Source organism: Mangrovimonas sp. sgz306409 (genome assembly GCF_059735265.1).
Window position 1 is genome coordinate 1 of record NZ_JCAPEU010000013.1, and the last position, 47,745, is coordinate 47,745.

Sequence of the window (47,745 nt, forward strand, 5' to 3'; positions counted from 1 at the left end):
AATTGGCAACACCGTTGCCTTTCCCTTTAACTTTTAGGCTGTTGTCGGTAAACTGATACCTGTTGGTTTCGGATCCTTTAAAGAAACTCCATTGCGGTGCTAGTTCTGGACCTTTGAAGGTGTCACTTAACGTGAAGTTGTTTTTCAGTTTGTTTTTAAGATTCGGTAGTTTGATGGCCTTGTTAATGTCAATATGGTCAGGGATTTTGTACCAGCCATCTTTGGTCCATTCAATAGGTGTCAACATGGTTTGGCGTCCCATATTGTAAAACCCTTTTTCATAGCCATGGAACAACATATACCATTGGTCATGCCCATCTTCAAAAATAGTGGCATGCCCCATAGACCACCATTGCTCCTCAACAGATTGCGTTCTAAGGATGGGATTGTGAGGCGCATTCTCCCATGGTCCTAAAGGGGATTTGGAACGTGCGGAAATCACCATATGCCCAGTGGCAGGTCCGGCAGTACCACCTTCGGCAACGGTGAGGTAGTAATAGTCGCCACGTTTAAAGAGTTTAGGGCCTTCCATACAGAAACATTCAATACTCCATTCGCGTGGAATTTCCCAACCATCATACACATGTTTGGGCTCTCCTGTCACGGTAAGACCGTCTTTGGAAATTGGTACATAGCTGCCGCTACTGAAATAGAGGTAGCGGTTGCCTTGGTCATCCGTGATATGACCGGGGTCGATCATGGTAATTTTTAATTCTTTTGGAGTACTCCATGGTCCTTTGATATCGTCCGCTACAATTACATAGTTGGTGTCGCTTGCCGGGAAATAAATGTAATACTTGTCTTCGTATTTTACTAAATCTGGAGCCCAAACCGAACCGACATAAGTGTTCAAGGCATTGGTAACCGGTTCCCAGTTGATAAGGTCGGTTGAGTGCCAAATCAAAAGGCCTGGATAGTATTCAAAAGAAGAATGCACCATGTAAAAATCATCCCCATCCCTTAAAATACTAGGGTCTGGATAATCACCAGGAAATATAGGGTTGGTATAATGTCCTTCTTGGGTTGTTTGCTTGTAATTTTGGTTTTGCGCAGGTGCCGTAAAAGCTAGTGTGCAAAGCAAAAATGCTAAAAATAATCGTTTCATAAACTTAGGTAATAATTTGATAATGTAGGATGTGTCGTTTTTAATACGACTTATAGTCATATTGACTGTAAAGATACGATTTGTATTGCTGTGATTGGAATACTTTTTGAGCAAAGGATAATTCCTTTTTAGAATCTATTTGGTCTAGACCTCTAATTTTTAAGTGGAATTTCTGAGACAGTTTTCAGTATCACAGTTTATCTAATTCCAAGAAACATTAATGTTTCTTTTTACAATTACTTAAATAAAAAAACAAACCCCCGATTAAAAATCGGGGGACACCTGTAATAGTATGATAACACTTACAAACTAATTCTATTTTAGGTGATTTGTTTTAATTTTAATGGAGGAGGCTGTTAGGTCCTTGGAACTGACTTTTAGATTGATGGTTCCTTCATTTTGATTACTTTTAATGATAACCAAGGCTCTTCCATGAAATGCTTTTCTAGAATTGGAACTGTAAGGATCCGTATCCTTAAAATCGGCATTGGAAACCCCAATAATGGATCCTGGCCCTTCAATTTCAAAATGTAAAAGGTTATTGGCATTTGGAGATTTGATACCTGTGTCATCGGTAATTTCAACAACCACATAGGATAAATCTTCTCCGTTAGCCCTGATATCAGTTCTATCCGCTGATAATTTAATTTTTGATGCTTTTCCTGAGGTTTTTAAGTAAACAGATTCCTTTTCAACATTATTGTCAATTCCAACAGCTTTTAAAGTGCCAGTTTGATAGGGAAGTTTGAATGTTGCCTTAAACTCCGTCTCTTTACCAACGGCTTTTTCTTCAATCAACTTATCGTTAAGATAAAGTTGTACTTTTGGGTATTTTGAATAGACTTCAACCTCAATGTCTTTCCCTTCATGACCTGGCCAAGTCCAGCTTTCCCAAGTAGGCCAAACGCTCCAAAGGGTAACGTGGGTTTTTATAGGTAATTGTTCAGGTTCCTTAACCGCCATGTAGAGTTTTTCGGTTTCGTTGTACAACATGCTTCTGTAATGGGAAATAGGCTTTCTCCATCCGGTAAGATCAATATCCCCACAGTAGGCGCCATGCCAAGGAAAGAGGTCACGGTCATAGTGCTCTCCCGGAACATCTCCTGAATAATACCATCTTCCAATCCCAGATTCTCCTAAATAGTCCATGGCGGTCCACACAAAATCCCCAATAATATAAGGATTGCCTTCAACCAAATTCCAACAGAAAAAAGCATCTTTTGGATAAGATTCTGTTTGAAGAATTATGCGGGACGGTACTCTTTCATGATCGGATGTAGCTTCATGTAATTGATAGTTGTATCCGCATACATCATGTTCTGCCATTAATGGATCAAAGACATCCCATCCTTGTCCCCATGTGGTCATTGCTGAGGTTACTGGTCTAGTATTGTCTATGTCTTTTATGGCATTGACTAGCATTCTAGCTGTTTCAACAGCTTCTGGTTTGGTTCGTTCAATAATTTCGTTACCAATGCTCCACATAATAATGGACGGATGATTACGGTCTCTAAGCACCATGGCTTCAAGATCTTTTTGCCACCAATCATCAAATAAGGTTGCATAGTCATGTGGCGTTTTACTCTCTCTCCAACCATCAAAGGCTTCGTTTATAACCAAGAGCCCCAATCTATCACAGGCATTTAAAAAGGCTTCCGAAGGAATGTTATGTGCTGCTCGTACAGCATTAAAACCACTGTCTTTCAATAGTTCTACCTTTTTCTCCTCGGCACGATCATAGGCTGCAGCTCCAAGGCAGCCGTTGTCATGATGAACACAACCCCCATTTATCAAAACTTCTGTTCCGTTTAGTAAAAAGCCTTTTTCACTACTAAATTCAATGTGTCTGATTCCGAAATCTAGTGTAAATCTGTCGATAGGTTTTCCTAGTTCCAACAGGGTAAGTTCAGCAGTATATAGTTTTGGTGATTGTGGACTCCAAAGCTCTGGTCTTTTTATGGAAATCAGTTGTGAGATTTCACTTTTGCTTTCCGCATCAACTTCTACCCAAGATTCATTGGTGGCTACTTTTTTTGAATTGTCATCAAAAATTGAAGTTTGTACCAGAATCTTTCTTTTTGATTTGGAGGTATTGTTGATAGCAGTTTGTATTTGTGCCTTTGCCTTTTTTGAAGTGATTTCTGGTGTTGTGATATTAACTCCCCAAAGGTCAATGTGAATTGGTTCAGTTACAGTTAGCCATACATTACGATAAATGCCAGATCCCGTATACCAGCGACTGTTTTTTTGTTGGGAGTTGTCTACTTTTACCGCTATGGTATTCTTTTGGCCAACCTTTATATAAGGGCTTAAATCGTATTGAAAAGGCGTGTAGCCGTAAGGTTGAATACCAAGAGATTTTCCGTTGATAAATACTTCTGCATTCATATAAACACCTTCAAAATAGATGCCTATTTTTTTTTCGTTCCAATTCTTTGGAACCATAAAACTCTTACGGTACCATCCTGTTCCAGTAGGAAAGTATCCACCGTCATTACCAGAAGGGTTGGAAGAGTCCACAGTGCCTTCAATACTCCAATCGTGAGGTACATTTAAGGTTCGCCAATGGGCATCATCAAAATTGGTTTGGGATGCCTCTGGTGTGTCCCCTAAATTGAATTTCCAATCAAAATTAAAATTCTGTTTGCGTAAAAAATCAATACTCTGAGCAAATGCATTAGTGGTACTAATGATTACAATAAATAGGAATGAGAATAACTTCATTATTTAATGATAGGTTTTGAAATCAAATTTTATGATTGCAATTTCCTATTTATTAAATAAAAACTCGGCCTCATTCTAGGCGAAAAAAGTCCCAAATTCGTCTTTAGTTATCCTGTAAGTTGTGATGAATGCGTCTTATGTGGTTTTATTTCAGGTGTTTGCTTGTTTTAGCTTTCTTTTAATTTTTGAAGATAATCACTAGGGTTTACTCCAAACTCTTCTTTGAAACATTGCCTAAAATAACTACTACTGTTAATGCCTACTTGGTACATGATTTCTGAAATATTGTATTGACCTGTAATTAAAAGCTGTTCGGCATAATTGATACGCACTTTTCTAATAAATTCATTAGCCGTTAGGTTGGTTAGAGCTTTTATTTTTCTGTAAAGGGTAGAGTGACTCATGTTTAGTTGCGCCGCCACATAGGAGATGTTCATTTTCTCGTCCTCTAGGTTTTCTTCAATAACATCGGTTAGTTTTTTTAAAAATTCTTTGTCAAGCTCCCCAATAGATTCATTTAAAAGCTCCTGTTTTTGTTTGAATTCCGATGAATTGGACAAGGAGTGTTTCTGTCTTATATCAAGAATATTTTTTAGTCTACTTTTTAAAAGGTTGCTGCTAAAAGGCTTAGTTAAATAAGAATCAATTCCCATATCATACCCAACTTTTTGGTCATGTAGAGAGCCTTTTGCCGTTAAAAGAACGATTGGAATATGGCTGGTGCGCACATCCTGTTTTAATTGTTTGCACATTTCCAAACCATTCATGATTGGCATCATGATATCACTAATAATAATATCAGGAATTTCCTTTGAGGCCATATCAAAACCAGCCTTGCCATTTTCGGCAGAGACCACATTGTAAATATCGCCCAGCGAATCGGAAATATAGTCCACTATTTCAGGGTCATCATCTACGACCAAAATCACGTTTTTAGAGTTTTCTTCCATTTCTTCTATCTGGTTTTCCTCCGGATAGTAATGAACCGCTTCGGGATAGCTGTTATTGGTAAGGAATTTTACTTTAAACTCGGTTCCTTTGTTTAGCTCGCTATCTACGGTAATTTCAGCTTCATGGAGTTCAACCATATTTTTAACAAGCGCAAGGCCTATTCCTGTCCCTTTTACTGGGTGAGAGGTGTTTTTGGCTTGAAAATAGCGGTCAAAGATGTATGGTAAATTGTCGTCGGAAATCCCATACCCTGTATCGGAGACGATGATTTTGGTATATTCTATATTGTCTTCAAGACATTGTCTTAATTCTAGAGTTATGGAGCCTTCACGTGTGTATTTGAAAGCATTGGACAAGAGGTTGTCGGTGATAATGGCAACCACATCAGGATCAAAAAAGATCTCTGTTTTATCTTCCGGTATGATAATGCTGTAGTCAATACCATTGCTCTTGGCCCGTTCTTTATATTTGTCGCCTATTTCGTAGACATATTTGGCAAGGTCATCTTTTATAACACTCAGTTTGCGGCTTTTGTTTTCAGACTTTCGAAATTCCAATATTTGGTTCACTATGCGCAACAATCTGCTTGAAATGCGCTGAATCATGTGCAGTTTCTTGGATTGTTCTGGGGTAAACGATCCTTCAGAAATGAGGTCTTCCAAAGGTCCCAAAATTAAGGTCATTGGGCTGCGCAGTTCATGGGTAATATTGGTGAAGAATCTTAGCTTTTCTTCATTTAAATCCTGCTCTTGCTGGCGGCTCTTTTTTTCCAAAAGTAGATCGTTTTCAATCTTAAGCTTCTTTTTATAGAATTTCAGAGCGAAATAGAACATGGTCAAGATGATAATGGAATAAATCAATTTCATCCACCAAGTCAGCCAGATAGGAGGGGTTATTTTTATGGTTAGGGGTTTTGTTTCCTCAGACCACGCATTATTTTGAATTCTAGTTTTTAGGTTGAAGGTGTAATTGCCGGGTTTTAGATTTCGGAAGGTGACATCTTTGTCGTCATCCAAAAACCAATTGTCATTGAGCCCTTTCATTTGATAGGCAAATTCTACTTTGTTTGAAAGGGAATAATCCAGGACATTAAAAGTAATTTGAATGGAATTTTGATTGTGATTTAATTCAATACCATTATCGAAGGGGATGTCGGAGAATTCATTTAAATAGTTTTTGTTGCTGGATACCGAAAATTTGGTGATGGAAGCATTGGCAGTAGGCGTGGTTAATTGCTGCATGTTTTGGTCAAACCACGTAATGCCATCTTGGGATCCAAAATATATTTTACCATCGGAAGTTTTGGCTACGGCAGCATTTAAATAGTCTCCAGGAACAATACCGTCACTAATATCAAAATTACTGATGTGCATCGTGTTTAAGTCAATTTTGCTAATACCATTAATGGTGCTCAGCCAAATTTCTTCATCGGTGGCGCCTTTGGAAATGGCTCGAATATTGGACTCTTTGAGTCCGGACATTTCACCAACTCTTAATACAGAATCCCGGGCTTTATCTTTAATTAAAAAAAGATCGTTTTCACTGCCTATCCATATCCTGTTGTTGGGGTCTTTGTATATGTGGTTAATTCTATTGAAATTATAAGTCTTGCCATAATTCTTTATGAGTTTGAAATCCGGATCAAAAACGGAAAGGCCTCCTATATAGGTCCCTACCCATAGATTGCCATCTTCATCCTCTGTAATTGCTCTAATAATATTATCCGGTAGGCTAGAGTTTTGGAATGTGTATGCTTTGCATTCCATTGAGTGAGGATTGTAAACCCACAGCCCGATATCTGTGGCAATCCATAAATTACCTTTAGAATCCTCAAATAGGTTGTAAACAGCATTGTTTTTGAGATCGGAAAAAGCATCCATTACATAAAAGGTTTCCTTTTCTATGTCATAATAAAAAATGTCTCCTTTAGAGGTACCTATCCAAATGCCATTTTGTTTAGAGGTTGCGAGACTCCGGAAAGATTGTTGGTATGGAATGTTTGGGATGTTGTCAATTTGCTTGATTTTGGTGCCGTTATCATAAAGGGCAATACCTCCCACGCCATTGGCAATCCAAACATGGTTGTTCTTGTCTACGCATATACTATGTACTGGTTTGTCATTAAGGCTGTTGGTGTTGCCAATATAGGGCAAATATTTTATTTTGTTAAAATTGCTTGGAGTACTGGGGATAAAGTTGACACCACCACCAAGTCCACCAGCCCAGATATTTCCAAAGGAATCTTGAAATACTGCGTGTACAGAGGGACTAACTAAGCCACTTGGAGTTTCATTTGACGTAATGTGTTGGAAAACTACTGAGGATACATCATTATTGGCATTTAAATCGGTTAAGTCCAATATGTTTAAGCCTCCTTCCTCTGTACCTATGTAGAGTTTATGGTCAAAGGATTCAAACATTTTTTGAATAAAGTTGTTGGATAGGGAAGTGGGCTTTTTGGGGTCGTTCCTAAAAGTGACCATGCGCTCACTAATAGGGTTGAAAAGGGTCAGACCATTATGGGTGCCTAGCCAGATCCTACCTTTTGAATCTTTTAAAATACTGGTTACCGTATTATCTGCCAAGGAGGACGGATCGCCTGTTTTATGCCTGTAATTGATGGCTGTATTGGTTTTTGAGTTGATTATACTAAACCCTTCCCTTACATGGCCCACATAAATTTTTTCATCAGTATCGTAAAGCACGCTCCAGTTATAGTTGGAACCTAAACCGGGAGTGTTTGAAATATTAAAATTTGTGAATGTATTGGATGTCCTGTCCAAAACATCTATTCCAGCATCATAATTGGCAAACCACAAATTTCCGTTTTTATCGCCATCAATATCTGTAATTCCATTAGAACTCAGGTCGTTGGTGTTTGGGTTTACATAATCATGTTCATAATGAGTGAAAACATGCGTTTTGTAATTATAGGCATCCACACCATTTTTCTCGGAAGCAATCCAAACCACATCGTCAAATTTATCGGCATACACATAATTTAAAACATTGCTGCAAATGGTATTGGGATCGGATTCATTCGCTTTAAATACCTTAAAGGTGTTGGCGTCAAATCGGTTAAGGCCATCTTTAGTGCATATCCATATAAAACCCTCATTGTCCTGAGTAATACCAATGACATTACTGTTTGATAAGCCTTCTTCAATTCCAATTTTTTTAATTTCTGTGACCTGGGCAATTGCAGTGAATCCTAATAAAGAAAGTATGATTAAGAGTAGTTGCCTTTTGAATAGTGTCATAAAACTTTTATGTTGTTTGCTCCCCCGTAAAAATAACTAAAATCTCATAAGCTCCTTCTTCAATTTCTTACAGATTCTTGGGTTGACCGATTTCTGATGGCTGAATGACGAGTCTCTATAGCATGTCGTCAGGACCATCTCGCTAGCTTTATGCAAGGAGTTTTTACCTCTTGATATTGCGTTTCATTTATAACATTTTGGATTGTTTTCATCCATTGATTTTACCTCTAGAAATGTCGTGTAAAGTAGTTTTTAAAATATCATTTATGCTCTTGCTTGTTATTTGTTTCAACTGTAACAACAGTCAAGAAACAACAAGTAAAAAGCAGTTGTTTGATCTTAATTGGAAGTTCAGTTTCGGGTATAACAAGTTTGCTTCTGGTATTGACTTTAGTGATCAGGGGTGGGAAAGTATTGACTTGCCGCATGTTTGGACTATGGAAGCTGGTTCCTTATTTAAGAAGGGGAGTGGGAACACTGAGATTGTAGGTTGGTATAGGAAACACTTTAAAATGCCTGAAAATTGGATTGGCAAGGATGTGATTATTGAATTTGAAGGTATAAGCAAGGGGGCCGATATTTTTATTAATGGTGTTCAAGTAAATGAATCCTCTGGCAAATCCCATTCATTTCAATTGAAATCATATCTGGACTATGAGGACGAAAATGTGATTGCAGTTAAGGTGTCGCAATCCATTGAGAAAACTAGTTCAAAAGATGTGAAAATTGGAATTTATGACCATGTATGGCTGATAGTAAAATAACTGAAATAGAGTGACTTGAAGAGGGGGAGTGAGAATGAGACGCATTTTGATGAAATATAGATTATTTGATTAATTCATAAAAAATACATTAGCATAATGATAAATGCACATTTTTTTAAATGTAAATGTGTTCATATTTAAATAAATAACAATTTACTAATTCTAAGACTTACTAACATTATGAATGAAAAACGTTGTTTTAATGGTTTGAGCCCTTGTTTTGAAACGAAATTAAAAACAAGCAAATCAAAAATGATTTTGGTGTTGATGCTCTTTTGTGGACTATTGGCATCGGCGCAACAAAAAACTATCACGGGGAATGTGGTAGATGAACAGAGTATGCCTTTACCAGGTGTAAATATTATCGTTAAAGGTACTACCAACGGAGTGACTACCGATTTTAATGGAGACTATTCTATTGCTGATATTTCAGAAGGTGATGTGCTACAGTTTTCTTATATCGGTATGAAAACTCAGGAGGTTAAGGTAGGTGCCAAAACAAAAATTGACGTGGTCATGCTTACTGATGTCGCATCTCTTAGCGAAATCGTTGTAGTTGGATATGGTACTCAGAAAAAGGAAAATTTAACTGGAGCAGTGGGGGTTGTTGATTCAGAAAAATTGGAATCTAGGCCAGTTCAAAATGCAACCCAAATGCTTCAGGGTACGGCTGCCGGATTGAATATTGCCCAAACAGGAGGGGCCTTGAATGAAAGTCCAACTATAAATATTCGTGGTACGGCTACCATTGGGCAAGGCTCTACAGGAGCACCTTTGGTTTTGATAGATGGTATGGAGGGAGATCTTAACGCTTTAAACCCTCAAGATATCGAAAACATATCGGTGTTAAAGGATGCCGCGGCTTCATCTATTTATGGATCAAGAGCGCCTTTTGGGGTAATCTTGGTGACTACAAAAAGAGGTAGGGAAGGAAAGTTAAGTGTATCGTATAACAACAATTTCCGTTGGAATACGCCAATCAATGTTCCTGAAATGATGGATTCATACACGTTTGCTCTCTATTTTAATGATGCTAATATTAACGGTGGTCAGGCACCATTTTTTACCGATGAAAGATTACAGGCCATTCTTAATTACCAAAATGGATTGACCAATGATGAAATCGTTCAAAATCCAAGTAATCCTCAATATTGGGCAGATGGCTATGGTTTTGGTCAGGCCAATAACGATTGGTATGATGTGATTTATAAAGACCACTCTTTTTCAAAGGAGCATAATGTTAGTGTAAGTGGAGGTAGTGAAAATATTCAATACTATGGTTCTGGAAATTTTTTGGGACAGGATGGTCTTATGGAATTTAATACAGATACCTTTAAAAGATATACCACAACTGCCAATATCAAAGCAAAGTTGTCAGACTGGGCTTCGGTAAGCGTGAGTAACCGTTTTATCCGTGAAGATTTTAAAAGACCTTCAGCCTTAACAGATGGATTGTTTGAAACCCTTGCAAGGCAGGGATGGCCAATGCTCCCGGTTTATGATCCAAATGGATACCTACTATCATCTCCATCACCAGCTTTAGGATTAAGAGATGGCGGAGAAGATAAAACCCAAAATGATTGGTTATACCAGCAAGGGCAGGTGATTTTGGAACCTGTTAAGGATTGGACTGTTACAGGTACTTTAAACTATCGAACAAGAAATGAGTTCCGTCATTGGGATACTCAAAAAACTTATAACCACGATGTAGATGGTAATCCTGTACCATATGGTAATTTTAGTCAGGTACACGAGCAGGGTTTTAAGGAAAACTACCTTAATACTAGTCTTATTACGGAATATGAAAGGGAAGTAGGAGAAGGCCATAATTTCAAGGTGTTGTTTGGATATCAATCTGAGTTGAACAAAACACGCTTTTTATCAGCGGAAAGAGATGGGATAATTGTAGCATCTTTGCCAACAATCAATACCACTTCAGGAACCGATTTTAATGGTGAAATTGTTCCTCCAGGGGTTGCCGGAGATTATAACCACTGGGCTACTGAGGGTGTTTTTGGACGTCTAAATTACAATTATAAAGAACGTTATTTAATTGAAGGGAATTTACGTTATGATGGAACCTCGAGATTCCGATCAGACAAGCGTTGGAACTGGTTCCCTTCTGTTTCTGCAGGATGGAATGTGGCAAAAGAGCCTTTTTGGGAGCCATTGACCGATGTAGTAGGGACTTTTAAATTTAGAGGGTCCTATGGTGAATTGGGAAATCAAAATACCAGTAATTTGTACCCTACCTACCAAACGATGCCAGTTGGAACATCCAATGGAGGCTGGTTGGTAAATGGAGCACAGCCAAATACAAGTTCAGCACCAGGCCTGGTGAGTGAAACATTGACTTGGGAGCGTATCAAGAGTTGGAACGTTGGTTTGGATTTAGCATTGTTCAATAACAGACTTTCTGCTTCTTTTGATTATTACAATCGTTATACCCTAGATATGGTAGGTCCAGCACCGGAGTTGCCTGTTGTATTGGGAGCTTTTGTACCAAGTGTTAATAATACCGATTTAAAAACGTACGGATTTGAATTAGCCTTAAGCTGGAGAGATCGCTTTGATAATGGCTTAGGCTATAGTGTTGATTTCCTATTATCAGATTCGCAAACCAAAATTACACGCTATCCTAACCCTACAGGAAATTTAGATACGTATGTGGAAGGACGCATGTTGGGTGAAATTTGGGGATATGAAACAGTTGGTATTGCAAGATATGCTGGAGAAATGGAAGCGCACTTGGCTTCACTCCCAAATGGAGGCCAAGATGCTTTGGGTAGCCAATGGGATCAAGGGGATATCATGTACCGTGACTTGAACGGTGATGGAAGAATAGACTCGGGAGCTTATACGGAAGGGGATCATGGAGACCTTAAGGTTATAGGTAATAATACAGCGCGTTTCCCTATGTCTGTAGATATCAATTTGGATTATAAAGGATTCGATTTCAGAGCCTTTTTCCAAGGAGTCCTAAAGCGGGACTATTATGTAAACAGTTACTATTTCTGGGGTGCCTGGGACTGGGGTGTTTGGTGGTCTACCGGTTTGGAAGAGCATAAAGATTACTATCGTGCAGATCCTAATCACCCACTAGGTCAAAATTTGGACTCCTATTATCCACGTCCTCTATTTGGAAATAACAAAAACCATCATGCGCAAACAGGCTATTTACAAGATGCTTCTTATGTGCGCCTAAAGAACCTTCAGTTTGGATATAGTTTGCCAAATGAAGTAATTGATAAACTCGGATTGCAAAAAATGCGTTTTTACATATCTGGTGAAAACCTTTGGACATGGACCAAAATGACCGGGATTTTTGATCCAGAAACAATTGGAACCAAATGGACAGGAAACAACTATCCGTTGTACAGAACCATTTCTTATGGTTTAAGCATTAATTTTTAAAATCGACAAGAAATGAAAACACACTATAAAATAATAGCAGTATTTATTTTGGCAGGTACATTTTTCTTCACTTCCTGTGAAGACGATTTCCTGGATAGAGAACCTCTTTCAGAAATCACGCCAGACCAATACTTATGGGATGAAGCAGAGCTTGCTTCCTATGCAATTGAACGATATGGAACCTTGCCTACACACGGACAATGGTCTTTTGGAACCTTTGGTATAGATGTCCATACCGATAATATGGCCACCTTTGGTTATGACAATAAATATGCGCCAGGACAATGGCGTGTAGGTCAATCTGGTGGGGATTGGGATTTTTGGAATATACGTCAATGCAACTATTTCCTAGAAACCGTAATCCCACGCTGGGAAGCAGGTGAAATTACGGGAAGCCCTCAAAATGTAGACCATTATATAGGAGAGATTTATTTCTTCAGAGCCTATGAATACTTTAAAAGAGTACAGGCGCTTGGTGATTTTCCTATAGTAGAAACTACCCTTCCAGATGATTGGGAAACTTTAACGGAAGCTAGTAATAGAGCGCCAAGAACAGAAGTGGTAAGGTTTATCCTTTCGGACCTTGATGAAGCAATCAATTTGTTGGCGGCCGGTTCACCTGATGGGGCTAAAAACAGAATTAACAAAGCTTGTGCTCAATTGCTGAAATCCAGAGTGGCGTTGTATGAGGCTACTTGGTTGAAATATTTCAACAATACGGCCTTTGTGCCAAACGGACCAGGATGGCCTGGAGCAGATTACAATCCAGGCTACCAATTTCAAGCAGGCAGTATTGAGGGGGAAATCGATTGGTTGTTTGATCAATCTATGGAAGCCTCTGCAGCCGTGGCAAATAATTATGGACTAACGCCAAATAATGGTGTGCTTCAGCAATCGGTTAGTGATGCCAACAATCCATACTTTGATATGTTTAGTGCTGTGGATATGTCTGGTTTTAATGAGGTGTTGTTATGGAGACGTTATGATGGAGGACTCGGGATAACACATAACGTACCTGTGTATGCCCAATTGGGTAATAATGGGGTGGGTTTAACCAGAGGTTTGGTGGAGAGTTTTGTTATGGAGGATGGATTGCCTATCTATGCGGCATCCAATTACCAAGGAGATGATTATGTTTCAGATGTAAGACAAAATAGAGATGGCAGACTATGGTTGTTTTTAAAAGAACCAGATCAAGTAAATGTTTTATATGAATCTACTGTAGGAACCCATGCTACACCAATAGAGCCAATCCCTAACATTACCAATACCAATCTTGAACAAGGTTATAGTACGGGCTATGCTATCCGAAAGGGCTTGAATTATGATGCAGCCCAATGTGCCAATGGTGGTGGATATACTGGGGCTATTGTGTTTAGAGCGACAGAGGCTTACCTGAATTATATTGAAGCTTGCTATGAAAAGAATGGAAGCTTAGATGGTACGGCAAGTTCTTACTGGATGGCTATTAGAAGTCGTGCAGGAGTAAATACCGATTATCAAGTAACCATTGCAAATACACAAATGAGTTTGGAAGCCCAAAATGATTGGGGGGCTTATTCTGCAGGACAATTGATAGATCCTACGCTTTACAATATCAGACGGGAAAGACGATGTGAATTGATGGCTGAAGGACTTCGTTGGATGGATTTAAAGCGTTGGAGAGCTATGGATCAAATGATTGATGAACCATACCATATTGAAGGCTTTAAACTTTGGGGGCCAATGCAGGATTGGTATAGCGCTTCTAGTTTAACTTATGGAACGCCTTCGGCTCGCGTGTCTTCTCCATCGTTGAGTGATTATTTGAGACCTTATGAAAAAACTGGGAATGAATTAGTGTATGATGGTTATAGATGGACTATGGCGCATTACTTAAACCCTATAGCGGCAGAGCATTTTCTTATAACGGGAGGTTCGAGTTCTCCGATTTATCAAAATCCAGGGTGGTCTACCTCTGCCAATTCAGCTCCTTCGGAGTAATGAAGATTAACTTGTTTTTCAACTAATAAAAGAAAAGAGATGAAATATTTATTTAGATATAGATTGCTATTGATGCCCTTGCTTCTTGTGCTCTTTTATGCTTGTGATGAAGATGACGAAGCCCTTAATGTCATCAATCCGAAAGCAGAGTTCACTTATGTGGTTAGTACCAACAATCCGTTGGAGGTTAAGTTTACCAGTGTTGTTACTGATAGAAAATCGATTCAATGGGATTTTGGTGATGGTACTTCGGAAACTATTTACCATCCAACCCACACATATGTGGAAGCAGGAACATATACCGTAACATTAACAGCTTATGGGCAGGAAGGGTCTACTCCAGCTGTATTTGAGGAGACCATTACACTTGAAATACTGGATCCTACAGCGACGTTTAGTTATTCAACAAATATTGATAACCCTTTAGAGTTTAGTTTTACTAGCAATACCACTTATGCTACCGGTTTTTCTTGGGATTTTGGAGACGGACAATCTTCAACCGAAGCAAACCCAGGCCATACCTATGCTGCAGAAGGTCCTTATACAGTAACTTTAACAGTTACTGGATTTCAGGGAACTACCCCAGCGGTCGTTTCAGAAACAGTTTATGCGGGAGGAAGTCCTTTTGACGCCGGTCTGATAGATATGGCTAATTGGACGGTGCAAGAAGTGTCGCCAGGCGTAACGGTTAGTATCAGTTCAAATTCCATTAATTTCCAAGGTGTAGGAGGTTGGGCCGGATCTCATATTTATCAAGAGGTGACGGTAGAGGCAGGTACCTATCTGTTAAGTGGCTCCATTACCGTTAATTCTGTTATTGACGAAACTTGGTCAGAGTTGATTTTTAGTGACCAACAACCTCAGCCAGGGCAAGACTTTGTGCCGGGAATTCCTTATCAAGTGGTTTATAGTACCTGGAATGGTAGCCCAACAGAACCTGGGACTTATGATTTGGCTGAGGCAAATGCAGGAGGGGAATATCCTGTTGATGGACTGTATACTTTCGATGCACCAGAGACCTTTTATATCGTCATAAAAAGTGGTTCCAATCAACCCTATGATTTAACATGGAATGAATTATCCTTTAAAAAAGTAGTGGATACGGGCCTTATTGATATGGCCAACTGGACGGTTCAGGAAGTAGCACCAGGAGTTTCGGTGGATATCATGGACGGATTGACCGAAACGGCTATCAATTTCCAAGGGATTGGAGGTTGGGCAGGATCCCATATTTATCAAGAAGTTACAGTAGAGCCAGGAAGCTATCAGTTAAGTGGCTCCATCACTGTAAACTCTGTAATCGATGAAACTTGGTCTGAACTTATTTTCAGTACGGCACAGCCTCAGGAAGGTCAGGATTTTGCTCCGGGAATTCCATATCAGGTAGTGTATAGTACATGGAATGGCAGTCCAACGGATCCTGGAACATACGATTTGGGCCAAGCCAATGCCGGAGGTGAATATCCTATAGATGGGATTTACACTTTTGATATGGCAGAGACTTTTTATATCGTGATAAAAAGTGGATCTAATCAGCCCTATGATTTGACTTGGAATAACTTGTCATTTGTACAGTTGTAGAAACCAATTAATAAAGAAAACATGATGAAACAAATATTAAAACACATAAAACTACTTGGGGTATTGGGGGTAATGAGCCTATTGATAGTATCCTGTAGTGATGATGAGCAGTCAGTGTACCAACCTGAAGCAGATTTTAGTTACGAAGCTAATGATTTGGAAGTGGCATTTACGAGTGCTACCAATTACGCGGTGTCTTTGGAATGGGATTTTGGAGATGGAGCAAGCTCAAATGAGGTAAATCCAACTCATATTTACGCGGAAGTAGGCGATTATACAGTGACTCTTACGGCTACAGGAGAAGTTGGTGCAGATCCGGCCATAGCTTCTAAAACCATTTCTGTAGTTCAAATTAATCCTATTGCCAATTTTACTTTTGAAGTAGAAGATTTAACGGTATCATTTACCAACGCTTCGGAATTGGCAGTGTCTTCTGAATGGGATTTTGGAGATGGAGCAACTTCAAATGAAGAAAATACAGTTCATACCTATGCTGAGCCAGGTGAATATAGCGTTACTTTAACAGTGTCAGGAATAGAAGGCTCTGTTCCTTCCTCAATAACTATGAATGTAGCTGTAGGTGTATCAGTCTTTGAGCCAATAGCCTTAGAAAATGCAGATTTCAGCTTGCCTGGAACGGGTCGAGTGGTGAATTGGGCCGATGTGCCTGGATGGAGTAGTGATGCCGCTACTGTTGATTCGGGTGTTGAAGAAGGCGGTTGGTGGATGCCTGCAGATGATAATGATTATGCAGGGGTGATATTTACGGGAGACACAACACCTTTTAAGTTGACGGATCATTTTATTGCTGCTGAAGAGGAATTCAAAATAAATATGAAAGCATTTGACGTTTGGAACACTCCTAATTTCACGGTTACTCTTTATTACAATAATGGCGATGGAGTAAGAACCTCAATGGAAACCCAGGCATTTAGTCTTGTTTCAAGTGAGTGGAATTTTATAGAATTTACCACTGTGGCGCCGGCCGAAGCAGATGGCGCTAGGTTGGGTATTGAAATTGATACAGATTCCAGTGATGGTGGAGATGGCTGGGCAGGTTTTGATGATGTGCAATTGTTTGTTAAATAATAATTAAGGTTGGTTGTTTAAATGCGCATTCTAGCTCATTAGTTTGCGCATTTTTTTAATCAAAATGTCAGCTTTAATGAGACTGATGATTTTAACTGAGAGAAATGATACTTAATATTTTTAAACTTAAACATTTCAAGGTTTTTAGTACTTCATGTGTGCTTCTGATGAATATTTATGTCTATGGACAGAAGGTAACCTGGACTTCTAGTACAGAGGGAGCTATTTGGAAAGAAACAAGGGTGAAACTTGATAAAAAGGCACAAAATGCTCCGCAATTAAAGTCGGTTGAGGAAGATAGTATCACAACTTTTAAAGCATGGGGAACTTGTTTTAATGAACGAGGTTGGGATGCATTGAATTTGTTGACAGAACAAAAACAGAAAACCATTTTGAGCCAATTGTTTGGTCCGAATGATGATTTGAAATTTACCATGGGGCGCTTTTCCATGAATGCCAATGACTATGCCAGGGATTGGTATAGCTGTGATGAGGTGAGTGGCGATTTTCAACTTCAGTATTTCAATATAGATAGGGATAAAACAACTTTGATTCCGTTTATCAAGGCGGCACAAGAATTCAATCCAGACCTTACATTTTGGATATCTCCTTGGTCACCGCCTTCATGGATGAAAATTAACCATTACTATTCGGTAGTGAGCAATTCAGAATTTAATGAATTGGATCCCAAATTGGATGCATTGCTTTTTGAAGGTCAGGAAACTACTTATGATAACCTGTTTCCAAAGAAATTGGCCGTCAACGATTATTTCATTCAGGATCCAAGGTACCTAAGCACCTACGCCAATTACTTCTGCAAATTTATTTCGGCTTATCAGGAAGAAGGTATTCCAATTAATATGGTTATGTTTCAAAATGAGGCTTGGAGTTACACGCCTTATCCCGGATGTGCTTGGACGCCTGAGGGAATTATTCGTTTTAATGCAGAATACTTAGCTCCTGCACTTAAAGAGCAGCATCGGGAGGTCGAGATTTACTTGGGGACCATTAACACAAACCATTTTGAGGTGATTGATGAGGTCCTTTCAGATCCTCGCATGCCTGAAACCATTAAAGGTTTGGGCTTTCAATGGGAAGGTGGTCAAATAATGCCGAAGCTTAGAGAGAAATACCCCGATTATAAATATGTGCAGACCGAAAGTGAATGTGGTTGGGGGTCTTTTGATTGGGGAGCTGCCGAGCACACATTCAATTTAATCAATCATTATTTGGGAAATGGATGTGAAGAATACACCTTTTGGAATGCCATTTTAGCCGATGATGGCGTGAGCGGTTGGGGCTGGAAGCAAAATGCGTTGATTCGTGTAGATTCCAAAACCAAAACAGCTACCTATACCCCCGAGTATTATGCTGTGAAGCATTATTCACATTATATATCTCCGGGAAGTAAAATCATTTCAGCTAAAGAAGGTAAGGATGATAAATTACCAATAATGATTATTGAAACTCCAGAACAAGGAAAGGTGGTGTTTGCAGGGAATTTTAATGAGGTAAATAAGGAGGTCACTGTAGAAATAGGAGGACGTTTTTTAAATGCCACATTACTTCCGCATTCGATGAATACATTTCAAGTAAATTAAAAAAAAAACGATTATGAAATTAGCTTTACGAATATTTTCAGGTTTATTTTTATCAGTGAATTTTTTTGGTTTGGGTTATGCGCAAACGGCAAGTACAAGCGATAATATTCAAGCGGAACCCATTGCCGATCGTAATGTGATTTTTGATACTTCCGATCTGGGAATCTCAAAAACAGTAGAATTTGGTGCAGACCTTGCATGGGCAAATGAACAGAATTTTAGGAGGGCTATCAGGTTTATGGGATTGGACCAGATAGATGTCGTTAGGGCTTCTTTTCAACCTACTTATCCCTTAATTGATGGTGTCGGGTTAACACAAGAGCAGATAGACGATCTTAATTGGAGGCTGTATTTAATCAATACTTATGTAGGTCCAAATACAGATTTGGCTTTGAACTGTGATCATCCATGGGTGGATGATTGGTATGTAGGAGTGCCTGAAAATTGGGAACAATTAATTCAAGCAACCGCCCAAGCGTTTATAGATGCTGGGCATAACATAATTTCTGTTGCCCCTTTTAATGAACCTGACTATGGTTGGGGACAGGGTACACAACAGGACATGTACGATATCACGAACTTATTAAACACAAATACATTTTTTGATGATATTAGGCTTTCTGGAGGTAACACTCTAAGCTGCGATGAGGCTTTGAGCTGGTATAACTATATGGTGCCAGCGGGAGTGAACGAAGGAAACACGCACCAATTGGCGGGTAGCTTTGATAGTTTTTCGGAATTTTTTACAACGGTTTCAGGGAACGGAGACCACGCAACCGATGACGAATTGCATAACGTTGTAGAAGGGTTGGTAGGTTATGAATATGGAATGGAAACAGGTATTTGGTGGGGTGCTGCAGATTTGGCTAGAGGTGAAATGGTAAAGGCTTTTGATGGAGAACGCATTGGCTATGCCGAGCATAGACCTAATTGGACGGCAGCCGCTGTATATAGATTGCCTGATGGAAGTGTAAAAGGGTTTGGAGGTACTTCTGAAAGGCAGGCCTTTACCACGACTTATAATTTTATTTCCAAGGAGCGAGCTGTGTTTTATGATGGTCAAGGACCTTGTCGTATGTTCAATTTGGAGATGCCCGGGGGAACAGGCTATCAGCAAGGGCAATCCAATGCCGAAAGAGTTTTGAACATTACTTCAGGTGAGGATATTCAGCCTTATATCAATGGACAATATAAACTAGTGAATAGAGCCACTGGACAAGTGATGGAAGTTGTAGGAAATTCCAATGGATCAAATATTCAAGAAGCATCCTATTCGGGTACCTCAAATCAACATTGGGATGTAACCCCGGTAGATCCTGAAATTGGAGGAGATTTTAGTTATTATCGAATCAAACCTTTGTCCAGTACTAATAGGTACATGGATCTTTATGGATTTTCATTGGATAATGGAGGGAATATTAACCTCTGGGATATCGGATATTATGGCAATCAGCAATGGTATTTGGATTATGCCGGGGAAGGATGGTTCTATATTCGTTCTCGAGAAAGTTCCTATTGTGTTCAGGTGAATGATGCCGGTAATGTGGAACAATGGGAGAAAACCGAAGATGATGCACAACAATGGCGTTTTTTGCCAATAGATGCTCCCATTGAATTTGAAGCGCCCAGCGTACCGAGTAATTTCACTATCACGGCTAATGCTACTTCCATTTCGTTAGGTTGGACCGCAAGTTCATCTTCCGATGTGTCTGGGTATACTATTTTGAGATCCGAGGTTTCTGGAGGCGATTATCATACCATTGCCAGAAACGTAATGGCAAATAATTTTGTAGATAATACGGTACAATCAGGGATTCAGTATTTCTATAAAATTAAGGCCATTGACACTTCTCTAAATCAATCTGAAGCTTCGGATGAGGTTTCGGCTGCCAATATGGGAGGAAACGATTTGGTGTGTCACCTCAATTTTGAAGGCGATACTCAGGATAGTAGCCTTAATCTTAACCATGCCGCTACTTACGGTTGCACATTTGTAGATGGGTATATGGAAACAGAAGCCATATCGCTTAATGGTTCTGGAGATTTTGTCCAATTGTCTCCAGATATTGCCAATCATGAAGAAATATCCATAGCCGCTTGGGTTAATTGGGTTGGATTCAATTTAGGGCAGCACCTGTTTGAATTCAGTGCAGGGGAGGATGATTATTTTTATGTGTCTCCATCCATTTCTGGACAAACCCAATTCACCATTATACAAAATGGTACAGAACAATCTATCAGTGCTCCGGCATTACCTGCCGGAACTTGGGCGCATTTGGTTGTTACCTTAGGTGCAGAAGGGGCTGCAATTTATATTAATGGAGAATTGGAGGCCGAATCAGCACTCATTACAATAAGTCCAATGGATATCAAACCATTTATCAATTACATAGGAGTCAATTCAGAAGATGGAATTTATTTTGAAGGGATTGTAGATGACTTTAGGTTATATAATTACCAATTGGATTTGGAGGGCGTCAATGCTCTCTATAATAATTTGTCTGTAGGGGAAGAGGCCTTTGAAAATTTGAGTATTTGGCCAGTTCCGGCAAAAGACCAGTTACATATTCAATTCTCAAATCCAAACACTGTAGAGGCCTACAAAGCATCGGTTTTTAATATGGAAGGAAGATTGATGATGAGCCGAGAAATCCAGGCGAATGGTCATACGGTTTTGGACGTGGCAAGTTTGACAACTGGAATTTATATGCTGAAACTTCAAAATTCAACCAGTAGTCATATTCAAAAAATTGTAATTAAATAAAAAATAAAAGAAAGAGAAATGTATAAAAAGGTCTTCTTAGGTATTTTAATGTTGAACCTATTTTTGTCATGTGGGAAAAAGGTGGATAAGGTAGAAGCATATCTATTCACCTATTTCACAGGAAATGGTCCAGGAGAAGAGGCTATTCGCTATGCGGTGAGCTTGGATGGATATCATTATCGCGCTTTAAACAATAACGAACCTATTGTAGATTCCAAAATAATTAGTTCTACAGGAGGTGTTCGGGATCCACATATTTTAAGAGGCGCCGATGGCAATACCTTTTATATGGTGGTAACCGATTTGTATGTGCCAGAAATGGGGTGGAACAACTTTGCTTTGATTTTAATGAAATCGACAGACTTGATTCATTGGGAAAGTTCCATTATTAACATCCCAGAGGTATATCCAACTGAATTTGGAAATGTAGATCGCGTATGGGCTCCTCAAACGATTTATGACGAAACCAATGGAAAATACATGGTGTATTTCTCCATGAAAGAGAAAGGAAATCATCCAGACATCATTTATTATGCCTATGCCAATCAGGATTTTTCAGGCTTTGAATCGGCTCCCAAACAATTGCTGTTTAACCCAGATGGGAATGCTTGTATTGATGGTGATATCATAAAAAAGGATAATAAATTCTATCTGTTCCATAAATCGGAAAGCGGTGCCCCCGGTATTAAATTGGCAGTTTCCGATAAGCTAACGGAAGGGTATGCCTATCCAAACATGGATCGTGTGGATAAAGAGACCGACAAGGTAGAAGGTTCTGGAGTTTTTAAGCTGAATGATTCCGATGAATGGATCTTGATGTATGATGTATATGGTTCGGGAAGGTATCAATTTACCAAGAGTAAAGACTTGGAGCATTTTGAAGTGATTGACGAAGATATTACCATGAGCTTCCATCCTCGTCATGGTACAGTGATGCCAATTACAATGAATGAGTATCACAGTTTGATAAAAAAATGGGGGAGACAAGATGATCCTTTGATGGATCTGACTTCATCTGACTTAAAACCTCTAAATGTGGATATAAACGGTGAAAAAGCGAGCATTCATTTGCCTGTGAAAAGAGGCATGGACCTTACCGCTTTTGATCCGGGATTTAAAATGTGGCCGGGATTTTCGGTAAGTCCACAAGGACCTCAGGATTTTTCAAATGGTGCTGTTGGTTATACCATTTCCATTGAGGGGCATGATGATATAACGTATAAAGTGACGGCTTCAGAAGATCATAATCCTGTGTTGGAAGGCTATTATGCCGATCCGGATGTACTGTATTCAGAAAAAACTGGAAAATATTATATCTATCCAACAACCGATGGGTTTGATGGATGGTCGGGTTGGTATTTCAAAACCTTTTCATCAGATAATTTGGTAGATTGGCAAGATGAAGGAACCATTCTCGATTTAAAGGAAGATGTGAGCTGGGCAGACCGTAATGCTTGGGCACCTTGTATTGTTGAAAAGAAAATAGATGGTGAATACAAATATTTCTACTACTTCACGGCAGCACAAAAAATAGGTGTGGCGGTTGCAGATAATCCTACCGGGCCTTTTGTAGATAGCGGAAAACCATTGATTGATTTCAAACCGGAAGGTGTGGAGCACGGTCAAGAAATAGATCCTGATGTATTTACAGATCCAAAAACTGGAAAGAGCTATTTGTATTGGGGCAATGGCTATATGGCAGGCGCAGAATTGAATGAGGATATGGTGTCCATTAAAAAAGAGACACTTAAAACCTTTAAAATAGATACCACTTATAGAGAAGGAACGTATGTCATCTATCGAAATGGTACCTATTATTTCATGTGGTCTGAAGATGATACCCGCAGTCCGAATTACAAAGTTCGGTACGGCATAAGCGATGCGCCTCTTGGGAAACTTCAAATTCCTGAAAACAATATTGTGATTCAGCGCGATGCTGAAACCAACATTTTTGCAACGGGACATAATTCGGCCATTCAAATTCCAGGAAAAGATGAATGGTACTTGGTGTATCACCGTTTTACCTACCCAAAAGGTGTGACTATGGGAGGAAAAGGAGGCTTTCATCGTGAAGTATGCATCGACAAAATGCTGTTTGACGAGGACGGACATATTGTTGAAGTGAAGCCAACGTTTAATGGAATTGATCCTATTAATTAATTTGAAATGAACAAGCCTACTGAAATAAGTTTTTATAAAAGCCAATTAGTGATTTTGGTGATGGTATTCTCTGTTTTTAAAAGTTTTGGTCAAGGAACAGAGAGGACTACCCGCCATGATATCCCATTGGATAGTATTCGTTTAAGTGACCCCGCTATTCTAGCCGATCAAAAAACTCAAACCTATTACATGACTGGGACAGGAGGAAAGTTGTGGAAGAGTAACGATTTGAACTTATGGTCAGGGCCTTATGACCTAGCTGATATAGATCCGGAGTCTTGGATGGGGCCAGCCCCCATGATTTGGGCAGCCGAGTTGCATGAGTATAAAAACAAATATTACTACTTCGCCACGTTTACAAACAGGGAAGTGAAGATAGATACTTTTCGGAATAATGTTATTGAGCGTCGGGCTTGCCATATTTTGGTAAGCGACCAACCAGATGGGCCTTACAGGCCTATGAAGGATGATATTTACTTGCCAGCCAATATGCCAACCTTGGATGGGACGCTTTGGGTTGATAATGGGAAGCCATATCTAGTGTATTGCCATGAATGGCTTCAGAATTGGGATGGAACCATTGAAAAAAAACAATTGAAATCTGATTTAAGTGGCACCCAAGGGAAGGCTAAAATCTTATTTAGAGCGAGTGATAGTCCGTGGAGTAAAGAGCATGATGAGAAAGGGAATCTAGTGGCTAATAAAGTAACGGATGGCCCTTGGTTGTTTAGAACACAAACAGGGAAGTTAGGCATGTTATGGACTAGTTGGATTTTTGGTGATTATACCCAAGGAGTGGCCTATTCCGAAAGTGGAACTCTAGATGGTCCATGGATCCAGGAGTCTAAACCAATTACGCCTCCAAACTATGGACATGGCATGTTGTTCAGAACTTTTGAAGGAAAGTTATTAATGGCTTTACACAGTCACTGGGTAGATAAGGATGGAGAATATGTTCGGATTCCTCGCTTGTTTGAAGTAGATGATTCAGGCGATAAGCTAATTGTAGTAAAACCTTTTAAATGAAACGAGAAATGATAGATGAGAGAGTCAATGTAATTGGAAAGAGGTTCCATGTATTCAGAAATATAATGGTCCTATTAATGGTCTTTTGTCAAGCTGCAGTCATGGTGGCTCAAGTGTCTTTTGGGCAATCGGAAAAATTAAAAGAGGACTGGAAATTTACTTTAAAGGATGCTACTGAAAATGCCACAAATGATTTTGATGATAGTCATTGGCAAACGATATCTGTACCCCACGATTGGAGTGTAAAAGGACAGTTGAGTCCAACGTTGGCCAGTGCAACGGGGTATTTGCCTGGTGGTGTGGGATGGTACAGAAAGCATTTGGAAATTCCTTTAGAAAAAACAGGAGAAAAAGTCTATCTATATTTTGAAGGGGTTTACAATCGTAGTGAAGTATTTATAAATGGCCACTCATTGGGGAAACGTCCTAATGGTTATGTGTCTTTTATGTACGATGCCACACCTTTTATTAAATATGGGGAAGATAATGTTATTGCCGTTAGGGTTAATCACAGTCAATCTGCCGATTCCCGCTGGTATACGGGGTCTGGGATTTACAGGGATGCTTGGTTGGTATATGCCAATCCAGTTCATGTTGCACAATGGGGGGTGTATGCCTATCCTGAAAAATTAAATTCAGGCTATCGTTTAAATGTAGAAGTAGACTTGGAAAATGGCTTGGGAACATCTCAAAGTTTGACAGTAGAAAATCAACTATTCGATTCTAAGAATAATCTAGTCGCGACAAATACAGAGAAATTAAAGGTCCAGCCAAATCAAACCGAAAAGCTTACAACTTCCTTGAAGGTAAAGCTGCCAAATCTTTGGTCGGTAGATACCCCCAATTTATATACCTTAAAAACTATTGTTTACTGTAATGGAAAGGTGGTTGATGAGAGTCTTACAAATACAGGCTTTCGCGATTTTACTTTTGATTCCAATAAAGGGTTTGCTCTAAATGGGGACTGGATGAAGGTGAAAGGTGTTTGTTTACATCATGATGGAGGTGTGCTTGGAGCTGCAGTCCCTAAGGAGGTTTGGAAACGAAGATTGTTGACCTTAAAAGAAATAGGTGTTAATGCCATTAGAACCAGTCATAACCCTCAGGCCCCAGACCTGTATCACTTATGTGATGAGTTGGGGCTTTTGGTTTTAAACGAAGCATTTGATGAATGGGAATTCCCTAAACGTAAATGGTTAAAGGGATGGAATAAAGGAGAGCCAGGTTTTCAAGGTTCCTATGATTTTTTCAAGGAATGGGGAGAGCGGGATTTGGCAGATATGGTGAAGCGCGATCGTAATCATGTGTCTGTTTTTGCTTGGAGTATTGGCAACGAGGTAGATTATCCTAACGATCCTTACTCGCACCCTGTTTTGGATGGCGGAAGGGATACAGGTTTTACCCAGCCTATTTTTGGAGGTTATAAAAAGGACGCGCCAGATGCCAAGCGTTTAGGAGCCATAGCCCAACAATTGGTAAAGGTTGTAAAAGATTATGATCCTTCAAGACCAACCACAGCTGGTTTGGCCGGAGTAGCCATGTCCAATCAAACAGAATATCCTTTTGCTTTGGACATTGCAGGGTATAATTATACCGAAAGCTTATATGACCATGACCATGCCAAATACCCAAACAGAGTTTTGTTTGGTAGTGAAAACCGTCATGATTTTTTGGCTTGGAAGGAAGTTACTTCAAGGGATTTTGTGTTTGGGCAATTTTTGTGGACGGGAATTGATTATTTAGGGGAATCTGGCGTTTGGCCTTCCCGAGGGTTTTATTCTGGTCTTTTGGATTTTGGAGGTTTCATCAAGCCAAGAGGGTATTTTAGACAGTCGTTGTGGTCTGATAGGCCAATGGCCTATTTGGGCACTTATCCTTCTCCAGGGAATAGGGAGAGAAGCCCATCCATGGATGCCTGGTCTGTGTGGAATTATGAAGCAGGCCAAATGATACGTGTGGTTTGCTATACCAATGCCGCTCAGGCAGAACTTCATTTGAATGGCAAAATCGTAGGAGAAAGAAAAACATACAACAACCAGACTGGTATTATATTTTGGGATGTTCCTTTTCAAAAAGGAACCCTTGAAGTATTGGGATTGGATAACAATGGAAATCAAGTAAGCCGGTATAGCGTTCAGTCTTCTAGTCGACCTGATGCTATCAAGTTAATTTCTGGTGAAGGAAACTATAAAAAGGGAGAGCTTGCTCAATTGGTAGTGCAGGTAGTGGATAAAAATGGAATTCCTGTAATGTTATCGGACGAGGAACTTACATGTCAAATTACTGGAGATGCTAAGTTGTTAGGACTGGAAGCCAGTAATAATTCGGATATGTCTGATTATACCGATAATAAACACAGGGTTTACCATGGAAGGTTGATAGCTTATGTGCAATTGGGAAATACCAATGGCGATGTAGTGGTGAAATTTTCTTCACCGTGGCTACAATCTAGAGAGGCTAGAATTAGTGTCCAATAAATAAAAGTCCGATTTTTGCAAGACCATCTTCAAAAGCGGAAATAGAATAGAAATAAAGCATTCAATTAATACAGTTATTATATTCAAACTATGACAAGAAAACATTTTATATGGGGGTTATTCTGTTTTGTGCAGGTTGCATTTGCACAGCAGCAAAACGAATGGGAAAATCCTAATGTAATAGACCGAAACAAGGAAGAGGGGAGAGCACATTTTGTGGTTGCTGATGCAAAAGACTCCAATAGTTCTTCCTATGTGAAAAGTTTAAATGGGAATTGGAAATTCAATGTGGTTAAAAATCCAGGGCAACGGCCTCTTGACTTTTTCGAACCTAATCTGAATGATACTTCTTGGGGCAATATAGAAGTGCCTTCTAATTGGGAATTACAAGGGTATGACATTCCTATTTATACCAATGTTACCTATCCTTTTCCAAAGAATCCACCTTTTATTGATGGCGATTACAATCCCGTAGGATCCTACCGAAAGACCTTTACCATTCCAAAGGATTGGAAGGGGAAAGAGATCATGTTGAATTTTGAATCTATTTCGGGATATGCAAGAGTTTACTTGAACGGAGAGGAAGTTGGGATGACTAAGGCTTCAAAAACTTCGGCAGAGTTTAATATTACTCCGTATGTAAAGTCTGGAGATAATTTGCTGGCCGTGCAAATAATTCGTTGGCATGATGGGAGCTATTTGGAGGATCAGGACTTTTGGCGTTTGAGTGGTATTGAACGTGATGTGTATTTACAGGCATTACCGGAAGTTACGGTATGGGACTACTTTATCAAGGCAGGTTTAAATGACACTTATACCGATGGGATTTTGGATGCTGAGGTGGATTTCAGGGTTTTTGGTGATAAACAAATAAAGAAGGGAGAAGTCTCTTTCATTTTGTTTGATCAGGAAGGACAGGAAGTTTTCAAACAGACAGAAAACCTAAAGGATGCTAACAAGGAAATCCAATTTAAAACTGTTTTAAAAGAGGTGCATCTGTGGAGTGATGAAACTCCTTATTTGTATAAGTATGATATAGTTTGGAACCTTGGAAAGAAAGAGGAATACCGTATTTCTGGTAAAACGGGTTTCAGAAGTGTGGAGATAAAAAATGCGCAGCTTTTGGTTAACGGAAATGCCATTACAGTTCATGGAGTCAACCTTCACGAGCACCACGGAACCAAGGGGCATACTCCAGATGAAGCTACCATGAGACAGGATTTGGAATTGATGAAACAGCACAATGTCAATGCTATTAGAATGAGCCACTATCCTCATGATACCAGACTTTACGAGTTGTGCGATGAATATGGTTTATATGTAGTGGATGAAGCCAATATTGAAACCCATGGTATGGGGGCCACCTTACAGGGGTATTTTGACAAATCGGTGCATCCGGCCTATTTGCCAGAATGGGCTCCAGCACATTTGGATAGAATAAAAAGAATGGCCGAGCGTGATAAAAATTATCCGAGTATTATTTTATGGTCATTGGGGAATGAATGTGGAAATGGTACTGTGTTCCATGAGGGCTATAAATGGCTGAAAGCATTTGATGATACCCGTTTTGTTCAGTTTGAACAGGCAGGTGAGGAAGACAATACAGATATTGTTTGCCCAATGTATCCGGGAATAGATTATATGAAATCTTATGCCGCGGATACAACTAAAAAACGTCCATTTATTATGTGTGAGTACAGTCACGCAATGGGGAACAGTAACGGGAATTTCCAAGAGTATTTTGATATTATAGACAATAGTCCGCACATGCAAGGAGGATTCATTTGGGATTGGGTTGACCAAGGTTTGAAGGCGGAAGAAAATGGTCAGGAATATTGGGCTTATGGAGGAGATTTGGGAGGTGAAAATCTTCAGAATGATGAAAACTTCTGTGCGAATGGTCTAGTGTCGGCTGATAGGGTTGTGCATCCAGCTATTTATGAAGTAAAAAAAGTATACCAGCCTGTCAAATTTGGTTTTCAGAACGGAAAAGTCACAATATCAAATGGTTATTTCTATACCAACCTGGATCAATTTGATTTTAAGTGGGAAGTATTGAGAAATGGAGAGATTGTAAAGACAGGGACTTTTAAAATAGATGGTAAGCCCCAAGGTAAATTCATTCAAGAAATTCAATTGCCACAGGTAGACAAGGCTGCAGAATATTTTCTGAATGTTTATGCTTTAACCAGTAAGGCTTCTAGTTTGGTGCCTGCTAATTTTGAATTGGCAAGAGAGCAATTTCAGTTAGGTGCTAATGATTTCTTTGCAAACCTATCTACACCGAAGGTTTCTAAACCGGAATTGACTTATGCCAAAAAGGGGGATGTACTGACTTTTGAAACAGGAGCAGTAGAAGGAGCTTTTGATCTTAAAAAAGGAACCTTGACTTCCTATCACGAAAAGGGAGAAAAAGAAGTAATGCTAGCTTTTCCTGAACCTTATTTTTGGAGGGCTCCTACAGATAACGATTTTGGAAATGGCATGCCTGAGCGTTTAGGAGTCTGGAAGGAAGCGCATAAAATGTCTAAAGTGCTGTCTGTTGAAGTTGGAAAGCAAAACGAATTAGGATTGCCAATAACAGCAACCTATGAATTAGCGGGTGTTGAGGTACCCTACGTTGTTGCATATGTGATTTTGAAAAGTGGAGATATTCAGGTATCGGCTTCCATCGATATGAACGGTAAAGAACTTCCTGAATTACCAAGATTTGGAATGCGTATGCAGCTTCCTGAAGAGTACTCCCAATTGGAGTATTATGGCCGTGGCCCATGGGAAAACTATTCCGATAGAAAAACTGCGACATTTTTAGGGAAATACAAAAGTACACCGGAGGATGAGTTTGTGTGGGAATATATACGTCCTCAAGAAAATGGATATAAAACTGATGTCCGTTGGTTAACATTGGCAAATATGAATGGCACAGGGTTGAAAATTCAAGGGATGCAGCCACTTGGATTTAGTGCTCTGCCAGTATCTACGGAGTCCTTGGATCCAGGGAAAACCAAAGCGCAGCGTCACACCACTGATGTTCACTTTGAGGACAAGGTATATCTACACGTTGACCTAAACCAGAGAGGAGTTGGAGGCGACAATAGTTGGGGAGCCTTACCTCATGATGCCTATAGATTGCTAGGTAAAACATATAGTTATTCTTTTGTACTTTCTTTGAAAACAGAGAAATAAAATAAGAAGAATTAAATGAGGTAAGAGAGGATGAAATTTGTATATTCGAGTAATAAATTTTGTTTAGCCAATAACTTCAAACTATATATAAATATGCATAAAATTATGCATATGTTTTTGGAAAATGTAGTTTTTTAAACTATTGAAAGTCAATAGTGGTTAAAATGAGGGTTGGACTCATAACCCGAAGGTCACTGGTTCGAGTCCAGTTCCCGCTACTAATAAAAAGTCAAGTATAATTAACGGTTTGGTGTCCCCAAACCGTTTTTTTATGTTCAAAATTTCAGATATCTTGCGCGGTGAATACGAAAGTGAATACGCTAACGCATACGATTTGTCAAACCAAAAACAATTTTCCAAGCCAAAAATATACACAGCCAATGGCGATTTGAGCAAGCGCTGGTATGTTTACTTTTCCTTTAGAGACCCCAAGAGCAATAAACTCACTAGACAGTCTCCAATTTACGCCAGTGCCAACCGTTACAAGACCAAGGAGGAGCGAATGGCAATCCTCACGGTTTACAGCCAGACCTTGCACAAACTTCTCAAACGGGGCTACGATCCATATGCCGATAATGTGGATCTGTTCAAAAAGGAGCAGAACAAAAAAGCCAAACAAAGGACAACTTCTGTTGAGGGGGAAGTATCTGAGCAACCATTGAAACTGGATTTGGGGCATCCCGCTATAAAGGAAGAGGATAAAGGGAAGACTATGATAGAGGCTTTCGACTTTGATATGTCCATAAAACAACGGTCATTGCGTGAGAGCAGTATGCGTTCCTATAAAAGCCATCTCAAGGTGTTTAGGGAATGGCTCGAAAAATCTCATAAGGAAATCACCCATATACAACAGGTGGATAGGGCGGTGGTCATGGAGTTTTTGAACCATATTATGGATAGCAGTTCCCCAAGGAACAGAAACAATTACAGGGCAAGTTTGAGCAGTATGTTTCAGACCTTGGAAGACAATGATATTGTTAACTCCAACTTCGTAAAGAAGATTGTTGTCTTAAAGAGCAGTCCCAAACGAAACAAGACCTATACCAAAGGGGAGCAACAGGAAATTTTTGAGTATTTGGAAAAGAACGATCCAATGCTGTTGCTGTTCATCAAGTTTGTATCCTATAATTTCATCCGTCCCATTGAGGTATGTCGCCTAAAAGTGGGGGATATAGATGTGGAGCACAAAACCGTAACATTCAGGGCAAAGAACAGCCCATTGAAAACCAAACTGATTCCAGAGATACTTTTGAAGGAACTTCCCGATATGAGCAAAATGAAAAAAGGGGATTTTTTGTTTACTCCTGAAGGCTTGGGCGGAAAGTGGGAACTGAGCGATGACAACAAGCGAAACTATTTTTCCAAGCGCTTTAAAAAGGTTGTGAAGGATGAATTCGGACTTGATGAGGATTACGGTCTCTATAGTTTCAGGCATACCTTTATAACGAAGCTTTACAGGGAAATGATTAAAGATTCGTCCCCTCACGCTGTGAAAAGCAAATTGATGCTCATTACGGGGCATACTTCCATGGAAGCCTTGGAAAAATACTTGAGGGACATTGATGCAGAATTGCCAGAAGATTATTCAGAGTTGTTAAAAGCCTAGGGAATGGAAATGAATTTAGACGATTTACAGATGGAGATTATGGGCAACCTGTTTGTAGCAGGTGTGTACTACTTTCCAAGACTTTTGTTGGAAATGAGCGAAGCAGAGGCACAAAGGGATTTCTCCATGTTTGGCAATAGGGTATTGCTCATTGAGGAAAATGGGAGCAATTATTTTGTGGAGCCAGGTGAGATCCATTTGAAGGTGATGCACAAGCAAAGGTTGCTTGACAAAAATCTGTTGAAACTATTGGGGCTTTGCGATGACCAGAAAAGAAGGGATGTGGATTTTCTGCTGGAACGCTATAAGACCTATGTAGAGGGCGTTTCGATGCTTTACAATTGGTTTGCGGAAAATATGGAAGTAGAAGTGAAGGGAATCTCAAAAGACCAAAAGCGTGCTTTCATATCCCAACGGGATACTTTGGCCCGACACAAAGAGGAGGTAGAGCAGCGTTTCTTTGATAAACCTACGCAGATTGAGAGAAGGGATAAAACGGAACAGGACCAAAAAGAGGTCTTGAACAAAACAATAGCCGAACTAAAGAAGATAATAGCCCCAAATTCAGATATTCAATTGCCCGTTTTGGAACTGGATGAACAAGAGCCTACAGAGCCAAAATTGGATGAAAGGAAGCAACATCTTCAGAATTTAAAGGACAGGGCGAAACAGGAGGCGGAACACATCCTGCTCACACAGGTTTTTAATCTTAAATTAAAGCCAATTGAAGCTTCTGGATAGGCAATTTTGTATATAATATGATTGTGATAATTCCTGTGATGATTTTGTGATAAAAAATTATCACAGGAATATTTTTTGTTTTTTGAACTGTTGATTTGTTCTGTAAAACCCTGTAAATCAGTTGAAATTTGTTGTTTAAGTGCAAAATTAAACAGTTGTGTTAATTTTGATTTTTGTGATACATTTTTAAATTTAAGAAATCATAGTATGTATGTTTTTTAGAATAACATAATCAAGGAGACCCAAGAATAAAAGGCCTCCTTGATTTAGGGTAGCAATATTATTCTATTACAGTAAAAGTGAGATCATACGGCGAGACAACCCCAGATATTGTAGTTTCGAGGTGGTAATCATTACAACTATTCAAATGAGAAAAATAGATGTCATTACTAGACGAACGGATAGAATAATAGCCAAGTTTATTTAGTGTCACCTCGAAAATCAACTCATAGCTGTCAGTATCTTCATAATAGGACATTATAAATTTGTTTTGATGCGTTCCTTGTACTCCTCTAATAAATGTCAACTCATTTCCTGAAAATAGATCATCAAACCGCAGTATGACCTCGGCTTCTATGTCATTGGTTGATTCAAGAAGGTTTGTACCTTCTCCAAAATAGTCGTTAAGAGAAGGGATAACCAATTGTAATGTTATGATGTCGCCTTGTTCATAAATGTTTCCTTGAGGATACACTTCTATTAGGTCTTCTGCAAATTGATTATTTGTGGTGCAATCGTCTTCGCAAGTAGTGCTTAGAAGCAATGGGAGAATTATTAAAGCTTTTAAAATGTTTTTCAACTTGGGTATAGTTTGTTAATTGATCTCTATGGAAAGATCAGTATTGAAAACTTTAGCAAAATGAATTCATTTTAGCGGACTTATCTTATTCATAAACATAAGTTCCAATATCATTATATTCGGGAGATGTAATTTCAAATGAAGTGGGGTAATTTTTCTCATTATATTGATACGTTGCATTAAAAATTTCATTACCATCAGTATCTGTAATGGTAATAATATTGTTGGTTAATGTATTAATACCCAGCATATCTAGTGAAGAAACATTTGGAGCATTAGGAATGTAAAGTCCAGAGCTATAGATATTGTTTAATGGATTTTTCTTATCATCAAGCTCTATAGTGTAAGTATTAACAGATTCATTTCCATTATTATATTCTGTTATTTGGTAGCCAGAGAGTTTGTTGGACATATATACAAATTGAATTGTTTTGGAAAGTTGCTGTCCTTCAGGAAAATTAGAATAAGTATAGTAAGTAGTTTTACCTAGGTTCCATCCATTGAAATTAAACTCCACAAGGGGCAGACCATCTCTTGTGATACTGGATTTATAGCCATTTTGATAGTTGTAGTCAAAAACTGTACAGTCGCTACAATTATCCAGATTGAAATCGTTGCCAACATTGCCTGAATAATAGGCTTCTCCTCCAAATGTTGGCCCAGCAATTTTTATATGGTCAATCTCTAGTCCATTGTAGTATAACTGAACAATATCCCTGTCTGTTCCATGATTGTTAACCACTCTATCCAATTGCCCTTCATTGTAATAAAAAAGAAGTTGGTTGGATTGACCAATCTCTTCTAAAGTTACTATTCTTTGGGGCTCATTATTGGTGTTATTGGAATCATCATTGTTTGATGAACAGCTAATCAGGGTATATATCAAGATTATGGAAAGTAAATTTTTCATGGTTGTGAAGATTTTGGTTATGAGTTAAAGGTTATTCCTTAATAATTTTTACAGTTTGTTGACCTTCTGTAGTATTTATATTTAAAAAATACATGCCTTTACTGAATTGCGATAAATCCAGACGAACTATTTGTTCTCCTAAATAGTCGTTTCGCAATACTATTCTACCATTAATATCAATCACGTTGATGTATTCAATATAACCACTTTGGGCAAGGGATACATTAAAGATGTTTTTTGAAGGATTTGGATATATAGAAAATGAAATATTCGTGTTTTCAGCAACACTTAAAGATTCAGGGCTAAAAGTATAAACAGTATTCTCTGGAATACTTCCGTTTAAATATCCCACAGAAGGATAGGGGTCACCAGGGTTATAAACTAAAAGAGAAGGGTTTTCTGGAGAATCGGTTAGAATATATCCTGTATCAGTAGGTTGAATAGTGCTAAGGTTGAAAGCCGTAAAAAAATTAACGGATGGTCCTGGTTCTCCATCAAATGAACTCGAAGAATTGTTTATTTGGTTTGGTCCGTATCGGTATTCAATTATATTTCCTTCTTCATATAACCACATTTGAAAATTCATGAAATCTGATGTTCCAGGATAGCCATCACCATAAAACCCTACATTGTTCCATTCGATAATTAAAATCTTATCTCCTTCATCTCCTTCAACTTTGTATGAAATATTGGATTGAGATGTTACTCCTTGCCAATATCCTAAATCAATTATATCATTGGATAGTGGTGAGAAAATAGGGTGGGATTGAGATGTTGCATTCTGCGTTGATAAGGTTCCTCCTGTACTCCAATCCACAATATAAATGGTATTGAATGAGTAATCTCCTATTTCAAAATCGAAACCTAATGGAATTGAGAAGGAAGGGTCGTCCCAAATCTCACCGTTATTTAAGGAAATACCATCCACCAAATTTTGGTAGGTTTCATTGCTCACTGTGAACTCATAGTTTTGACTTTGAATTGACAGAAAAGAGAAAATAAAAAGTGCAGAGAGTAACTTTTTCTTCATGTTGAATTGAGTTGTTTTTATTAATGTTGGTTTTAATCTTCGTTATACAAATAAAGTATTTGAATGTTGTGAAGTTAATAATTAGTGGTCATATTTAGTTTGAATTTTATTTGCAAAGATGAAAACATGATAAAATTATCCAAGGTTGTACTAAAATAAACCATACTTTCAAATTAGACTTGGGGATTTCCCTTTAAAATTTAAAGGGAAATCCTTAATTCGTACGGTCATGGAAATTCATTTCTGAAGAGATATATTAATCTCTGTTCAAATTGAGATCAAGGATGGAAAGGACCATGACCAAAAAGAGGTCTTGAACAAAACAATAGCCCAACTAAAGAAGATAATAGCCCCAAATGTAGATATTTCATTGCCCGTTTTGGAACTGGGTGAACAAGAGCCTCCAGAACCAAAATTGGATGAAAGGAAGCAACATCTTCAAAATTTAAAGGACAGGGCGAAACAGGAGGCAGAACACGTCCTGCTTACACAGGTTTTTAATCTTAAATTGAAACCTATTGAAGTCCAAGAATAGGTGTTTTTGGTAGGCTGAAAATTGTAATACAATTTGTAAGACATTTGTCTTACAAATTTCTTTTTTGTTTTTTGAACTGTTGATTTGACCACATTTTTGGTCAAAAACAGCCTATTTTCAGGGGTTTTTGGTGTGTGTGGTTGTAAAAAGCAGTGGAAAGCGTTATTGTTTGTGTGTTATTATTTGTAATACAAAATGAATTATTTTAGTTTCATGTTGGATCATCTTTTAGTGCAATTGTAAATTTTTACAAAAATATTTTTTTTTTTTTTAAACTGTTGATTTTGACTTATTTGAGGCCTGGTTTAATAATTGCATTATAAATTATATTTGCCTTTTGAAATTAGGTTTTATGTGTATATCAAAAGGGCAAAAATGATTATTTTTTTATTAATTGGTAGTTTGAGCCTTATTTTTTTATGCCTAATAATTCGGCCTTAAGCAAACAAGATATTACCTCCTTTGAATCTAGTTTACTCCCATCGTCTGTTTTAATATTTAAATCATACACAGCAAAGGGAACCTTAATAAATACACTGCTATTTAAAGAATCAGTAAAAATTCCATATTTAAAAAATGAATTCAAAGTAGTATTATTTGCGTTAACACCAGATTCACTCCAATCAACACTTGACCTTGTATTTTCAAGCAAAGGTACTTGTCTCCATTCCATCTTTACATTATCAACGACTAATTCCTTAGGTGCTGTATCAATAAATTGTAGGCTAAAAACAATTGTAGCTGCTATAATCCCATTGTATAACATATGTGCCCCAATAGACATAAGGAGTCCATAATTAAGCATAACCCAGGAAAAAAATAACCCCAATGACAAATGAAGAGATAAAGTAAATACTATTGTATATAATTTGAAATCGCTGAAATTATAATGCATAGTTGCAAACAATAAAGACGTTGCCAGTACATTAAAAGTAATCTTTTTTTCTAAATCCCAATTTACTTTTGTGGTTGCTATCAATACAATACAGCAGGCTAGAACAGCAAATAGTGATACAATATAAAAAGGATAACTCCCAAATCCCATTGCAAATGTTACAGGCACTATCAATATTAAGGATAATATTCTCGGTGTTTTTTTAGTTGCCAATATTCCCCTAAAAGTGATTTCTTCATATATGGGGGCAATACAAATTGAGCTTAGCAAAAACACATAAATGCTAATGTTGTCAAAGTTAGCTCTGCTAGTATTCAAAAAAAGGCTATCCCCAAAAAAGATGTAGCCTATTACAAATAGGCAACCCAACAGGGTCGCCCATTTTAAAATCCAATTAAATTTTGTTCTTTTTAAAAACATTCTTTAGAATAAATTAATTTGGTTGAGCACAATTTACACTACAACTGTCCCCAAACCAACCTGATTCTATTGTAGTACTCGGAAACCCTCCTGCGTCAACACATGCGCTTATAGCTGCTTGACAATCATTTTCTTCAAAATAGGCTGTTAATACAGTTACTGCTCCCGCAACTAAAACACCTACACAGGGAGGGCTCCATTGCACGGTATAGCCTGGGTTATATTGAACTCCTGGAAAAGTAATACCGTTGGAATCTATAATATCGAATTGACTTCCCGTCTCAGTCGGTCTTATATTCTCAACTCTGTAATATTGATTACTATTATTTGGATTTGAAATAGTATAGGTGCCATCCCCATGGTCTCTAACATCATAGGTTTGTTGAAATGTACTTAAAACTTTGGAATGTAACTTCCCTTTAAAATTAACATCATAACCGTCATCCACGATATTTACTGAATAGTCTCCAAAATCAACAGTCTCAACACCTCTTGCAAAGGATTGATTATTTTGTTCTAATTGTTGCTCTTCAGTATTAATATCATTATCACTGCAAGCAAAAGCTAATAAACCAAAAAAGGTCAGAAATATTTTTTTTATTTTTTGTTTAAATATTATAAGTTGTTTTTAACAATAGGAGGCCAACCCGCAAAACTATTAATAGTAAAGACAAAAGTAATTCTTCGTAATGATACTCAATTAAGGATTTCCCTTGAAATTTTAAAGGAAAATCCTTAACCCTCTTAAATTGACATAGGATATATTTCGGCACGGATATTTTTTATGAAATCGTATTGCATTTTAGAGAAGGATGGTGTTGTTGTAAAAGAGTTGGAAGGTATTATTAGTACTATTCCAGGTCTTTGTGCATTGGGGGCTAGGTCTAACCTAGATAGTGGCTTTAATTTAATACTAAGTAAAAAGCCAGACTTGGTTTTTATAAATCTTGATAATTTCTCGGATAATCCCTTTCTACTCGTTAATGAACTTCACCAGTATTTAAACGAAATTCCAAAGGTAATTGGGCTTTCAAAAGGAAAGGATTTGGCCTATGAGGCCATTAAGCATGGCTTTATAGATTATTTGACCTTGCCCTTGAAGGAGTTGGATGTTAGGAAGGCTGCACTAAAATATCTTAAACAATTTTCCATGGATAAAGGTCATTCTATTTGTTTGAAATCATATAATGACTATCAGTTTTTAAATACAAGCGATATTCTTTTTCTAAAGGCTGATAACAATACTACAGACTTCTATATGAAGAATGGGGAAGAGATTACCGCTTTTAAAACGTTAAAAACATTTCATAAATCATTACCCAAAAACTTTTTAAGGGTTCATAAAAGTTATATCATAAATCAAGATTTTATTTCACGAATCAACTTTGGCAAGCAAAGATGCTATTTAAAACATTGTATTGAAGGCATTCCTTTTTCAAAGAGTTATGCTGAAGACTTGAAACTCCTCAATCATCAGTTTGAACAAAAAGCGATATAGTGAAAACTAGGTGTTTTACCATCTAAACTTAACCGTTCACTCATAGAATTGGCATATTCACTATGCTAAGGGCAAATTGCTCGCAAAATGACATATACGCGACTACTTTTGTCGCCGAAAGAAGCTTCTTCATAAGGATTAATGGGCAGCAAACCCCATTGTTCAGCGTCCAATTTAGGCCAGAATTGGACCCCCAATTATTTGACAATAACCTTAAAATTTCAAAAAATGAAGAATGCTAAATATTTTTTTATAGCCATTTTATTGGCGACTATAACTTTTTCTTGTACTGAACAATCGATTCATGATGATGATCAAACCACACTTGAGCTCTATGCAACTGGAGAGGGGGAAGATGGTACTGGTAAAAATGGAGATTCGGAACCAGTACCTACCATTCCTTAAAATATAGAATTTTTATTCACAATTAAAAAAAAAGCCATTAGTAGTATATATTAATGGCTTTTTTTAATTTCAGCGCAATAATCGCTTCTAAATTGAAAACAAACATTAGAGTCATTTTAGTACTTTGTTCAATAGTCATACTTACTTGCGCTAAAGAAAAGGGTATAGAAGGAAAAGAAGATCAAATTATTCGTAATGATATTTTGAGTCTTTTCAGCACTTATAAAGCTTCCAAACAGGATAAGGAGCAAAACCTTGAGCTACTTAATTTAGCCTTTGAAAAAACTAAACAATTGGAGGATGATCTTACCAAGGAATATTACTTTAGAAAACTCTCATACTTCTCACGGAATGAAAATGACTCTTTATTGTTTTATTCAGTCAATAAGGAGGCTGTAAATTTAGCGGAGAAGTTGAAAGATACGGGAAGCCTTGCTTGGGTTCACCTATCAAAAGGTTTGTATTTTGATGATCGGGAAATTTATGATTCTGCTTACTACCATTATTATCAGGCAAAAAAAACGTATAAGCAATTAAATGATAATTTTAACGCTGGATCTATGTTGTATAATATGGCCTATATCCAAGGACGATTAAAGGATTATGCTGGCGCGGAAAACAATTTGTTTCAATCTTTAAATTTAGTTAAAAACAATTCTGATCCATTGCCAGAATTTAGATGCTACAATCTTCTGGGAATAATTTATGAGAATATTGGTGAATATGAACTAGCTGAAGAATATTTAAACAAAGCCCTTAAAGTATTGGATAATTTGTCTCCAGATGAAGTAATAAATCTCAAAAAAGGAGTATTCAATAATTTTGGAAGTACTTATTTAAAGTCGAAAGATTACCAAAAAGCTCTGCAGTATTTTAATAAATCATTAGAATATTTAGATGATCATGACCTACGGTCATATGCAAGATTGATTGACAATGTTGCCTATACAAGACTTTTGGCAAAAGATACTGTAAATGTTTTTGATGATTTGACAAGAGCTTTATCAATAAGAGATAGTTTGAAAATTAGGTCTGGCATTATTTTAAGCAAGTTACATTTGGGGGAATATTATGCATTAAAAAAAGATACTTTAACAGCTTTTCGATTGGCAGAAGAAGCTTATCTATTGGCAGACGAAATTAAAAATAACAGAGATTTACTTGACGCACTTAAGCAGCTGTCCCAATATAACCCTGCAAGTGCCAATGTATATATGTCGAAATATTTGAAATTAGATAATGAAATTGAGCTTAATGGTAGGAGGTTGCAAAATAAAATTAACCGTATTCAGTTTGAAACTGATGAATATATTGCAGAGGCAAACACTTTATCTTCTCAACGAACTTTCATAATAGTTGGAAGTACACTTTTATTGTTGTTGCTTTCGGCGTTGTATTACATTCTACTCCAGGATTCAAAGTATAAAAACCTGAAACTAAAATCGAAAAACCTGGAGGCTGAAGAAGAAATATATAAGCTTATGCTGGATCAACACACCAAAATGGAAGAAGGGCGTTTAAATGAACGTGAAAGAATTTCAAGGGAGTTACATGATGGCATATTGGGGAAACTGTATGGAGCCCGTTTAAGCTTAGGATTTCTAGATCTAGAAGGGCAAAAGGATACGCTCAAAAAATATGATCATTTGATTGGTGAATTACATCAAATAGAGAAGGAGATAAGGGTTGTTTCCCATGAATTGAAAAATGATCTATTTAGTTCGGAAAACAATTTTAGGGCACTAATGGAATCGCTTATAGAGAAGCAAAGTGCAATTGGAAAGTATAGCTATGAATTACAATATGGCCAAAACATTAATTTGGATGAATTGAGCTATGCTACAAAATTTAATTGTTATAGAATTTTGCAGGAAGTGTTATTGAATATAAATAAGCATGCAAATGCAAATCATGTTAATATTATGTTTAATTTGCTTAATGTTAGCGGTTTAGGTGTTGTTGTTGAAGATGATGGCGTAGGTTTTGAGGTTGCAATGAATCCTAAAGGAATAGGGCTGCAAAATATTTCTCAAAGGGTGAGCCAACAGGGAGGTGAATTGATGATTGAATCAAAAGTCAATCAAGGAACTAGAATTGAAATTCATTTACCTAGATAGATGTATTATTATTATTATTATTATTATTATTATTATGAACCAACTAAATGTTCTTATTGTAGATGATCATCCATTGATTGCAGATGCCTATAAAATGGCTTTTTATAAAGTAGAACAGGCATCCTCGAACTATACATTTAACATAGATTATGCCCAAGATATTGATATAGCCTATCAAAAAATTACAGATAGCCTACTATCAAATAAGTTTGACTTGGTGTTTTTGGATATTAATTTGCCGTCATCTTCCGATGGGAAATTGATTTCAGGTGAGGATTTGGGAATTGAAATTAAAGAGCTTGACCCAACAGTAAAGATTATTGTATCTACGATGTATAATAATAATTTCAGGATTCAAAATATTATTAAAACTGTTAACCCTGAAGGTTTTTTGATAAAGTCGGATGTGGATCCCAAAACACTTGTTGCGGCTATTGAAACAGTTTTGTCTGGTTCTCCCTATTACGATAAAACAGTTCTTAAGCTTTTTAGGTCGCAAATTTCCAGTGATATAGTGGTTGATTCCGTGGATAGGCAGATATTACATGAACTTTCAAAAGGCACTAAAATGATAGAGTTGCCAAAAATAATTCCGTTGAGTGCTAGTGCAATTGAATACAGAAAACGTAAACTTAAGGAGGCGTTTAATGTAGAAGATAAGGACGATAGGGTACTGATTAACGAAGCAAAGGATAAAGGGTTTATATAAAGAGAAACCATCATGACTAGAAAAATCATGATGGTTTTTTAAATGCAATTAATTGACTTATAATGTGGCCCTAAGCAAACTTTGGGGGTTGGTTTGCTAACAATAATAATTGCTTTGTAACTAACATTGCCAAATGTAGTACAGTTCAATAGATTTCATTAAAGGATTTCCCTTTAAAAGTTAAAGGGAAATCCTTTAATCTTTTTCAGCCTATTTATATAGTTTGGTCCAAAAAATAACATTGGGCTGTTTTTGGGTTGCCCCACCCAAAGTCAAAATATGTGGAACCTGTTTAAGACCTTAACATGCCAACAGGTGAGTTAGGTGAAAATCGAAAGAGTAGCCAATCAACTATAAATTATAAAACTTTAATAATAAATGAAATTAATTAAATTTTTTGCACTTGTTGGTGCAGTGGTGTTGACTTTTTCTTGTTCTAATGATGAATCCCAAGATTTTAATAATGATTTAAATTCTTTATCAAGTATTTCAACGACTGAGCATGCAAGGATATCTGATATTAATGGTTTTGCATTAGAAGTATCTAAAAGTAATGAGTTTAAGGATTTAAATGATTATGCAAATTTGTTTTATGAGAAGTTTAATGTAACAACAAATGGTGTTGTGTTAGAAGGGATTCGTAGTCAATCTGAACTAGATAATTGGATGAGTGAGAATATTTCAAGTACTCAGTTTGGTTCCTTGCAGGAGTATTATTCAATGAGAGATTTATATCTTTCTAAAAATAATTTGCTAATCACCAAATATAAAGCCGAATTTGGAGAGTTGTATAGTGTTGCAGAAGATTTGGAAGATTTTGGAAATTTATTGGCAGATATCGTTTATGAGCAGAATGTAACTACTTTTGGGATGAGCTGTACAGATCTTGCGCAGAGGTGTATAAACAGAGCGCAGTCAAATGCAGCTGCGACATTTCTTGTTTCTGGTGTTACTTCGTTTTTTAATCCAATTGGAGGTGCTGCATTAGCCATAGCTGCATATATTTCGATGGAAAATGCGATTGAGGCATGTATGGATGCATTTAATGAATGTATTGGTTAATTAAAAACAAAACAATATGAAACTTAGGAATCAGCTAATCTTAAAAGGAATAGAGGGTGTAATATTTATTTGGGCTTTGTTTATAACCTTTTGTGACTTCATGTTGCCAAAAAGTTTAACAGACCAGTTGCATCAATTTGGCCTTGTAAAGCTTGCTATACTTGGTATGTTGGTTTTAATTTCTGCTTATTTGTCTTTTGGACTGAGAGAAAAAGATTATTTAAAACATAAATTTACAACCAAACATTTATCAAGAGCACTATTAGTTGTGAGCTTATGTTTGTTTTTATACATCATGATAATGTTTAAAGTTTCATGTGCATTAGAACAATTAGATTGATAAATTATAATTATTATGAAAAGAAAAATATTCTTGTCATGGGGCTTATTCCAATTAATTATATTATTTGTAGCAACATGGTTTATGATAAATGGTAAGCAGGGCATATCTGGTTTATTATATGAGATATTCGTTTATCAACTTATCATTTTTATAGTTTTACTTTTTGTTGCTTTAATTCGTAAATGGACTTTTGTCAAAAATCGATGAATTTATTCTAAATAATGTCACTGGTGGCTTTTTGATTAGTTTTTTAACAACGATATTTTATTGTGTGTAACTATAAATAATAAAAGAATATGATTTTTATTTCAAAGGAACTTTTTGTTGGAATATTATTATTTCAATTGGCAATTACGATTATAGGTCTTTATTATGTCCTGAAAAATGAAAAGACTTCATTGTCTAAGTTTTTATGGTCAATATTTGTAATCTTTTTTCAGTTAATAGGCCCTATAGTTTATTTTGTTAAAATGCAATTTGACAAAAGAAATGTAGTAGCTTAGGTTTTAGAAACAAAGATATGGCAGTCATTCATACTTTAAGGGTGTGAGTGACTGCCTTCATTTGATTTTCTGCAGATCGTTGACTTTAGTTGTAGTCAATTCAATGGTTCAACCCCAAAATCAACTGTTCAATCAACAGTTACTAGCTGTGGCAGTTGTAGCTGAAATTGCCGGAGTAGGACTGGGAGCAGCGTTGAGTTATGCATGTGTTTATTTTGGAATAGAATAATTTTTTTATGAGATCAGTACTTGTAGTATTTTTAATGTTAGTGGCTACTATTTTACTAATTAGCCTTGTTTTTTCTTTTTTAGTGATATCTGAGATTTTAAATCATAATATTTACGAAGGAAGTAATTTGTACAATGATATTAAATTCAGTATGATATGTGTAATTCCTCAAGTATTGATTATGTCAGGTATTTTTTACTTTTTAATTAGAAAGAAGATTATAGAAATGTAATTTTTTAAATTGCCCTAATTCTTTAAAAATGTATAAGATGAATTTTATATTAGGATATAAATGGGTGATCATTTTGCAACTTTTTGCAATAACGGCTTTTTCACAAAGTAATCCACCCAAGTTTAAATTTGAGAATAATACAACTATAGTAAAATTCTTGCAAGAGAATCAGTTGCAATGTAGTGGAGAGGATCTGTTTATATTTAAAACTTTTGAAGATTTTTATAAATTCAATGCCGAAGGTTTCTTGAAAGGACCGGTTGTACATGTGTTTGACAAAAATGGAAACTATCTTGAAGCCATTGCGCCTGAGGATGCGGTTAAAAAAATGTCAAATTTCAACAAGATAAAGAGCAAGCCTAAAAAGGACGGTTTAAATATAGAATCATGGTTGGATAGATTGGTTAATAGTCAAACTTTGGAGGCTATTAATAGGGGGGCTGGTGTAGATTATTACTTTGTTATTAATTGGGCTATCTTCTTTAATAAGCCTGAAGCCATTAAAGCAGCCTTTGAATGGTATGATGTGTTGAAAAGGCAACAACAAAAAGGAGAAAATATCCAAATAGTACTTTTGGATATGGATTTGCAAGATTCTTGGGGACTATCTGAGGAAAAAAAGGATGGTATTTTAAAGCAGGCAAATAAATAAATAAATGAAGCTGTTTGTAGGGGTGATATTTTTTTTGAGCACACTTTCATTGAGTTCGCAAGAGGTAGATGGTAAAAATTACACTATTGCCAAATCACGAGAGGCAAGTATTGCCAAACTATCATTGATAGAATTTAGGGAGCTTGTTTTTAGCTCGGGTAAGACCGTAAAGATTATTTATTTCTTCAATCAATCATGTTCGGCCTCTATAGATTTTAGCCCAAAGGTAAATGACTATTATCGAAATAGTAAAAGTGAATTTGATCTCTATGTGGTTCCTAGGGAAAAACAAAAGAATGAAGCAGACTTGAGGGACTACTTATTTTATTATAATTATAGCTTTCCTGTCTATATGCTTGATAAGAGGAATTTGAACCAGATAATTGATGAATTGTGCCCCGAATGTAACACCAAGGTAATGGGGTATTCAAGTTTTTTTGTGTTGGATTCCGAAAACAAACTGCTTGTACAAAGTGACTTTAATAAAACGGATGAACACAACCTTAATCTATTAAAGAAATATATTAATTAAAGTGGAGTTGGCTTGTAAGAACGAGTCTAATTTTATTAATATAAAACCCATGATGAATAATGTTGTCATGATGGTTTTTTTAAATGCAATTAATTGACTTGTAATGTTACCCTAAGCAAACTTTGGGGGTGGTTTGCTAACAATAATAATTGCTTTGTAACCAACATAGCCAAATGTATTACAGTTTAATGTTTTTCATTGAAAGATTTCCCTTAAAAAGTTAAAGGGATGATTAAGCTGTTTTGTAGTTGTCTTTGACAACATCTGTAGTCAATTCAATGGTTCAAACCCAAAATCAACTGTTCAATCAACAGTTCGATTTCCAAATCAACAGTTCAGTCAACTGTTCAAATGGAAAATCAACTGTTCGATTGGTGATGGCAGTTGTGGTCAAAAAAGAGCTTTTTGGCTAAAAATGGTTACAAACGTACCCAAATTTTGGGTCGTTGCAACGGTCGAACAACAATCGTTGCAACGTTTATAGCAATAATCATTGTGTTATCAACTGCTTTCCCGAATTTATATACTTAGGGTGATTGCTACCTTGCTTTAATTTTCTGTTGATTATTGAGTTCAATTGTTGTCAAATCAATGGTTCAAATAATTTCAATACACAAAATATGGTAATATTTATTAAGGATTTTCCTTTAAAAGTTAAAGGGAAATCCTTTAATCTTTTTCTGCTTATTTATATAGTTTGGTCCAAAAAATAGCATTGGGCTGTTTTTGGGGTGCCCCACCCAAAGTCAAAATATGTGCAACCTGTTTAAGACTTTAAAATACTATCGGGCGAGGCTAGGTGAAAATCGAGAGAGTAGCCAATCAACTAAAAATTAAAACATATATTAAATCTTAAAATGAAATTAATAAAAAAGACATCTATCCTTATTTTCGTATGTTGTTTTGGGTTGTTTTCCTGTAAAAAAGTGCGTACAGGAAGCACTACAAAAAAAGTTACAACTATTGCTCTTAACGCTGGTTATATGGGATTGTTCAGTGATGTAAATCAACAAGAGGTTAAACCTGTAAGTGTAACTATCGATGTAGATAGATTGGATGACAATTATGAGGCGGATTCTAATTTTAGTTCCCACTCTTATGTAATTAATAATGATGATTATGATGGTGATAATCTTAGGTTTTATGATGTTGAGGTTCCGGCATCTGGATCATACGTGGTATCAGTTGCTTCTGCAGGTTCAGAATGTTATAACTTTTGTGAATCTAGTAACCTCTGTGAATTTCCTGAAGGTTGGCCTAGGTTTAGAGGAAGTAAAATGATGCCTAATATGGAGTCCGTGCCAACTATTATAACTGTTAGCATGGGAGACACTGGATGTCTGTAAATAAGAATGAAAAATAAATAAAAACAAGTAACAATGAAAAAAATAATTTATTCTGGATTAGCGGTTTTGTCGGCAATCTTTGTAACGAGCTGTGATAATGATCAAGTTGGTAATGATAATAAAGCAAATGATTTAATTTCCTATGCCAGAACTATTAATACTGATGATTTTGCAGATACAGAAAATGACCTGTTTGTAAATGTGGTGTATAATAATGATGTTTATTCTGGAGGTGGAAATGTGGTTTTTCATGGTCACGAAGCTGGTATAAAACCAGAAGTTAATATTGATGGTTTATCAATTGACTTTTCACAGGCTGAAAATTTTGATATCGTTAACAGTATTAACCCTAGTTATGAGTCAATTTTAAATGTAGGGAATAAGAACGTGTCTTTTGAGGTTGATGGTCAGTCGGTTTCTGGAACGGTTTATAATCCTACTCCTGTTTCCGTTGGGATTGATGATGTTACGGTGTCTATTGATTTAAGTGAGGGTATAAGTTTTAATTGGGAAACGGATAGAAATGCCATTGACAAAGTTTCTGTTGTCTTGATAAATCGCGGAGATAGAGACAATGGGGGGGCAATACCTGAAAATTCTCAGATTTCATTATTGGTTGATGATCTTGGTGGGGTTGCAATTTCTTCTCAAGATTTAATAAACGCTGGTTTTAATGTAGATGATACAGTCTATATCTATTTCGGTAGAGCTAATGCTGAGGTTATTGGAAAAACCGCCGTCTTTATGACTAATATGAATGTTTTTATTGGAAAGGTTGTTCAATAAAGACAAAAATTGAGGCACAGTCATTTATACAGGGAGTATTGTCCCGAAAAGTGATTAGGTTATAAATGAAGGGGTCGGCTTTTTAAAGCTGAACCCTTTTTTCAAAAATATGTATATCAAAAGCAATGCCAGCACTTAATGATTTAATTCAAGAATTGGTAAGCATTTGAAATATAGATTTTTCTTTATGCTTTTGTATATCTGCAGGGGATTTGTTTGACTGCTTTTGTAGTCAATTCAATGGTTCAAACCCAAAATCAACTGTTCAATCAACAGTTCAAATGGAAAATCAACTGTTCGATTGGTGATG

General features: G+C 37.2%; 33 protein-coding genes. 25 read left to right on the forward strand and 8 right to left on the reverse strand.

Annotation, left to right across the window (positions count from 1 at the left end; translation table 11 throughout):
• The 3 genes from AC6I5C_RS16760 to AC6I5C_RS16770 all read right to left on the reverse strand — a co-directional run.
• Positions 1–1,105 (reverse strand): family 43 glycosylhydrolase (locus AC6I5C_RS16760; protein ID WP_497906156.1); only part of this gene is annotated, 1,105 nt, incomplete at its 3' end.
• A gap of 315 nt (positions 1,106–1,420) precedes the next feature.
• The gene (locus AC6I5C_RS16765; RefSeq protein ID WP_497906157.1) at positions 1,421–3,829 is read right to left on the reverse strand and encodes a glycoside hydrolase family 2 TIM barrel-domain containing protein; all 2,409 of its coding nucleotides are present in this window, start codon (positions 3,827–3,829) and stop codon (positions 1,421–1,423) included.
• 167 nt (positions 3,830–3,996) lie between these two features.
• Positions 3,997–8,040: a hybrid sensor histidine kinase/response regulator transcription factor gene (locus AC6I5C_RS16770; protein WP_497906158.1), complete on the reverse strand. Its 4,044-nt coding sequence runs from the start codon at positions 8,038–8,040 to the stop codon at positions 3,997–3,999.
• A 266-nt stretch (positions 8,041–8,306) separates the two neighbouring features.
• Here AC6I5C_RS16770 and AC6I5C_RS16775 point away from each other — a divergent pair, with 266 nt between their 5' ends.
• From AC6I5C_RS16775 to AC6I5C_RS16835, 13 genes are all read left to right on the forward strand, one after another.
• On the forward strand, positions 8,307–8,804 hold the full coding sequence (locus AC6I5C_RS16775) for a glycosyl hydrolase 2 galactose-binding domain-containing protein (protein ID WP_497906159.1): 498 nt from the start codon (positions 8,307–8,309) through the stop codon (positions 8,802–8,804).
• A 180-nt stretch (positions 8,805–8,984) separates the two neighbouring features.
• Positions 8,985–12,218 carry a SusC/RagA family TonB-linked outer membrane protein gene (locus AC6I5C_RS16780; RefSeq protein ID WP_497906160.1) on the forward strand — a complete coding sequence of 1,078 codons (3,234 nt, stop codon included), beginning with the start codon at positions 8,985–8,987 and terminating at the stop codon, positions 12,216–12,218.
• Between the two features lie 12 nt (positions 12,219–12,230).
• Positions 12,231–14,201 carry a RagB/SusD family nutrient uptake outer membrane protein gene (locus tag AC6I5C_RS16785; protein WP_497906161.1) on the forward strand — a complete coding sequence of 657 codons (1,971 nt, stop codon included), beginning with the start codon at positions 12,231–12,233 and terminating at the stop codon, positions 14,199–14,201.
• 39 nt (positions 14,202–14,240) lie between these two features.
• The gene (locus tag AC6I5C_RS16790) at positions 14,241–15,782 is read left to right on the forward strand and encodes a PKD domain-containing protein (RefSeq protein ID WP_497906162.1); all 1,542 of its coding nucleotides are present in this window, start codon (positions 14,241–14,243) and stop codon (positions 15,780–15,782) included.
• Positions 15,783–15,803: 21 nt separating this feature from the next.
• Positions 15,804–16,871, forward strand: coding sequence for a PKD domain-containing protein (locus tag AC6I5C_RS16795; RefSeq protein ID WP_497906163.1), 1,068 nt, complete (start codon positions 15,804–15,806; stop codon positions 16,869–16,871).
• A 104-nt stretch (positions 16,872–16,975) separates the two neighbouring features.
• On the forward strand, positions 16,976–18,472 hold the full coding sequence (locus tag AC6I5C_RS16800; RefSeq protein WP_497906164.1) for a glycoside hydrolase family 30 protein: 1,497 nt from the start codon (positions 16,976–16,978) through the stop codon (positions 18,470–18,472).
• Positions 18,473–18,485: 13 nt separating this feature from the next.
• Positions 18,486–21,236: a LamG-like jellyroll fold domain-containing protein gene (locus AC6I5C_RS16805; protein WP_497906165.1), complete on the forward strand. Its 2,751-nt coding sequence runs from the start codon at positions 18,486–18,488 to the stop codon at positions 21,234–21,236.
• 18 nt (positions 21,237–21,254) lie between these two features.
• On the forward strand, positions 21,255–23,396 hold the full coding sequence (locus tag AC6I5C_RS16810) for a glycoside hydrolase family 43 protein (RefSeq protein ID WP_497906166.1): 2,142 nt from the start codon (positions 21,255–21,257) through the stop codon (positions 23,394–23,396).
• Positions 23,397–23,402: 6 nt separating this feature from the next.
• Positions 23,403–24,422, forward strand: coding sequence for a glycoside hydrolase family 43 protein (locus AC6I5C_RS16815; RefSeq protein ID WP_497906167.1), 1,020 nt, complete (start codon positions 23,403–23,405; stop codon positions 24,420–24,422).
• Positions 24,419–26,899 (forward strand): glycoside hydrolase family 2 TIM barrel-domain containing protein, encoded by a 2,481-nt coding sequence (locus tag AC6I5C_RS16820; RefSeq protein ID WP_497906168.1) that lies wholly within the window; start codon positions 24,419–24,421, stop codon positions 26,897–26,899. The genes AC6I5C_RS16815 and AC6I5C_RS16820 overlap by 4 nt, the downstream gene beginning before the upstream one ends.
• A gap of 90 nt (positions 26,900–26,989) precedes the next feature.
• Positions 26,990–30,085, forward strand: coding sequence for a glycoside hydrolase family 2 TIM barrel-domain containing protein (locus AC6I5C_RS16825; protein WP_497906169.1), 3,096 nt, complete (start codon positions 26,990–26,992; stop codon positions 30,083–30,085).
• 271 nt (positions 30,086–30,356) lie between these two features.
• Positions 30,357–31,691 carry a tyrosine-type recombinase/integrase gene (locus AC6I5C_RS16830; RefSeq protein ID WP_497906170.1) on the forward strand — a complete coding sequence of 445 codons (1,335 nt, stop codon included), beginning with the start codon at positions 30,357–30,359 and terminating at the stop codon, positions 31,689–31,691.
• Between the two features lie 3 nt (positions 31,692–31,694).
• On the forward strand, positions 31,695–32,432 hold the full coding sequence (locus AC6I5C_RS16835) for a hypothetical protein (RefSeq protein WP_497906171.1): 738 nt from the start codon (positions 31,695–31,697) through the stop codon (positions 32,430–32,432).
• Positions 32,433–32,712: 280 nt separating this feature from the next.
• Here the strand turns inward: AC6I5C_RS16835 and AC6I5C_RS16840 are convergent, their stop codons facing one another.
• From AC6I5C_RS16840 to AC6I5C_RS16850, 3 genes are all read right to left on the reverse strand, one after another.
• The gene (locus tag AC6I5C_RS16840; protein WP_497906172.1) at positions 32,713–33,231 is read right to left on the reverse strand and encodes a hypothetical protein; all 519 of its coding nucleotides are present in this window, start codon (positions 33,229–33,231) and stop codon (positions 32,713–32,715) included.
• A gap of 85 nt (positions 33,232–33,316) precedes the next feature.
• Entirely contained in the window at positions 33,317–34,141 is an 825-nt protein-coding gene (locus tag AC6I5C_RS16845) for a hypothetical protein (protein WP_497906173.1), read from the reverse strand.
• A 31-nt stretch (positions 34,142–34,172) separates the two neighbouring features.
• Positions 34,173–35,171, reverse strand: coding sequence for a T9SS type A sorting domain-containing protein (locus tag AC6I5C_RS16850; protein ID WP_497906174.1), 999 nt, complete (start codon positions 35,169–35,171; stop codon positions 34,173–34,175).
• A 313-nt stretch (positions 35,172–35,484) separates the two neighbouring features.
• On the opposite strand from AC6I5C_RS16850, the gene AC6I5C_RS16855 reads away from it, so the two are divergent.
• Positions 35,485–35,706 (forward strand): hypothetical protein, encoded by a 222-nt coding sequence (locus tag AC6I5C_RS16855; RefSeq protein ID WP_497906175.1) that lies wholly within the window; start codon positions 35,485–35,487, stop codon positions 35,704–35,706.
• Positions 35,707–36,115: 409 nt separating this feature from the next.
• Here AC6I5C_RS16855 and AC6I5C_RS16860 read toward each other — a convergent pair whose 3' ends face one another.
• Both AC6I5C_RS16860 and AC6I5C_RS16865 read right to left on the reverse strand, forming a co-directional pair.
• The gene (locus AC6I5C_RS16860; protein ID WP_497906176.1) at positions 36,116–37,021 is read right to left on the reverse strand and encodes a CPBP family glutamic-type intramembrane protease; all 906 of its coding nucleotides are present in this window, start codon (positions 37,019–37,021) and stop codon (positions 36,116–36,118) included.
• A 13-nt stretch (positions 37,022–37,034) separates the two neighbouring features.
• The gene (locus AC6I5C_RS16865; RefSeq protein ID WP_497906177.1) at positions 37,035–37,469 is read right to left on the reverse strand and encodes a hypothetical protein; all 435 of its coding nucleotides are present in this window, start codon (positions 37,467–37,469) and stop codon (positions 37,035–37,037) included.
• A gap of 336 nt (positions 37,470–37,805) precedes the next feature.
• On the opposite strand from AC6I5C_RS16865, the gene AC6I5C_RS16870 reads away from it, so the two are divergent.
• The 11 genes from AC6I5C_RS16870 (at position 37,806) to AC6I5C_RS16920 (ending at position 47,435) form a co-directional block, all read left to right on the forward strand.
• Positions 37,806–38,519: a LytR/AlgR family response regulator transcription factor gene (locus tag AC6I5C_RS16870; protein WP_497906178.1), complete on the forward strand. Its 714-nt coding sequence runs from the start codon at positions 37,806–37,808 to the stop codon at positions 38,517–38,519.
• 228 nt (positions 38,520–38,747) lie between these two features.
• Positions 38,748–38,924, forward strand: coding sequence for a hypothetical protein (locus tag AC6I5C_RS16875; protein ID WP_157514666.1), 177 nt, complete (start codon positions 38,748–38,750; stop codon positions 38,922–38,924).
• Between the two features lie 92 nt (positions 38,925–39,016).
• Positions 39,017–41,041, forward strand: coding sequence for a tetratricopeptide repeat-containing sensor histidine kinase (locus AC6I5C_RS16880; protein WP_497906179.1), 2,025 nt, complete (start codon positions 39,017–39,019; stop codon positions 41,039–41,041).
• A 34-nt stretch (positions 41,042–41,075) separates the two neighbouring features.
• Positions 41,076–41,750, forward strand: a complete 675-nt coding sequence (locus AC6I5C_RS16885; RefSeq protein ID WP_497906180.1) for a response regulator — start codon at positions 41,076–41,078, stop codon at positions 41,748–41,750.
• 378 nt (positions 41,751–42,128) lie between these two features.
• Positions 42,129–42,812, forward strand: a complete 684-nt coding sequence (locus AC6I5C_RS16890; RefSeq protein ID WP_497906181.1) for a hypothetical protein — start codon at positions 42,129–42,131, stop codon at positions 42,810–42,812.
• Positions 42,813–42,828: 16 nt separating this feature from the next.
• A complete protein-coding gene (locus AC6I5C_RS16895) occupies positions 42,829–43,152 on the forward strand; it encodes a hypothetical protein (RefSeq protein WP_497906182.1) in 324 nt (107 codons plus the stop codon).
• A 299-nt stretch (positions 43,153–43,451) separates the two neighbouring features.
• Positions 43,452–43,658: a PLDc N-terminal domain-containing protein gene (locus AC6I5C_RS16900; protein WP_497906183.1), complete on the forward strand. Its 207-nt coding sequence runs from the start codon at positions 43,452–43,454 to the stop codon at positions 43,656–43,658.
• A 498-nt stretch (positions 43,659–44,156) separates the two neighbouring features.
• Positions 44,157–44,771 (forward strand): hypothetical protein, encoded by a 615-nt coding sequence (locus AC6I5C_RS16905; protein ID WP_497906184.1) that lies wholly within the window; start codon positions 44,157–44,159, stop codon positions 44,769–44,771.
• A 4-nt stretch (positions 44,772–44,775) separates the two neighbouring features.
• Positions 44,776–45,303: a hypothetical protein gene (locus AC6I5C_RS16910; protein WP_497906185.1), complete on the forward strand. Its 528-nt coding sequence runs from the start codon at positions 44,776–44,778 to the stop codon at positions 45,301–45,303.
• A gap of 857 nt (positions 45,304–46,160) precedes the next feature.
• The gene (locus AC6I5C_RS16915) at positions 46,161–46,649 is read left to right on the forward strand and encodes a hypothetical protein (protein ID WP_497906186.1); all 489 of its coding nucleotides are present in this window, start codon (positions 46,161–46,163) and stop codon (positions 46,647–46,649) included.
• Positions 46,650–46,682: 33 nt separating this feature from the next.
• Entirely contained in the window at positions 46,683–47,435 is a 753-nt protein-coding gene (locus AC6I5C_RS16920) for a hypothetical protein (RefSeq protein ID WP_497906187.1), read from the forward strand.
• The last annotated feature ends 310 nt before the right edge of the window (positions 47,436–47,745 follow it).

What these genes read in the sequence shown, in the direction of transcription:
- AC6I5C_RS16765 (WP_497906157.1), bottom strand. Translation starts at nt 3,829, where the DNA reads ATGAAGTTATTCTCATTCCTATTTATTGTAATCATTAGTACCACTAAT.
- AC6I5C_RS16770 (WP_497906158.1), bottom strand. Translation starts at nt 8,040, where the DNA reads ATGACACTATTCAAAAGGCAACTACTCTTAATCATACTTTCTTTATTA.
- AC6I5C_RS16775 (WP_497906159.1), top strand. Translation starts at nt 8,307, where the DNA reads ATGCTCTTGCTTGTTATTTGTTTCAACTGTAACAACAGTCAAGAAACA.
- AC6I5C_RS16780 (WP_497906160.1), top strand. Translation starts at nt 8,985, where the DNA reads ATGAATGAAAAACGTTGTTTTAATGGTTTGAGCCCTTGTTTTGAAACG.
- AC6I5C_RS16785 (WP_497906161.1), top strand. Translation starts at nt 12,231, where the DNA reads ATGAAAACACACTATAAAATAATAGCAGTATTTATTTTGGCAGGTACA.
- AC6I5C_RS16790 (WP_497906162.1), top strand. Translation starts at nt 14,241, where the DNA reads ATGAAATATTTATTTAGATATAGATTGCTATTGATGCCCTTGCTTCTT.
- AC6I5C_RS16795 (WP_497906163.1), top strand. Translation starts at nt 15,804, where the DNA reads ATGATGAAACAAATATTAAAACACATAAAACTACTTGGGGTATTGGGG.
- AC6I5C_RS16800 (WP_497906164.1), top strand. Translation starts at nt 16,976, where the DNA reads ATGATACTTAATATTTTTAAACTTAAACATTTCAAGGTTTTTAGTACT.
- AC6I5C_RS16805 (WP_497906165.1), top strand. Translation starts at nt 18,486, where the DNA reads ATGAAATTAGCTTTACGAATATTTTCAGGTTTATTTTTATCAGTGAAT.
- AC6I5C_RS16810 (WP_497906166.1), top strand. Translation starts at nt 21,255, where the DNA reads ATGTATAAAAAGGTCTTCTTAGGTATTTTAATGTTGAACCTATTTTTG.
- AC6I5C_RS16815 (WP_497906167.1), top strand. Translation starts at nt 23,403, where the DNA reads ATGAACAAGCCTACTGAAATAAGTTTTTATAAAAGCCAATTAGTGATT.
- AC6I5C_RS16820 (WP_497906168.1), top strand. Translation starts at nt 24,419, where the DNA reads ATGAAACGAGAAATGATAGATGAGAGAGTCAATGTAATTGGAAAGAGG.
- AC6I5C_RS16825 (WP_497906169.1), top strand. Translation starts at nt 26,990, where the DNA reads ATGACAAGAAAACATTTTATATGGGGGTTATTCTGTTTTGTGCAGGTT.
- AC6I5C_RS16830 (WP_497906170.1), top strand. Translation starts at nt 30,357, where the DNA reads ATGTTCAAAATTTCAGATATCTTGCGCGGTGAATACGAAAGTGAATAC.
- AC6I5C_RS16835 (WP_497906171.1), top strand. Translation starts at nt 31,695, where the DNA reads ATGGAAATGAATTTAGACGATTTACAGATGGAGATTATGGGCAACCTG.
- AC6I5C_RS16845 (WP_497906173.1), bottom strand. Translation starts at nt 34,141, where the DNA reads ATGAAAAATTTACTTTCCATAATCTTGATATATACCCTGATTAGCTGT.
- AC6I5C_RS16850 (WP_497906174.1), bottom strand. Translation starts at nt 35,171, where the DNA reads ATGAAGAAAAAGTTACTCTCTGCACTTTTTATTTTCTCTTTTCTGTCA.
- AC6I5C_RS16860 (WP_497906176.1), bottom strand. Translation starts at nt 37,021, where the DNA reads ATGTTTTTAAAAAGAACAAAATTTAATTGGATTTTAAAATGGGCGACC.
- AC6I5C_RS16870 (WP_497906178.1), top strand. Translation starts at nt 37,806, where the DNA reads ATGAAATCGTATTGCATTTTAGAGAAGGATGGTGTTGTTGTAAAAGAG.
- AC6I5C_RS16875 (WP_157514666.1), top strand. Translation starts at nt 38,748, where the DNA reads ATGAAGAATGCTAAATATTTTTTTATAGCCATTTTATTGGCGACTATA.
- AC6I5C_RS16885 (WP_497906180.1), top strand. Translation starts at nt 41,076, where the DNA reads ATGAACCAACTAAATGTTCTTATTGTAGATGATCATCCATTGATTGCA.
- AC6I5C_RS16890 (WP_497906181.1), top strand. Translation starts at nt 42,129, where the DNA reads ATGAAATTAATTAAATTTTTTGCACTTGTTGGTGCAGTGGTGTTGACT.
- AC6I5C_RS16895 (WP_497906182.1), top strand. Translation starts at nt 42,829, where the DNA reads ATGAAACTTAGGAATCAGCTAATCTTAAAAGGAATAGAGGGTGTAATA.
- AC6I5C_RS16900 (WP_497906183.1), top strand. Translation starts at nt 43,452, where the DNA reads ATGATTTTTATTTCAAAGGAACTTTTTGTTGGAATATTATTATTTCAA.
- AC6I5C_RS16905 (WP_497906184.1), top strand. Translation starts at nt 44,157, where the DNA reads ATGAATTTTATATTAGGATATAAATGGGTGATCATTTTGCAACTTTTT.
- AC6I5C_RS16910 (WP_497906185.1), top strand. Translation starts at nt 44,776, where the DNA reads ATGAAGCTGTTTGTAGGGGTGATATTTTTTTTGAGCACACTTTCATTG.
- AC6I5C_RS16915 (WP_497906186.1), top strand. Translation starts at nt 46,161, where the DNA reads ATGAAATTAATAAAAAAGACATCTATCCTTATTTTCGTATGTTGTTTT.
- AC6I5C_RS16920 (WP_497906187.1), top strand. Translation starts at nt 46,683, where the DNA reads ATGAAAAAAATAATTTATTCTGGATTAGCGGTTTTGTCGGCAATCTTT.